We start from the raw sequence: 48,584 nt of genomic DNA, 5'->3' as shown, positions 1-48,584 counted from the left end.
GTATGAAGTGGTGATCACGGCTGGGACAAAAACCGGACACTGGGCAGTGACCACGACCGTTGACGGCAAGAAGAATCCGCAACCGTTAGAGCTGGAGTTTGATGTAAACAAAGCACCGAGCGTTAAGATCGATCATCTGGAAGGGGAATTAACCATCGGGAAAACCCTGACAGCCAGCTATAAGTTCAGTAGTAATGACAGCAATGCCAACGATCGTTCGTTCTATGTCTGGGGTGAAAAAGGAACAACAGCTGATCGAGTGATGAAACTGGCAGAAGCGGCTGGTGTGAAAGAGCCAATAGAGCTGGAACAGAAAAACGGAGAAGGCCGAGTTATTGATGGAAAACCGATAACTTACATCATTCAAGAGAGTGACAAAAAGAAAAAACTGGAAGTATCGATATTGGCAGCCAATGATGCCAACCTGCGAGCAAAAGGTCCGGAAACCATGGTGGTAGACGACCAGAAAAACGCCAATACAATTACCGGCGGCAATGGCAAAGGTGGTGTAGCCGACCCGAATGCTTTACCTGAAGTTGATGAACTGGATCTGACAGGTAAACTCGAATTGTCCTCAACTCTGACTGTTAGCTATAAATTTATGCCAAATGGCGGGGATGCAAGGGATAAATCACGTTTTGCCTGGAAAATACAAAGCAAGGAAGGGGATGCAATGAACTGGCAAGACGTAGATCAACCAGCGCAGGGCAATAATAAAGGTCAGGCTAAGCTCATACTGGAAAAAGAGTTGGCATCGGAGATCCCAGGTAATGTGATTGTCATGTCCATTCTACCGGCTAACTCCATTGGAAAACAGAATCTGGACGGTATTAAGAAGGTAACCACAGTACCGGGTTCACCTGGAAACAATACAACCGGTGGCAACAATGGTGCTATCGTCGATCCTGATGCGAAATCGATTGTTAAGAATTTGGAGCTTCATGGGAAATTGCAAACTGGCGAGAAAATAAGGGGTAAATATCATTTTGATGCTAATAAGGGTGATCCCGTCGATCATTCGGTATACACATGGTATCGAGTAAAGTCTAAACCAAATGAGGGGCCGGATAAGGATAAGATTCCTAGCGTACCTGATGAAAATGCTAAGAAGGAGGTGATCCATCAAGACAAAGTCCCTAATAATGGTGTGGTGCCGGAATATACACTCGAGAAGAGTGAATTTCTGCATTTTATCCAACTCGAAGTACAAGGAATGTTTAAAGGACAGCCTGTTGAGGCTCCTTTAGTCGTAACGTCGAATCTAGTGGGTGAAGACAAGAATGGTAACAAAAACCTTGCGGGAGGTGGGAGTGGGTCGGGTCGGGTAATCGATCCAACTATAGGGCCAGATATCACTAAACTGACGTTAGTAACAGAAAATGGTACTGATGGTAAGACATATCTGGCGGCAACCTATCATTTTGAGCATAACCATGGAGAGACAAGCGATGTTTCTCATTACAAATGGGGAGAATATGCTCCGGGTGAAGAGTTCACAACAAGGACGGAGGTAGCTCGTGACGGTACACCCGTAACCCCGGGCCAGGATATTAGCGTTCAGCCTCATAAGGTTCCTCGATATCACAAACCATTAGAAGATCTTTATGGCAGAGTCATTGCATTAAGTGTATTGGCAAAAAGTGCTACTAAGACTGGTTATATTCGAGACGAAGATACCAAAAAGTCAAACACAGTTGTTGATGCTAACACAGATGGCACGATAAAAGGTAAAGCGGATGATATTGACGTAAAAATGAATAAAACGGAGGCCAAAGCCAGAGTTAATCTGCTTAACAAGGATCAACCACTTAGTGATGACGAATCTGCTAGGCTAACCATCAAAACCACAAAGGGTGGAACCAAGATTGGAGGTGTGCCGGTAACCATTGACATGACTTTCGAAGTTCGTACTCCTGACAATCTGAAGCGCTCCGATTTTCCTGCTGATGAGAAACCAAAGCTAACGGCAAAACTGGAGGTAGAGGATAAAAAAGGTGTTTTATATGACGACGTTAAGACACAGGATAGAAAAGTAACTTATACAGGTCATACGGATGAAAATGGTGATTTGATTATCAAGGTGACAGATCCTGACGGAAAAGGAGTGAGAACCATTATAAATGTTTCTACGGAAGGAGCCTCTAAAAAGGAAGTTGATGTTAAGTTTACGGTAATTACCAGTCCGAATGTGAAGAATGCTACTTATTACGGTCATATGGAGGATATAGTCACAACCAAAGATGGATTGGTTTTCCACCGACCTACAATACAAGCTGAGGTAGGAGGATATACAAACGCATTGAAGCCTATAGTTAATGGAGAAATATGGACATATATTCGAAAAGAACAAATAATAACTTATTGTAGCGATTCGAAACGTAAAACTCCAAATTCCTCTGAATACAGAAATCTTATTTTAGAATTAAATCAAAAGTTTAATTTGAATAAAGATGCAATAGAAAAAAGATATGGGTGGCCTACAAAGTGGCCTTATTTTGCATCTGATAAGTCATCTGCAAATGGTGATCATAGAATCGTAGATTTTTCTACCGGAGATATAGATCCGGTTATTGCTGGAAAGAGTGTAAGCCAGAGTATAGCTTGTCGTAACCCTTAATTATTCATATATTAACTAAAACTGCCCCTTTGTTGCCACCGTTACAACAAGGGGCAGTTTTTTATCTCAGTTAAAGTAGTTATTACGAACCCGCCCCCCTGGCTCACCAACCTTCCAATAACCAAATAAGAGACAAAAATACCAATCAGCCATTACGGCATATCCAGTGTCAGAGGAATTCCCACGATTGGATTAAATAATCGCCATGCGCCTGAAATACAGAAGGTAAGCACTGCTTTAATACCAACCAAGGATAAGAAATCGCAGGTATTAAATAAATCAGTCTAACCAAGTTGGCCTGACCAAAATAAGGCATTATGCTTAAAATATGTACATTAGGAGGTGATGCTATGGAAAAAGTTAACATCTACGATGTGAAAACTAATCTGTCCAAAATTGTTCAAGAAGTTGCGTGCACTGGGGAGCCTGTAATCATTGCTAAGAATGGACATGCTTTGGTTAAAGCCATTGCATACAGAGAAGAGAAATCTAAGAGTAAACTGGGTTTTCTCAAAGGCAAAGGTCATATTCCCGCAGATTTTGATGATATAGACAACACTGAACTTGTGGATATGTTCGAAGGGAAATACTCATAATGGAATTTCTGTTAGATACCAATATCTTGCTATTTATGGCATATGAACCAGAAAAACTGAAAACGGATATTGTTGCCTTCTTGAAGATACCGATAAAACGCTTTGTTTCAGTTCGGCTTCTATATGGGAGATTGTCATTAAAAGTAATCTGAACAAACCCAATTTTCTATAGATCCTAAAGAGTTCAGAGATGGGCTGTTTGAAACAGGCTTGATTGAAATCCCCATTAAAAGCGAACATACACTTGTTATATGCGATTTGCCCGAAAAAATGCATAAAGATCCATTTGATCGGCTAATTGTTGCTCAAGCGAAACATAATAATATCCCTCTCATTACGAGTGATATTAAGTTAATAGATTATGTCAGTGATTACATTGCTGTGATCTCTAACAGATAGTTAAGAGGTGGGGTATTTATTGTAGTGCGCGTAAAATCGTAAACAAGGTCTTCAAAACCAAACTGCCCCTAAAGTTATTTCCATCAATAACAAGGGGCAGTTTTTTATCTCAGCTAAAGTAGTTATTACGCACTCGAACACCCTGACTCACCAACACCAACATTCCAATAACCAAATAAATAGCAAAAATGCCAATCAGCCATTGCGGCATATCCAGTGTCAGAAACTCCCACTGTTTAATCGAGCAATCGCCATACGCCTGAAATACGGAAGGTACCCATTCATGTAGCGGCAGCCAAGACGGGAAGTTGACAAAGAAATCGCAGGTATTAAACGGAGAAGGGTATAACTGCATCATGGTGTGATCCCATGCAAGCCTCAATCCTTGCCATGCGCTGTAAATCCACAACAATATAGCCAGCCAGCGCAATGGGGTTTTGGGGGCAATTGCACCCAATAATGCCGCGCCTAAAATACCAAACAGAGCGACACGTTCATAGATGCACATAACACAGGGTTGCAATTGCATTTTGTGTTGAAAATAAAGGGCGGTTGCTTCCAAAATAAGTGCCGTCAGCGCCATTAATAACCATGCGCCTCGCCCTTGGGAACTCTTTTTCAGATACTGAAACATTTTCTGTTTTCCATCTCTTAAGATAAATAATTGGCTTATTGTGCCGTTTCATCAGCCATAAAAAAATATAATTAAGGTAAACTGCGCTATTTTTTCAGAAAGTTGAGTAATAAAAAGCCGGATAATGTGAGTTTATTCATTATCCGGCTGGGTACAATGTTAAATATTATTGATATACCCGTTGTCTTTCAAGTTGCTGCTTTGTTGGCCGCGCCGCAACTCGAAATCCATAGGGTATAGTTACAACGGAGTAATCAAGCCAAGTTTAACCAGATATTCCGTGGCAGGTACCAGCCAGAACTCAACACACAGCAGCCCCACCAACGTCATGACAATGGTATAAGGCAATGCCATGATGACCATGCGGCCATAAGAGAGTCGAATTAGCGGAGACAGGGCTGAGGTCAGCAAGAACAGAAATGCAGCCTGCCCGTTTGGTGTCGCCACGGAAGGCAAGTTAGTGCCCGTGTTGATGGCAACCGCCAAATACTCATATTGCTGTTGTGAAATCAGGCCATTTTTCAGGGCAAACAGCGCTTCATTAATGTAAACCGTACCCACAAAGACGTTATCCGAAACCGCAGAGAGCAATCCGTTGAATAGATAGAACAGGGAAAGCTGCGAAGCCGGTGACGATTGCAAGACAAATTGAATAAATGGCGTAAACAGTTGCTGATCAACAATCACGGCAACCACAGAGAAAAAAACGGTCAACAGGGCCGTAAATGGCAGGGCTTCTTCAAACGCTTTGCCCAGTGAATGTTCTTCAGTGATGCCACAAAATGCTGTTGCCATAATAATCACTGACAGACCAATTAAACCCACCTCAGCCAAATGAAAGGCCAGAGCCACAATCAACCAAATACCGATCAATGCCTGCACAACAAGCTGGGCTTTTTCTTGGCGGGTACGCTTTTCATTCGCTTTTTGCGCGTAATCCTGCAAAACAGAACGAACACGTTCTGGCAATTCAGCACCATAGCCAAACACTTTAAAGTGTTCTACCAATAAACAAACCAGCAAGCCACAAACAAAGACAGGAATGGTCACGGGTGACATACGAACAAAGAAAGAGACAAAATCCCACCCGACGTGTTTGGCGATAATCAGGTTTTGTGGTTCCCCCACCATCGTCATGACGCCACCCAGCGCAGTACCGATACCAGCGTGCATCATCAGGCTGCGAAGGAATGAGCGGAACTGTTCCAGCGTTTGTTTTTTATCTTCGCTATCAATGAATTTATCGTCACCCATTTCAAAATCGCGATTTTGGGAAAGAAATTGATGGTAGATAGCATAAAACCCGACAGAAACACTAATGACGACCGCAATAACGGTCAGGGCATCAAGGAAAGCGGATAAGAAAGCACTCGCCAGGCAAAATGCTAAGGCCAGCATCTTTTTTGAACGAATATTTAGCAGTAACTTTGTGAAGACAAACAGCAATAGCTGTTTCATGAAGTAAATGCCTGCCACCATAAAAATCAGCAATAAAATCACTTCCAGATTATTGCTGATTTCATGGCTTATCTGTTTTGGCGAGGTCATCCCGATGATAACGGCCTCAATCGCCAGCAATCCACCGGGTTGTAAGGGATAACATTTCAATGCCATTGCTAAAGTGAAAATAAACTCTACAACGAGCATCCAGCCAGCAACAAAAGGGCTGACAAAAAAATAAACCAGTGGGTTGATGATAAGAAAAACAATGATAGCTAACTTGTACCAATCCGGCGAATTACCGAGAAAGTTTTTCACCACTGCGCGTCGGATACTGATTTCCATTATTGTTAACATTCCTCTTTATAGATGTGGGAACAAACCTAAACAGCCAAATTCAAATGGCAAAATCTATATACACAATGAATTTCAAGTTGCGCCGCGGCGGCAAGGGATAACATCCCCGGGAGCATAGCGAACTATGTGACCGTGACCGGGATGACCGAGCGCAGCCAACAAAGAGGCAGCTTGAAAGACGAAATGTATACAACTCAATCTACATAACCAAACCTATATCATTAAACCGAGATGACCCCATAGTACGCCCAACACGATAGCAATTTAAGACTGTCATCACATAACTAATCCATTAGTAATTGCATTTTTTATGAGCTCTTTCACTTTTTCGCTGTTTATTGCCCCGCCAGCGGTGCAGGTAACTATGTCGAACAGCGACATTCTGGTATGATCAGCCGCTATTATTAGCCAAGAAAACTGCTTTGGAATAATTAAAATTATGGTAATTAAGGCTCAAAGCCCTGCGAGTTTTGCGGAAGAGTATATCATTGAAAGTATTTGGAATAATCGCTTCCCGCCCGGCAGTATATTGCCAGCGGAACGTGAGTTATCTGAATTGATTGGTGTGACCCGTACGACTTTGCGCGAAGTGTTACAACGTCTTGCCCGTGATGGATGGTTAACTATTCAGCATGGAAAGCCGACAAAGGTCAATAATTTTTGGGAAACTTCCGGCCTCAATATATTGGAAACGTTGGCTCGTCTTGATCATGAAAGCGTTCCGCAGTTAATTGACAATTTATTGGCTGTGCGAACCAATATCGCGGCTATTTTTATTCGTACTGCTTTCAGAAACAACCCTGAAAAATCGTTGGAAGTGCTGGCGGAAAAAGAACAAGCCGAAGATACCGCTGAATCCTTCAGCTCGTTGGATTATGATATTTTCCGCGGGCTGGCTTTTGCATCAGGAAATCCAATTTATGGTTTGATCATTAATGGATTGAAAGGGTTATATACCCGTGTTGGCCGTTACTATTTTTCCAACCCAGAAGCCCGTAAATTAGCACTGAATTTCTATCAGCAATTAGGTTCGCTGTGCAAGGAAAAATCCTATGATGCAATCATGGATTGCGTGCGTAAATATGGTAAAGAAAGTGGAATTATCTGGCACAGCATGCAAGGTATGATGATTAATGAATTAACCGATTCTCGTTCCTTTTGATGACAGAATTTAGTCTTCCGCTTTATTGATGGTGTTTATTTTCCCCAGATTTTCTGGGGATTCTTCATATTAGGAGGAAAGACATCATATTGAAGTATTCATTGTTGTATAAATTACGGAATTTCTGCTGGGGATAAATAGGTTGTTGGCCTCTCTATCAGGGAAATCCGGGAAAATCTGGAGCTTCCAATTGCCGGATACATTCCTTCAAGGACTTTGTCTGCCATTTGACTGATTGTGTCTTCATAAGGTTTTAGGCAACAGCGGTACAAATATCCTCCACAATTGGGATCAAATATAAAAATCTGGCTACTACTCCATACAATAACACCGCCATGATTGGGGGGATATAATGGGTTTTTATAAAAATGGCCTAGCTTATCAACATTATTTTTTGTGGGCGAATATACCAGACCCAAAATGCCATATCCATTGGCATCGCTTTGATTGACCATGCTGTATGATTGTGTTGAAAGATAAGTTGACCTATTATTTTTTTGTACTTTAGCGACGACTGAAATAAGTTTTTCTTTGGTTTCACTATCAGCGCTATTAAATTTATCCAAATACTCTTTAGACTTATAAAATGAGGTGTCTGGCGATAATTGTTTGCTATTTTGTATATTAACCAAATATGATAGAAGAACATAGCTAATGCCGAAACACCAACCTTTATTGTCGTCAGGAACATAATCGCTTTGTTTAAATTTAAATAAATCATGAAACATAGTGCTCACCTTATTTCATCAAATCGTCTTTGCTGCATTGAAAAGTAATATCCCTTCAACTATAACTATATCATTTTTAAATGATTAAATAAGGGATTTCTAAATTCCATTAAGTCTTTGTTGAGGATCTGGAAAAACTGCATGGGCATCAGGGGCGTTTTTTCGAGTTCACTTAATAATGCCATTTTTCCTAATAGCGCCATTTTGCCTAATCACACACTGTCGTAAGATCTGCGTTGGGCTGAAACAGAAAGAGAACGTGCTTCTGCTATTTTGTGACAGGAAGGAACTGAATATGCTTCGTTATGGCTAGAATATTCAGTATGAGGGCTGACTCAATCTGCGGCGCATGTATTGGGTCAGTTTACCGATGTGTGGTTTCCCATGCTTATTAGGAAAAGGGTAAGTTTCTTATGAATGGGATTTTACGATCGAAAGGGATAAAGTTGTGTGAATGATGTTGTTGGTCGCGGTGTAACAAACACATATAGTGTTTAGGAGACATTAGAACATAGAAAGCGCAGTTTGCAGTTTAGGTGAGCTTACCAATTTACATTAGATCAAGTCGCGACTAGTACCACTAAATATGGGAATTATTTATTTATGATGAAAGATTTAATATTAGGTAAATTTAGTTTAGCCAAAACATTTTGGGTATTTGGATTCTTGGGGAGTGTTGTTTTAAGTTTGTTCGGTATTGTCGCAGCTAAATCAAATTTCTATTTTTTTTGTGTCGTTTTACTGCTTAGGTTTTTATTGTCTTTAATGGTTCTATCCGGAATAACTTTTACCTTACGGAATAAAATAACATTTTTTGGCATTGTCGCATGGGGCATATTTTTAATTATAACGTTAGTTTTAATGGTATTTAACATTCAATTTGTGATTCTTTTAATTAAGCTATTTAACTTAAATATTTAGCCAACTTCTATGTGCCAGAAAATAAATGAGAGGCTTAAGCCTCTCATTTACTAAGGATAGTTATTCTTGGAGTTCATCAGAAAAATCAAATTGGAACTCACCTTCTGCGAGGGATATTCGCAGTTGATGATATTGTTCATCATGTGCACTGGCGGAAAGTAATCGCTGACTGATCTGTGGCAGCAGGGTATTCGTCAGGATCGCATCAACCATGCGCCCGCCTGATTCGATTTCAGTACATCTGTCGACGATATGCTCCACCATTTCGTCATCAAATGTTGCGGTAATGCCATGATTCTCCAATAGGCGTTTTTGAATTCTGCTCAATTGCAGATGCACAATTTGGGTCATCACTTCGTTACTTAATGGGTAGTAAGGGATGATCAGTAAACGCCCCAGTAACGCGGCGGGGAATACCTGCAACAAGGGCTTGCGCAATGCCGCACTGAGTTTGTCCGGTTCCGGGACAGTCTCTTGTTGAGTACAAAGGGAAGTGACCAGATCAGAGCCGACATTGGATGTCAGGATGATAATAGTATTGCGGAAGTCGATATGGCGGCCTTCGCCATCTTCCATCCAGCCTTTGTCAAAAACTTGGAAAAAAATTTCATGGACATCAGGATGGGCTTTTTCAATTTCGTCCAATAACACGACGCTGTAAGGCCTGCGCCGGACTGCTTCAGTCAATACGCCGCCCTCACCGTAGCCGACATAACCCGGTGGTGCACCTTTCAGGGTTGATACGGTATGGGCTTCCTGAAATTCACTCATGTTGATGGTGATCAGGTTTTGCTCTCCGCCATACAAGGTTTCTGCGAGAGCAAGAGCCGTTTCGGTTTTACCCACACCAGATGGGCCGCACAGCATAAAAACACCGACAGGTTTATTCGGATCATCCAATTTGGCACGTGAAGTGCGAACCCGTTTTGAAATTAACTCCAACCCGTGATATTGACCAATGACACGTTGACTGAGAGTATCAGCCAGTTGCAATACAGCGTCAATTTCGTCTTTTACCATGCGGTTAAGCGGAATACCCGTCCAGTCTGAAACCACCGAAGAAACAACATTACTGTCTACGGCAGCAAAAATAAGTGGCTCTTCTCCCTGTAGCTCTTTCAGTTGCTGTTGTAATTCTGTCAGTTCAGTGTGCTGGGTTTCAGCATCCTCAGATTGCCCTTCATGCAGTTGTGCCCGCAGGGAAATAATTTGATCTATCAGAGAAAGCTCACTTTCCCAGCGTTCCTGCAATTGGGCCTTTTGTTCTTCCAGAGCTGATAATTCGTCCAAAATGGCTTCTGAGCGTTGTTTATCGTCAATGCCGACTTTGGATTCCCGTTCAACAATTTCCAGTTCGATGTTCAAAGCATCTATCTGATGGCGGCAATTTTCCAATTGCGGAGGTTCCGCGTGTTGGCTGACAGCCACTCTGGCACAGGCTGTATCCAACAACGCGATGGCTTTATCCGGCAACTGGCGGGCAGGAATATAGCGGTGTGAAAGGCGGACAGCCGCGTCAACGGCTTCATCCAGCAAGAGGACATGATGATGTTTTTCCAGTGCAGTGACCAGACTGCGCAGCATCAATAATGCCTTGGCCTCATCGGGTTCATGTACCTGAACAACTTGAAAACGGCGGGTCAGGGCGGGATCTTTTTCGATATATTTTTTGTATTCTGACCATGTTGTTGCGCCCAGTGTCCGCAATTGTCCCCGGGCCAAGGCAGGTTTCAGCAAGTTGGCCGCATCGCCGGTTCCCTGTTGTCCACCCGCGCCGATTAAGGTGTGGATCTCATCAATAAACAAGATGATTGGAATCGGGCTGGATTGCACTTCATCAATGACTTTGCGCAATCGGGATTCAAATTCACCTTTAACGCCGGCCCCTGCCTGTAACATGCCTATATCCAATAACCAAAGCTGGACATTGCGCAAAGGCGGAGGAACTTCACCTGAGGCAATCCGCAATGCAAATCCTTCAATAACTGCGGTTTTACCCACGCCCGCCTCGCCCGTGAGCAAGGGGTTGTTTTGGCGCCGTCGCATGAGAATGTCGATAATTTGGCGAATTTCCTCATCACGCCCTGTTACCGGATCAATTTCGCCATTGCGTGCACGGGCGGTCAGCTCTTGCCCGTATTGTTGCAAAGCCGATTGTTGCGAGGATGCAGATGATGAGGTGGTTCCTTGAGCGGCTTCTGACGACAGTGTGTCTTCCTGAGTTTCTTCACTATTGCCGCAAATCTCATTGATAAGGTTGAGAAGGGTATCTGCATTAATGCGATCAAATTGGGGAGAAATGGCTTTCAGCGCGTTGCGTAAGTTAAAGGTTTTTAACATGCCGATGAGTAAATGTGCACTGCGGATCTTATTGACACCAAACTTTAATGAGCCATATATCCAGGCACGCTCTACCGCATTGTCAATGTGTTCTGACAGATCAGAAATGGCACTTGCGCCACGGGGCAATCGATCCAGCGCGGTGACAATATCTTGCGTCAGCTTGTCTTCTTCCAGAGCAAAATAACGAATAATTTGTTGCAGGTCACTGTTTTGATGCTGCATCAATTGATGCAACCAGTGAACTAACTCAACATAGGGGTTTCCGCGCAGTTTACAAAAGGTTGTGGCACTTTCCAGCGCAGAGAACAGGGTACGGTTGAGTTTACCAAAGAGTACAGAACGATTGATTTCTGACATAAAAGTATCACCCGCAATGTTATTGTGAAAAATAATGACAATATGATTAATAGTTACGTGCTCAAAAACGAAATGCTAAATAATGGAATGCAGGGGGTAGAGATTATTACTAGAAATTATGTTGGTGGGCAGGCGGATATTCAGATGCATCCGGGCATTTATGAATACTGACATTTATAGCGATACAGTACTTTTTATCGGCATAAAGCAATTTATTTATAGGTATACAGCAAATCACCACGATGGGTTGGCCGTTCAATTTTACCCAACCAGCTGTCCAGACCCAATTTCATTGGTTTTGACAAATGGATGCCTTTTATATCGGATTGATGGAGGATTAACCGAATATCCCATGCATATTCGATGCCCAAATATTGATGAACCCAATCGCATAATTGTTGTGATTTAGGCTTGCCCGGCAAAAACAGAGCATATTCGTCCAGCTTTAGCGGGCCTAATTCAATGCGAAATTTATGCTGAACATCATAGAGTGCAATACCCAAAAAAGCAGATTGGCCTAAACGGGGCATATTTCGACCCGCTTTTAATCGAGCTTGATCGTGTACTTCTATTTTCAGCCATTGGGGAATATTTTGTATTATTTTTATCGGAATATTGAAGTAACTAAACAGTATTTTTTCCATTCCTTCCGCGTTGTGCTTTTGGCGGGATAAATGGCCGGATAGAAAATAACGGGCATGGTCATTAATGGTATCCGGTTTTTTTTGTGCCGGTAACCCCATGCCTACTAAACAGGCAAGATAATGGCAAAATCGTTGATTATCCGGCCGGTCAAGTGAAACGGTTGGCTGGCTATTTGCCCAAGCCCGATAGAACAATAGCGTCAGTCGATGGTGAAATAAATTGAGAAAGGCGTTTAGTGTCGGGTCTTGATAATTATATTGCCGGGAATAGGCATATTCAGTGATATGCAATGGCATAGGGCCATTGGGGCCGAGCAAGCCAAAACTGTAAATCAGCATATCATATGATTTCGATTCCCCTCGTCGATTGACTTTAGACAGGGTAGAAGGCGCGAAAATCAGGGAGGATTCTTGGCCTAGCCGCAAAATATCGTAGCGCGGCAAAGGGGCCGAACCGAGCATGTAATACTGCCCGGACTGGGCGTCTATGCGGCGCAAGGTTTGGAATAAATCAAACTTCCACGGTGCTTGCGTGAGTTGTAGCCAAAAATCGTCAGGTAACCGACTGACATGATGAATGGAAACAGTTTTTGCTTTTTTCGTTTTCATATGTTTCATCTGTCTTTTTTATATTAACGTCTTGTTGCCCATGCGGGCAGGCCAAAATCCGATATCACCACGTTGCTGGCTGTATAGCGTCATTTCAGTGAAGGAATTCATGGTAACCAGATGGGAAAATAGCTTTTCCAGTACACTCCCCAACAACCAAGGGCTGGTTCCTGCGAATTCTTGTTCATTCACTTCCAGCCGGATACTGACCCCACGGGCAAAAGCAATCGGGCCAGGTTCGGGAACCCGTCGATAAACCGTGTTTAATGAACAATGGCGTATGCCATTAATTTGGCGGACGGTGGCCGGATCGGCGAGGTTTGCATAAAGACTCAATAATTGCCGCAATGCCTGAGAGCCTTGCTCATCAACTTTATCCATAAAGTTTAAATAATTAAGCTGGAGTTGGCTTATCAATCGCCAGGATGAGGAGCCTTGGGCTAAGGCGGGGCGCGGGATAGTCGGTCTTTTGAGAAAGATAATTCGGTTAATGGGAATGGAATCCAGCATAGTGAAATTGTCGAGATCTTGCTGGCGCAGGATGGTCGATAAATCACGGTTGGTACACATAACATCGGCCGTCAGAAACTTAAGTTGATTGGGCCACGGGGAGTGGTGTTCATCAACAATAGAAACAAAAGTTTCTGTACCAATATAACTGGAACGCGTTCCGTATTGGCGCGCATGCTCAGACAAAATCCGGGGATTACGGCGTAAGGAAAAGTAAGCACCGTAATTTTCTTTATCGTTGCTGAATGTTGACCAAAAAGGCTTGAAAACTTGTATATCTTTGCGCTTGACGTCAGCACCGTGTAAACGCTGCACTGAAAAAATTTCGTAGTCCAACGGGCGGGTGTTATCGACAACTAAATGGAATTCATTCGTGTTTTCTTTCACCATGACACGTTCAGTGACTTTGGGAAATAAATTAATGACGGGAGTACAGTTTAAAGTTAAATAAGATGCATCTACCAAATTTTCCAAGTCTGCATCGATCTTATCCAGCAGTAGAATCAATTCAAATTCATTCTTTTCGTTTGTCTGCTCCAAGAAAGATCCCATTCCTTTGATGCTGAAGAACTGGAAACGCGCCGGAAAAGCAAAATATTCCTGAAGCTGTCGGTATCCACTGAAATTGCGTGGGTCGTTGGGAAATAACGACTGATCATCATCAAATCCTTCATGATGAGGAAAAATGTCGGGTAGAACCTGATATTGGGGATCATCACCAAGAGTCTGGCATACCATGCCAACAGTATGTTCCATAATCAACTCCAGCAATTGCTGGGATTGTATATCTGGCCCTGAAAGAAAAAATATCAGCTTGTTGAGATCTAATTCATTGAGGAAGAATTTTTCTTTACAACTTAACTGAATACGAAGTGCACTTATAGCGCCATGTTGGTGAAGATCGAGTGCCACCAATGGCAAGTTGGCCGGGATCTTGCCGAGTTCAATATGTTGCAGGTGCAGGGGCTGTAAAGTGACGTCCTGTGTGGTGGCATAGTTGAACGTAATACCTTCTTTCTTTAATGTCTGGCAGTGCATGAGTGTTCCGCGGGGCACCAAAAATCCGTGGCTGATATCCCCTTTGCTGGTATCAGGCTGGAGTTCTACGACCGCCATTGAAGGAGTCGGGGAAAGATAATTGGGGTAGAGCATTTCCAGCAAATGCTCGGAAAAATGTGGAAATTCGGCATCCATCTTCAATTGAATGCGGGATGTCAGAAAAGCGAATCCTTCCATCAGGCGCTCAACATAAGGATCTGCGACATCGATACCGTGCATTCCCAGTCGATTGGCAACTTTAGGGTAACGTTCTGCAAATTCTTTACCCAATTCACGTAAGTACACTAATTCTCGGTTGTAATATTCAAGCAGTTTACTGTCCATGGCCGCTCCTCTATCTCTGTTTACCTTGACCTTAGCCGACTTCTCTGATGGTGAAATAACCATTTTCTAAATCGACATCACTGTAAAACTGGAATTCAAGGGGCCATGGAACGCACCATAAAAATCCTTTTATCTCTATCGGCAGTGTGTTGTATAAAACCAATGTGCTGGCATCAGAAATGCGATTGATTTCAAGTCCATCTGGAATAATGCGTGGTTCAAATGTGCGGATTGTGGTGAGGATATTATGTTGGATATCTTCCCATTCGACTTCAGAAATAGATTTACCGGCCAGAGGCGTCAGGCCAAAATTATAAACGGAATGGCGGATTTCTGGATAGCGGGAAAGGTCTTGTTCTGATTCACTGTTGATACTATTGAGCAGCCACTGTAAATCTCTCATGACGCTTTGTCGCAAGGCACTGTGCGACAATAGATAGTTATTCATAGCCTCTTTTTTCTTATGGGGCTCGTCATCTGTGAGCTTATCCAGCAAGGAAGGCTGCATTCTATCTTTGGCAGTAATGCGGGCAGTGTTGCTTCGGCTACGATAACCGCCATGGAGCAAAGTGATATTGTCGTTCATGGGTTACCTATTTGTTGTTGTGAAAATGGGAAGAGTGTTGGAAGAAATGCGGCTAATAAATGTTATTTTTCAGCTTTGTTTTTCGAATCTTTATGTTGGGTGTGTTTATATCTTTCAACCTCGGTTTCATAAGCTCGCAGGAAGTTTTCACCAAACAGGGCAGAGTCTTGTTCAGATTGATTGATGGCTGTTTGATAATGTTTAATGAAGTAATCCCACATTAAGGCCTTATGGGTTGATGAGAGTGCTAAGCGAGGCAAACGACCTTCATCTTTTGCTTGTTGTTCAAGCAGGGAGGGATTGAACAAATGCAATTTATCTTCCTCTACGGCTTGCACCCCGGCAATGATGCCCGCTTGATGGGCCTGTAATTCGGTTAAAATATCGTGGGTGGCTTGCTCAAGTGGGATAAAACCTAAGATATGGTTAAATACCAGTGATAAAACGGATTGAGCAGAGGACAACAGCTCAAACGGGTTCTGCACATCCTGAGAGGTTGGGTTCGTGCCTGTGATTAATTTTATTTTGCGCTTAAATAAATTGCGTGATTCATTGAGTGCTATGACCCCTTGAGATAGCTGATGGATTAATGCCCCCAACTGATGCATGATTTGCCTATCGATTGGCAATTTGCTCAAGTTTTGTAGCCCCATTCCTTCAAGTAATGCCGCAATCAAATCTTCTTCAGGCAATTTCTCCTTTGGTTTGGTTTCCGTTATTTTATGATCGTAGTTTTCATGGAAATTTTCATGGAAAGTACGGGAGCCTGCCTCTGTTATTCCTGAGAAGGTGCTTTCCCTTGGTTTTTCCTGTGTAAACAAGGGAGGCAAGGAAGAAGTTTGGCTGGACGCATCTTGAGTAACTGAATGTTTGGGGTCGGATACAGGTTCATCAAAGAGGGAAGTGCTGGTTGTAGGCTCCAAAGTAGATTGAGATTCTGCCGTTGCGGTGTCATCCGGTGAATTCAAGGGGACAGCGTTGTTCAGCACTTCACTCAAGGGATTATCATCATTGGTATTTCGTGCATGCGTATCAGAAAACAGCGCAAGCGGGTCAAGGCTCTTTTTATCGACATCTTGATGATCGAGTGGTTGATTATCAGGCTGAATAAGTGTCGTCGGCGTATGATTACTGAATATACTTTCTTGTTGGAAGGTGGCATCTGAATTGAACATTGCCATCGGGTCCGTTGATCTTGTTTGTAGCGCCTCAAGGTCGGTTATTGATTCAATATGCGCCAGCGGATCACTGGGGTTGCGTTCTTGGCTTTGTTGCTCTTTTATCAACGGGTTATTGTTGTTCAATTCCTGAATTGTTTTATGTGGGATAATCAGGGCCGGTGCAGTGTTAGCAATCGCGGTTTTCTCAGGAATACTTTGTCCGGGGACAGTTTGTTCATTAATGGAATGATCAGCAATAGATTGATCAGAAGTACTCTGGTTAGTCAATGTATTGGCAGTTGTGAACATATGTTCGAGATTTTCCCAGACTCCGTTGGGAATTTCCGCTTCACTGTGATTTTCGGGTGCATGATTTCCTGACGCCTGTGAATTTTTGGCTATGTCAGTCACTTGAATCTGGTAATTACCAATCTTAAGAGTATCACCACCACGAATTTCAACCTGCCTTTCAGGCCTCAGTGGTATCATATTCAGCAAAATTTCAGAGGAAGAGCCGCGGTTGACAATCCAACACTCTCCATCTGCTGAAATAGATACAATGGCCTGCAGCCGGGCAATAGATAACTCCTCATCGGGCAGAACCCAGTTATTATCTTTACTGCGACCAATAGTGCCGCCGGGCGGGGTAAAATCGTAACTCAGTTGTGCGGGTTGATCGGTACCTGAGTTCTTAACAATGGTGAATCGCATAATCATGGATACCTATTGTCTGTTAATAGAAATGTTTGTTGATAAAAATGTGGTTGGTAAAAACAGAAGTGTTGATAGTAATAATTGAGAAACTAACCCCCATGAACAGGGGGCTAGTTGATGTAGTTTTACAGATATTACTCAAGTTTATTGGCGAAGGTATCCCACTTGTAGTGAACCTCAGCACCTGCAGCACCTTTACTATCTTGAGGAAAGTAGCTTTCTTTGAATATTTGGAATGCAATAACAATTTGAGAATGGAAGAAGCCGTCACCATAGACAACTCTGGAGTCTGCGATCAGCGAGTTTGTCAGCTCTAATTGGTACCAAGCCCCTTGTTCCCCGCCCTGACGACGTACATTCAGTTTGGTGTCCTGAATGTGCGTTCCTTTTACAAGATATTGGCGCAGGCTGACAGCGGCTTTGTCAAAATAGACGTCGACAACCAGATCACTGACGCCAACAATACCCGCTCCCAATCCGCCGGTTTGAGTGCCACGATTAACGCTAGTCGACAGATTAAGTGAGAATGATCTGACGGCGGTCCAACCTTTATGTTTTTCATCTCCAGCTTCGCCTGTGATATTTGAAAATTGGATAAATGAATCAGTACCTGTAGACATAGTTTTTCACCTTAATAGAGTTGAATTAATTAAGTTAAATTAATTAAATTAAATAAAGATATGTTGATATTGCTTGTAGAGATAAGGGTAGAGATAAGCGTGTCCAGCTAAAATTATTGGTGGGGCATTTATTAGAATATTGACTGACAAAAAGTTTTTTAAGCGCTTTTCAGTGACGGTAATTTTGAAACCAAGCGCAGGGAAACGGTCAAACCTTCCAGTTGATAATGCGGGCGCAGGAAGAACTTCGCATGGTAGTATCCGGGGTTACCTTCGATCTCTTCAACCTTAACTTCCGCGGCTGCCAGCGGTTTTCTCGCTTTGGTTCCTTGTGATGAGTTTACCGGATCGCCATCAACATAATTGACGATCCATTTGTTGAGCCAGCGCTCCATATCTTCACGCTCCTGAAAAGACCCGATTTTGTCGCGCACGATACATTTCAGGTAATGGGCGAAACGACAGCAGGCGAATAGATAAGGCAGGCGGGCAGCCAGGTTCGCATTGGCAGTCGCATCAGGATCGAAGTATTCAGCAGGCTTTTGCAACGACTGGGCGCCGATGAAAGCCGCCATATCACTGTTTTTGCGGTGCAATAATGGAATAAAGCCATTTTTTGCCAGCTCAGCCTCACGGCGGTCGCTGATGGCAATTTCAGTTGGGCACTTCATATCCACGCCGCCATCATCGGTGGGGAAAGTGTAGGTAGGCAGGTTTTCCACAATCCCACCGGATTCTACGCCACGGATGGAGGTCGTCCAGCCATACATTTTAAATGAACGGTTAATATTGACGGCCATCGCATAAGCAGAATTCGACCACGTGTAGTTATCGTGGTTCGGGCCGTCGGTATCTTCCTCAAAATTGAAGCTGTCTACGGGATTGGTCAGGGCACCGTAAGGTAGACGGGAAAGGAAACGCGGGAGGGTTAACCCAATATAACGCGAATCTTCGGATTCCCGTAAACTGCGCCAAGATGCATATTCCGTATTTTGGAAGATTTTTGTCAGGTCGCGTGGGTTGGCCAATTCCTGCCAGGATTCCATTTGCATCACACTGGGAGCTGCACCTGCAATAAAGGGGCAGTGTGCCGCCGCGCTGATTTGTGCCATTTCGCGCAAAAGTTCAACATCGGGGGCGGTATGATCGAAATGGTAATCACCCACCAGGCAGCCGAAAGGTTCACCACCAAATTGACCATATTCGGCTTCGTAGATTTTTTTGAATATTGGGCTTTGATCCCAGCTGATCCCCTTGAAACGTTTTAGGGTGCTGCCCAATTCCTTTTTGGACAGGCTCATGACCCGGATTTTCAACATTTCATCGGTTTCAGTATTGTTGACCAGATGATGCAATCCCCGCCATGCGCCTTCCAGCGTTTGAAACTCTTTATGGTGCAGGATGTGATTCATCTGTTGGGATATCTTGGCATCAATTTCCGAAATGAGTGACTGGATGGTTCGATAGGTATCTCCAGAAACGGTGATGGTATTTTCCAATGCCTGTTGCGCCAGCGTTTTTACTGCGGACTCAACGGCATTACGGGTTTGGTCACTTTGCGGACGGAATTCCTTGTTCAGCAGAGTGCTGAGCTCATCAGGGGTATACTCTTTAGATACCTGTTCTTGTTGAGGCAAAGTATCTTGTTCAGTTGTACTCATGAATTATTCCTTATCGTTTGTGCTGTCGTCTGAAGTTTCATTTTCTTCTGAAGCACTGTTTTCAGGATTAGGGGCTTCCGCCAAGGATTGCAAGAGGGCCGGGTTTTGCAATATTTCGGAAATCAGTTGCTCTGCTCCGCTTTTGCCGTCCATATAAGACAGCAGGTTTGCCAACTGGACGCGTGCTTCCAGTAACTTGGCCAGGGGCTCTACATTTTTGGCTATGGCATCGGGTTGAAAATCCTCCATCGTTTTGAACGTTAAATCGACGTTCAGCTTTCCTTCCCCTGTTAATGTGTTATCAACCTGAAAGGCAGCACGGGGGCTGATTGAACTCATGCGTTCATCAAAGTTATCAACGTCAATTTCCATAAATTTGCGATCACTGACATCGGGCAAGGCCTCTACAGGTTTCCCAGCCAAATCAGCGACAACACCCATGACGAAGGGCAATTGAACCGTTTTTTCTGAACCGTAAAGTTCAACATCGTATTCAATCTGTACGCGTGGAGCGCGGTTTCGGGCTATAAACTTCTGTCCGCTGGATTTCATGACAAGTTCTCCGTTATTGGCTATACCCGATTTTTAAGTCACAAAACTTAAAATCCAATTGGGTATATGTAGGTAAGTTAATACTGCTTTTAACTCTCAAGTTATATGTCCCACTACCTTTCGCATCAGGGTTTTATTGCATGCCCATCATGTGAAAGGTATTGAGAATGGTGCCGTTGGATAAATGCAATGTGCGGGGATAACAGTTTCAATTTAAACAATAAATAACTAATCCATATCTGTATCGGAATGGTCTGAGTGACCAAAAATGACTTCCAGTTGATCCAGCCCACTGGGGGCAAGATCATGAATGATGTCCATGAAATCACTGTGAATCAGCCTCTGAATACGCTGAATCATCATTGGTGCGGGGTGGCTTGGCTCATTTTGGAGAAAATAATTTTTAACCTTTTCCAATAACATATGAGCTTCATCGCGGTTGCTGATTTCAAGGGCTTTCCACAGGGACAGTGGTATACCGCCTGACATTATTGAAGAGGCGGCTTGTTCCAAATCTGTGCCGGGTTGCATGAGCGATTGGAGTTCCGCCATGCCCAATTCGTCAGTATTGTCTGCAATATCGACTTCCTCAGGTGGCAAACAGTATTCAATGATGGTCTCCAACTGTTTCAGGAATTGTGGCAGTACGGGCATATGGCCGGCAGATAAATTATCGCGAATGGTTTCGAGCAGGGCGGTCAGGTGCTCATGGATCGCTTTGATTGCCTGAATTTCAGGGGTGTCGTATTTTTGTTTCAGCTCTTCGACCAGCCTGCTGCGCCCGCCAGAATAATTGCTGACTTCCGTCACTGTGCCACTAAGGAGTGAAAAGGCTTCCTGAAATGTCAGTTCGCTCGAAACATCTTTCAGTAAAATAGAGTATTGGGCGGTTATTGTGCTGGGCGAACCATCTTCGATGGCTGCCAGTGCGTTCAGGCGCAGTAAGGGGTCGTATTCACCATCAAATTCCAATTTTGGCCACACATCTACCCAATACATTGCCAGAGTTTGGCGAAGTAGATTCAATCCATCAGCATAACCACATAAACCACGCTGATTCAGCCATGACCGCATTAGGGCGATAATGATACGGAGATCTTTAGTCCGGGTGAGCAGTTTAATGGCTTTTTTCTCAATTTCCCCCCAATTGGGCGGTTCAGACGGGATGATGACATCGCCAAATTGTTGCTCTGGTTTTTCGACTAATAATCGCTCTATCGCCAAGAATTCATCATCGTATTCCAGATCATCTCCACAAGGAGATTCCGGGCTAATCGGGGTAAGTAACTCATCAATATTCATGATATTTTCAGTTCACTTTAAGATGGTTAATTAGGCGGTTTTAAAAGCAGAGTCATTCGGACAAGAGAACATAGGGAGCTGGAACGGGTTGAAAACACTGGTTGGTGTAAATTCCAGCGAAATACGATGACCGCTGATGTTGAATGTTGCCCGTATGGCGGAGTTGTCACCATTGGTTTTACTGTGTTGAATTTGTGTAGCGCGATTCAATAGCCGGTTCAGTGCCCAAAAACCGGATGTGGATAAATTGGCGGTGGTACCATCGCTTAAATTCAGTTGAATGAGAACTTGATTGGTTTTATTCGGGCCGGGCCAGCTAATGAGCTGTGAGACTTGCGGGCCGTGGCTATATTGTAATTTTTGCCCGTCCACATCGAGTGTCATGCTCAATATATTGTTATCCATGCTGACTGAACCTGTCATAACATGGAATGACGGAGTGGGGGCGCCATTGGCAAACAAGGTATTGCGGATAATCTGAGCCTGCTGGAAGGGCTTGAGCAATGTTTCCCCTCCCTGCAGGGGCTTGCCGTCAATTCCCGGCATAAACTGCCATGTTGATTCAGTCATGTCGATTTTTCCCATCAAATTTTTCTGGAAAAAGCTGTCCATTAACCCCGTTGTTGGTGCGAACATCCGGGCCATGTCATCAGGCTTGATATCAAGTTTGGCTCCAGATACCAGCGGATAACGATGGGCAATTGCCTGACGACAAAAAACGCTGACTTCTGCACCGAGATTTTTGGCTACATTCTTCATGTCAGTAAGCTGGGTATCGCTACTGGCTCCGACAGCCAGTGAGGAAATCATGCTCTTGAACGGCACTGGCAGGCGTTCGGACGAGGCTTGCAGTTGGGTAATAGTATTATTTGCTGGAAAAGGCATGTTCATTTTGATGGCACTTTGTACGGCGTTGAGATATTGATACAACTCTTTGATTTGTTTCAATGTGTTATCAAAAGGGATCGCTTTATTTTTTCCGTCCGGGCTTTTCGCCAATGCAGTCAGTTGTGCAAAATGTTCTTCCAGTATTTTTCCTGCGGTATCTTGCTGGTTGTCCGGCAGTATTCGTTTAGAAATGGTTTTTGTGGGAACAAATTGTGAGATTTTACCTGTTTTGCTTTTTACGACGTTATCGAGTTTCTTAGCCGCAGGGGTATTTCTATCCAGCATGGATTTAGTCAATGTCACATTTTTACTGATGTTAATAACAAGACTGCGCAGCGGTGAATCATCGTCAGAAAGCAGGCGAGCCGTACTGATTCTTTGCTCCAGATTATCAACATTTTTCAACTGAATATTAGCCAAAAATTTATCCCAGTAATTGATGTAATCATTGATATAAAGCCGATTAACAAAGGATTTGATTTCATTTGCGGTCAAGATTTTCGCATAGCTGCCAAGTACCCAATTATCCTGTGAATGCCAGGTCGTAAGATAAGTATTAAGATCTTGATTCATTCCTTTTTTATAACCCGTTGGCGTAAACATTCCCGGTACGTCATCGAGGCTTAAAAAAGCCAATTCAGCTTGGGGGCCGGCCAGTGTAACCAGATTCACCGAGGGTAAATTCGGGTCATTCAGCAATTTGTTTTTCAGGTAGTTATAGGCGCGTTGGGCTGGTGGTATTTGACTGATGGCTATCTGTTTTTTTTTAATAAGTTTGTCGTCACGAAGAAAGGGTGAACTGACAACTTGGTTATCCAGTAATCGGCTCAGGTGCTGATTCATTTGTTGCAATTGTGCTTGTGTTGTATCTACATCCAGATCTGCATCCTGCTGATTCGTCAGATATTGCATGACCCACATGCGCAGGAATTTTCCATCATAATGTTTAGGTTGATATAACATCTGATAGGCTTTCAGCGTATTGTAGGTGTTCTCTATATCTCCACCGTTCTCAGTGTTCATTTGATTCGTAATTAACTTTGCTATTTTTGGCAGCAGCAAATTTTTTAGTGCTTTGGAATATAAGGTGTGGCTTGCATTACTGATTTCTACTCCTGTGTATAACCCCATGCGGTAGGACAGTGGAGGATCATTTAAAGAAAAGTCCGTGCTTTTATCTAATTTGGCCAGTGTATTTAAAATCGGAAGCAGGGCATAAATATTGTCATCATTTCCTTTTAATTCATTTCCCTGACGAACAACAGTCGGGATCTTGTGTTGTATTTCTGCCAAGTAATCGAGATTATTGTTATAACTGATCAAAAATAGCTGGCTTATAAAGGCGGCGATTGCAAACAGGATAATGTATCCCAATAAATCCAACAGGCGCTTGCGATATACCCACCAACGGTTGTAACCGGCTATTCCTGCTTCCTGAAAAATATTCTCCAGCACATTTTTCAGGAAATAAGATTGACCGGCTGGAGGAGGAGGGATAATGCCTTTTTCATCTCCCCATGACATGGCATTACTGTCATTATCTACCGGCAGTTGGAATTTTTGGTTCAAATCTGCCATGACATTGTCGACCGCAATCCCTTCTTGGATTCCACTGGTAAAATACAATCCCCGTGGATAGCAAGGTATTTCAAATCCTGATTTGGCAAAGACAATTTCAAGATATTGCGCAAGGTGCGGGCGCAAAGATGCAATTTCTTGTGGGAAAAGATAGCTTTCTGCACATTGCCGCGAATTGCGCCCATTCAAGAGAATATAGGGTAATTCAGCTTCCAGTCTCAATTGCAATTCATTGTATTTTTTCTCAAAGATTTCATGCAAATTGCAGTTGGTTTTATTTCCCCAAGGGAAATTAAAACCCCAAATTTGTTCGCGTGATGCTTTGTCAAAATGGGTGAAATAAGCCGTAAATCCTTTCAGTAAATCTGTTTTTGTTATGAAAATATAAATAGGCAGTTGTATTTTAAATTGCTCATGTAATTCAGATAAGCGTTTGCTCAATATATAAGCCTTTTTATCCCGGACATTACTTGATGGCTCCAGTAAGTCCTCAACACTGATAGTGATGATAATTCCATTGATGGGTTGGCGGGCACGGTACTTTTTCAATAATCGGATGAGTTTTTTCCATTCACTGGCATCCTGATTAGGCGAACTATCCTGTGTGGTGTAGCGACCGGCGGTATCAAGCAGAACCGCTTTATTGGTAAACCACCAGTTAAAATCATCCGTAGCCTGTTTGCTGTACTTATTGTACAGCGCGGATTTACCAAGATAGTCTGTCAATGAAAAGTGTAAGCCTGAATTTGCCAGCGCGGTTGTTTTACCCGAGTTTTTTTCGCCAATAACCAGATACCAAGGTATTTGATATATATATTGGCGTTTGAAAACGTTTATCCAATGTGGCTTGTTTTTATTGTACAAACCAGAAAAGTACGCTTTTTTCAATAATTTTATCGCATTGACAAAACGTTCCGCTAATGTGAAGACCGGCTCATCTTGTTTTATTTCTTCTTTTTTATCCTGATTAATAGTGAGTTGTTTCTCTACTTTTTTATTGAACCATAACCGATAAAGACGGGGAACCAATTTGATTATTAGCCACAGCAGGCTAATACAAGCAATAACAATGACTCGTGTTGAATCTGATTTAAGCGGAACTCTATTGTCGATGGAAATAAGAGGGCCCAGAAACCAGACAATAGAAGAGATAGCCGTTATATTGAGGAAGCTCCACATCAATCTGCTGGTGATGATAGCAAGGAGGGCATTCAGCATGTATTCGTTTCCTTACATCGTTTGATTTACAGGAGAAGTGAATAATGTAATTTCGACTCGTCTGTTTTTGGCTCGGTTACTGGGAGTATCATTGGGAACTATAGGGTTTTCGGCTCCTTTTCCTTGTGCATGGACTCTTTCTGGTTGATTCAGATAACGTTGAAGCTCTTTTTGCACAGATCTGGCTCTGGCCAGTGATAAGGCCTTGTTGGATGAATACCGAAAGTTGTTGCGGTGAACCGGTATGTTATCGGTGTACCCGACAACTAAAATTTTACCTTGAATATTATTCATTGCTTCAGCTATCTGCCTGATGATCATTAAATATTGGTTTTTGATTTGGGTAGAGCTACTGCTGAATAAGCCGTCGCCCTTCAATGTCACTATGCTTCTGTCTGGTAAATCGGTTACATCCAAGAAACCGTCATCTATCTCTTCCTTCAATATAGTTTTCAGCTTTAGTGGCGTTGACTTAGACATGGGGCGAAATGCCTGATTGTTTTCTTCTATGTTGGGGAGATTGATCTGATAGATTTTATCCATAACAGGGTTGAGTATTTTACTCAGCTGCCAGTTCAAACCGATATACAAAAGACACAGCAAAAAACCTAAGATTGCTGCAATGACCCAAAGAGGTAAGGAAAATTGCCAGGACTTGTTCGGTACAGTGGCAGTGTGTACCTTGGGGGATAACACCGTTGAGTAATTGCCCCGGATAGAACGTATCAATTGAAACAGGCGTTGCTTTACCGTTTCTAATTGAGTGCGACCGTTATCAATGACTCGATAGCGTCCTTCGAAACCCAGTTGCAGGCAAAAGTTAATCAGTTCCAGCAGAAAGAGATGCTCTTTGGGATTTTGTGATAGCTTAGCCAGTAGCTGAAAGAATTTTTCTCCCCCCCATGTTTCATTATGGAAAGTGACCAATAATCCATTGCCAGACCAAACACTGCGCAGTCCCCATGGTGTCAGTGCCGCCGCTTCGTCCAATGCGGTACACAGACAATAGCGGGCGCCAATGATCATTTCATAAGGCAACTTGGCTTGTTGGCAGATGACTTCAAAATTCCGGATTTCGTTGATTAATTGCTGCCTTAAATGGGCCGGGTCGGGATGCACAACAGAATGCCGGATCTGGGGAATGCTATTTAGCAATGGATTTGCGGCAGAAACCAAGGGATTGCGGTTGGCATCGTCAACCTGTATTTTTTGTTCGGTCTTTAATTTTTCCTGCATCATAGGCTTCGCTTACCTTGATTTTTCCTGATTGCGGACAGCCCAGAACTCTATGCTCAGGCCTGGGAATTCACCTGCCAGATGTAACGCAAAGCCTCCGGATTTCTCCATTTGTTTCCACAGTTCGCCCTCTTTTTCCAATTCAAAATAGACATAACCAGAATGCCAGGGAATTTGTCTGGGAACTGACGGCATTGCCCGCAGCGGAATACCGGGTAATTGCAATTGCACTAATTCACGTATGCGGTCAACGGGCGATATTTTCATTTGAGCGGGGAAGCTGCCCATCAATACGTCGTTGGCGATGTCAGCGTGAACAGCCAGAATGAAGCTGAAGGTGTGGATCATGTTGGCATCAGGCAATGTCGCGACATTCAAGCCATGAGAATATTCCGTCAATGGCAGTTGGATAGCCTGTTCTTCCAGAATGATTGACAACCCTTGACGCAACTGGAACATGAGCTGATTAAAGCATTGCATCAGGTTGTCATGATCGTAAATAGGCAAATTATCTTCAGGAACCCGATTTTGGGAAAATGTCGCCAGTTCGGTGGCAAATTGCAGCCAATCGCTGAATAAGCGCTCAGGATGCAGCAAGGATAAATTCTGGGCATGGCTTACCTGACCGCTATAACGGTTTAGCAGTGACAACAGGAGGAAATCCATGATTTCAGAGTCGTTGCGGCTTCCCAGCTGCAATAAACGTTGGCTGATTTGCTGGCGACGCTGCTCCAGCAAGCCTTGTATATCATTGATAAAACCGACAACTTGTGGGCTGGCACGGCAATTGAGCAGGGGGGGAATAAACAGCGGTTCGATATGAAGTTTCTTGTCACTTGTTTTGTTAACAACGTGCAGGATGCTGAGCGCTGTCCATTCTGGTGTTAAATCGGATTTCAGCATCAGGCGCAAACGCATTTTACCAAATTGTATGGCTGCATTGCCGACTGACATGGCATTGAAATCATTCACTTCAACTTCGAAGCTGACATAACGCGCCAACGAATCATTTCTTTCACTGAAAATGACATCTTCTTTTCCCTGCCGGAATGTCGGCAGAGCGAGTACTACATCAACATTTGTCTGATTTTCATTGAGCTGCAAAGGCGATGGGGCATTGGCAGCATCAAAACTAAACGGAGTCCCGTCTGGAAAAATTCCGCTGGCTGAGGAAAGTTTTACTTTACTTTGGTTAAGTGATTTTTGATCTATTTCAAGGGTCAAAAATCCCCAATAGTAAGAAATTTGTGCCTGGCCCCAATCGCGGATATAGGCTTCCAGATAGCTTTCAGACTGCTGGAAATGATGGGGACGCAAAAACATACCTTCTGTCCAGATAACTTTTTCTGATTTATTCATTGTTCTCTTCAGTCTCGGCTGTACAACTCAAGTTACATTTTTGAATGGAACTTAAGCCGTTGTGGGTGACTTTAACGCATACATTTAATTCGTCAGGAGAAGAACGCCAGAACTCATAAAAAGAGGGCTTTTCAGGAGGTAAGGGAACGGGAAAGGCAATGCGCCATTTTTTACCGCTCAATTGGCTATATTCGGCAATAACTCCTATGTAGTTGGCTTCTGACTGATTTTTTTCTATTACACAATAGGTCGACCGAGAAGGCCGGAGAAAAAACTGGTTTTCATTGACCAATTTGTCGCCTAAAGCAGCCTTATCCTTTCTTTGTAAAGAAAAGAACTCAGCAGACATAAATTCCTCACGTGATTTCAACAAAAGAACATGCATTTTCAATGGGGCGAAATTATTCATGTCTGAAGTCGTGTCGAAGATGATTTTATAAGGTGGCAACTTAGGTTGTGACGATGAAGATGAACAACCCGTGATGATGGTCAGAGATATTATTATCAGAGAAATAACTACCAGAGACATGGCTGGGGTTAGCCTCTTGCTCGACCATGTGATCGTTTTTAACCTGTTTGTTGTAATGTTATTTCTCCGGAGAAAATGAAATGTCATCATGCCCGCCAGATTAGTTAAGGTCTGACTTATTGTTTATGTAACAAATGGTTTATGTAGAAGGCTTTCTATGTAGCAAAGATGGCAAAGCGAGTGCGGCAAAATTGTTATCTGTCAGATATCCAATATCAGGAGGCTTGGATCATGACTTTGGTTTGACTGGGTGCAATGCGTGAACCCGGCACGTTAGTTGAATTTTGCATGGTTGGGCTCGACAGGCGCGTAACGGGGGAGCCTTTGACTAAAACGGTATTTGCCCCCGCGGTATGGCGCGATGGCCCCATTACTGTGCCGGAAGCCACGCCAAAATTAACGCCTGCATTATCTCCCATTGTTAAGGTAATGTTGGTGGTTATATTATGTACCGGACAACCCGCAAACAGGATATTTGATGCTCCGGGAGCTCCCATTGGGCCTTCTGCTGTATTGGGATAAGTCATGGGTACTGGTGAGAGCCCGGAGGGGGTCAGGCAAACATCGGGAGTTGCAAAATCTTTTCCACCACCTTGCGTATTGGCATACATGATTTTCTCCTTAGCCGATATGAATCTGTTCAGCGTCTATTTTGGTCATGGCTTTTGCAGTCACAATAGTTTGTTGGGCATGCAATCGGGCATAGTTTTCTGCTTGCATATCCAGTTGGCCTGCATGCACCTTTTCTGTTTGTGTTGTATGGCGAAATAACCGGTTACTCAGTTGGGTTACGGTTTGCCAGAGGGATTCAAATTGATTGCCAACCAGACGTGCAACAGATACCCAGGCAGACAGAGATTCTCCGCTGTATTGCATTTCATTGATATGGCAGTTGCCGTTGTCTGCCGTAATATTCAGCCCGTTGCTGTTCATGCTCAGATTTCCGGGGGATGTAATGGTTAAATCGCCGGGAACGCTGATTTCGGCCACACCTTGTTGGGTGGTTCGCTCTAATATGGCTAAAATCCAAAGATTGCCTTCAATTTTTGTAATCAGCACAGTATCTCCCATCTCTGGCGTCAAGAGGCAGCTTGCGGCCCGGCGACAATGCCAGCCACGATTGTTTTTGCTCTTCGCCATGAAACTGCCATCCGGATGAGTGCTGATGATTTGTCCGGTCATCTGCTGTAACGGTTCGGTAGTCAGGGAGGTTGTAAAGGGATATTGAGAAAGCGCAAAAGAAGGTTTCGTCATTTTGATTCTCCCGAGTAAATCTTATTATGTTGCATGCTCCACTCTTCAGCCGCGAATAATTCAGGATCATTTTCCAGAATGCCTTCTCGGTCAGTGAACAGGGTGCCAACTTGTTGAGCCCGATGAAACTGTGTTCTCATGAAACGGGCTGCCCGGAAATCACAATTGTTGAGATTTGCATAAGAAAAGTCTGTATAAGGCATATCACAGCCCGTGAATTGCGCGTTCTCGGCACTGACGTTATGCATTATTGCCATTGGCAGTTTGCTGTAACGAAAATCAGCGGCTCCAAGGCATGCGTCAATAAAAATCGCCTGTTCAAATATGCTGTTTTTACAACAAGCCCGGGTTAAATCAGCGTCGGTAAATAACGCTTGGGTGGCATTGACATTTGATAATATGGCGTCTTGCAAAACCGCGCCCTTGAAATTGCAATTCGTCAACATTGCGTGACTGAAATTGACTTTATCAAGTTTACTGCCCGTAAATTGGCACATTTTAAATTGCTGTTTGTTGTAATCCTGACCGCGCAAATCGCACTCAAAAAAAACTGTTTTATTGAATTCACTGGTATAAAAACTGGTTTTGCGCAGGTCTTGGCGAAAAAAAGTCACCAGAGAGAAATAACTGTTATTCATTGTCATCTGATCCAAGCCTGAATCAGAAAATAAAACTCGGTCAAGTTGGCTGTGGTTGAAAACAGCATATTGCAGCGGGCAGGACACATACTGAGTATTATTTTGTTTGGTCTCGGTAAATTGTGTTTTTTTTAAAACGGATTGATTAAAGACGCTGTCTGCCAATGTACTTTCATTGAAAGTCGAACGGATTAAGTTACATTTTTCAAAAATATTTTGTTCAAATGTGGCGGAATGGAAAATGCCTTCTTCTATTTGGCACTCGGTAAAAACGGACTCTTTAAATTGAGCATAAGAAAAATCAGTACCCGAAAAATCGACATCTCTAAAAACCCCTCCAGATAGGTCACATCCGGTTAGTGATAGATTCTGCAAATTCATTTTTTCAATAATCTCACCTTGTTTGATTTTATCCACTAACTCATCTGCTGTGAGTGAACTCATATCACTTCCTTATCTCGTTTTGGTAAGGTTTTGGTTCGATTGACGTAAGCTTGGGTAATTAAAGTTGTTTTATCGATAGCGGATTGAGCCAGATCGGTTCGAAATAAATTGGTTTCACATAAATCAGTGCCGATGAAGTTGCATTTTTGCATAATGGCTCCCATCAAATTGGCATTACTGAGCAAGGCGTTACGGAAATCAGCCCTGATAAACATGCTCTTTGGTGCATTCAGATAGCGCATATCGGCTGATTGGCAGTCAGCCTCACTGAGATCGCTGTTGTTCAACGTGGCGGCATAGAATTTAGCCTTAACCAGCGGCATTTGGCGCAAATTGCATTCCGTCAAGGTAGCATGGCTGAAATCCGCCTGATTAAGTTCACTGTTCATGGCGAATGCACAGGTCAATAGCTTGGTTGAATGAAACCGGCTGCCGTTTACCTGTGTTTCTACCCAAGAGCAGCTTTCCAACTCTGCATTATCAAAAACCGCTTGTTTCAGTTTGCATTTGATGAATGAGACTTTATTTAAATTCGCATAGTGAAATTTGAGCGCAGGGAGTTCAAGTTCCATAAAGTTGGAATCTTTCCATTGGGAATGGGCGAAATCGCACTGCGTAATAAAAATTTTTTGCAGGAGCAGGCCTGAGAAAATGGCGTGCTCAAAGCGGCAATGAGCCAATCGCGTTTCTTGTAGTTGGGTTTGCTCGAAACTTGCGGCAGAGAAATCGCTCTGCTCACATTTAGCCAGTGTCAGACTGGCGTTATCCAATTTGGCGCCACGTAATGATGAGTGACAGATTTCTGTTCTGGCTAGCATGGCTTCGGTGAAGTTGGCACCATCCAATTGACAGTTATTCAAACAGGCACTTTCCAGCAGGGTTCGGGTGAAATTGGCTCCCCGCAGATCCATGCCAGACAAATCAACACCGGTAAAATCCATTTCGCTGAAATCTCCTCCTTGCAGCATGATTGCTTCGGCCCGTTTCCGAATGATCTGTGATACATTGCTGGCCAGACGCGGGGCAGGAGGTTGTGACTGCACTGAAGAGAGGTACATTGAATGTATTGATTGTTCAGTTTGAGCAAGCGTTTTATCGTCTATCTCTTCTTTCTGGCGTTGCTGGTGCAATATATCCCGCATTTTTTGCAGGCTTTCCGGCCCCCGGGTTTGAGGCTTGGCAGCTGATTTTTCAACATTAATGCCTTGTCCTTTGGCTTTGGCAATTATCTCTGCCCGTTTCAACTCAGCTTCTGCCCGCTTTTGGTTGAGATCTTGTTCTACTTTTGCCACAAATTCCGGCAATTCATCCAATTTGGGTGGTTTGGAATTGGTAATTTGTTCATTCTCAGGTTGGATAAATGCATTGTCATCCTGCCCATATTCTGCCAACCGTTCTTTCTGCTGTTCACGCATGCGTTTTTCACGAACCTGCAAGTTTTTTTGCAATGGTGAATCATCCTCTGTGAGTTCCGTATCCAGCCATGCGCCAATAATTTCTTCGGGGATAAGGTCTTTTTCCCGAAAAGTGTATAAAGCACCTGTCTCTTTATCCATGCGCTGTTTAAGAACCTGTAGATAATGGCTTTGTGGGCGGGGGCTGTCATGCAATTCCAGCGCGGATACCATTTGCAGGACATCCTTGGCGTCATCTTCATTAATTTGTGCGCTGCCTTGCCAAATCAGGATCATTTGTTCTAAATGGGGAAAGAACCATACCGTTGTGTTGCGCATGACGACTTCTTCAAAAATCTCTTCATCAAGACGCAGCCTTTTAATAAAACAACGGGCATTCCATGAGGGCAAAACGCCTTCTTGCATGGGTTTCTCCGGGTGCATATTCCAAATGCGCCATTTGGCTTGTTCTGGCAGGGCGGTGCTTTCTTCCCACCATTGATCTTTGGGAGCCGCATTGAACAAGTGCCAATCGATATCATGGGAAAACCCCGGAAATTCATTTTCCAGCCACTCTTTACTGTATTTTTTTCCGATCAGGCTAAAACGACTCGGCCACGCAATATCCAGAGGGCAAAAGCTCGCCGGTGCGGGGATTTCTTGCGGTGATGCCAATTGACGTTGAGATATTAAGCGATTGTGCAGCATTTCAATATTGGGCAAGCGATGTGCTTTTATCCCTTCCGCCAGCTCTTCTGGACTGAAACCGATACCGTGCGGATTGTTTTCATAGCCTTCACCACCGAATGCCTGACTCCAGTCCAACCGCATTTGTTCAAAAGGCTGGGGTTTAGACGGTTTACCATCTATCCAATAGCGATTGCCGAAAATGGCCAATGATTTATCCAATCGCTCGATCTGAATACGTGCTGTACACGCGCTCTTATTATCTTGATGATGATTGTAAGCGTATCCCGTCGCTAAAAATTCAGCGCAAGGTTTAGGTATGGCTAAATCGATAATGCCGTTACAGGTTTTCAACTCACTTTCTGCCAATTGCCAAAGTTCTGCTTCCGGGCGCAGGCGTGGAGATGACCCCATATCGACCAGTGCCATGGCAGAGATCCCAAGATGATTTTTTTGCAACCAGCGATAAGGCCGGTAAAGTATGCTTAGACGCAGTGGCTTAATGATTTTCATTAGGATCCTGCCAAAGAAGTTGATTAGCTAATGATGTGTAAGCTGCTGTTTGATATGTTGGTTTTCGATTTTCCTATTGCAACATCTGATTCATCCAACGCCATTGTTGCTTTATCGATTTTCGTGCCTACCTGACTCTTCGACAGCCCTGAGTCGCTGATATCAAATGTAGTCGAGGAGATACTTGTTCCCGTCACACTGGTACTCATTGTTGTGGTTGAAGTCGATTTTCCGGTTACGTTGACACTGGATGCGACAAATGAGATAGACATAATTTTGGCTGAAAATATATGTTGCGGGCAATCTATGACAACATTGTTATCGCTATGTATTGTAATGATATTGGGGCTGGTGATGGTTGTTGTTCCTGTAATGGATTGCACCCAGTTCCCGTTGATTGTGGCATTTAAATTGCCTTTGAGGGTGTAAGTGTCTCCACCATCGATAGTCGTCTTTCTTCCGCCTTTGATATCTGTTTTTAATCCATCACTGATGGTTTCTTGTTGACCTTTTTTGACTGTTAATGTGTTCTTGCCATCGATGGTTTTTTCATGGTCGGCTTTGTAGGCAAAGGTGGCTTTGCCTGTTACCGTATCTTTTTGCTCTTTTTTAATCTCTGTGGTGCGGTCACCGTCGATCGTCACTTTTTTATTTTCTTCCACCGAGATGTTCATATCGCGTTCTGCATGCAAATCAAATGATTCTTTATCAGGCTCATCATCTAGAAAGAGATAGTTCGCCTGCTCGTGTTTACCGCCTTTTGTGTTCGACATAATGCCGATACGTGTTTCATGTTTAGGCAGTTCCCACGGTGGCATATTTTCATCGTTGTAAGTGCTGCCGATAACCAAAGGCTTGTCAGGATCACCATTGACGAAACTGACAATGACTTCTTCACCCACACGGGGGATGCATACACTGCCGTAACGCCATCCAGCCCAGCGTGTGGCAACACGTATCCAGCAAGAGCGGGTATCATCCTGTTTGTCGTCTCTGTCCCAACGGAATTTCACCTTTATCCGGCCGTATTTGTCAGTCCATATTTTTTTATCTTTGGGACCGGTCACTATCGCGGTTTCCAGACCCATAACTTTGGGCCAGGGAGTGACTGCCACAGGTTTCCAAGGGGTATTGGCCGGAATGACGTCAAACTGAACGACATTTTTGTTTTGTTTTTCATCCAACACTTCATCAATCAGCTCGCCTATTTCTTCTATCAAGTTAGCCGGGCGAATTGTGTCATAGAAATAATAATGTGCCCCGGTGATTAAATAATCGTTATGCTCATCACCTTTAATGCCGTTGGGTAACACTAGGGTGAAAGTATGCCCCGGTGCCATGCCCAAGACATTGCCTTTTCCATCAATTAATTCACTTTGTGCTTCGGACGCCTGCTGGCGTACTCGAGAATAAAACTGCCCTTGTTCGCTTTTTGTATAGTGTCCGGGCCAAATGAAAATATTTGCATTATCAATGGCGCTGTTGGGTGTTTGGGTTGTTGTAAATAATTTAGCGCGTGGTTTGCGGAAATCGTAATCATCAAGGCTATATTTGTGCGGGATGGTAACGCTGGAAATATTCCAGTTATAAATATATTCCGTCGGCCGTTTTCTCGCTGAGCTATTGGTACTGAAATATTTAATGTTTTCATAGTCGGGCATGGGGCCAAGTGATTGGGGAGAATCAACCAAAATCATGGTATGGCTGCCCATATCGTGCTTGAAGTAATAATAAATGCCTTCATGTTCCATTAAACGATGGATGAAATCGAAGTCAGATTCATTATGTTTAACGCAATATTCCCATGTGCGGTATTTTTCTATCAATTGTTTTTTAAAATCAATACCGGCTTTATTCAATATTTCAGTAATAATATCCGGAGCAGTTTTATCTTGCCAAATGCCATAACCCAAGGTTTGTTTTAATTTCCATAAGTTAGGTCTGACTATAGCGGTATATAAATAAAGCCTGTCATCATATTTATAGAATGGAGAATAGGATATCTTGTCTATATAACCACTTAGAAATCTTGCTGCTTTGGCGCCGTCTCTTATTTCAATGGTAAGTGTCGTTTTATGCAGGGCTATCGGGTCGGACAATCTTTTTTCACTTAATAATTGAACCTCAAATTCGTAGGCTTCTGATAATCTTTCTATCCCATTAAGGGATTTGAAAAATAAAGATTTTCCTGACAGGGAGGTGTGTGCAATAAATCTCTTCTCCATAATATTTCCTTGCTCTTATTTAAAGCTACCGCATACCCCTTGGAAACCAAGGAATATATGGAAACTGGAGTAATGGGAGTAATAAATTTTGTAGTATGAGTTTTAAGCATAAAGTTCATTTTTTGCAATAAATGGATGAGATTTGTTGATGTAAAATATAAGTTAATTTTTATCGCCAGCTTTAACTGCTTATTTAACAATATGTTTGGTTGGTTATTTTATGTGCTGGCATGGTTTGATTTGCTTAATCTCTATTAACGCTTAATTTATTAGTATCATTTTTTCATTAAAGCATGATGTTATATTTATTATTGGGCGTTGCGTCTTTATTGCATGTGTATTGAGTAAATTTATCCATTTTTTATTATCTTTTGATAGATATGCACATTAATCAATTTTGTATAATGCAGCGCTTACAGAGAAAATTCCCGAGCTTTTAAGTGTTACCATTCCGGTAGCCTCTTGAGTCCAGTTTCCAGTCACTTTGGTATCCGAGTTACCCTTCACATTGCAGGTATCCCCACCGTCGATTTCAGTTTTTCTTCCGCCTTTGATATCGGTTTTTAAACCTCCATCGCTGATAGTTTCTTTACGGCCATTCTTGAGCGTTAATGAATCTTCACCTTCAATCTCTGTTTTTCTTCCGCCTTTGATTTTTGTTTCTAACCCTCCATCGCTGATGGTTTCTTTGCGGCCATTCTTGAGCGTTAATGAGTCCTTACCTTTAATCTCCGTTTTTCTTCCGCCCTTAATTTTTGTTTTCAATCCTCCATCAATGGTCTCTTGCCGACTGGATTTAGCGGTGAGTGTGTCTTTACCATTAATGGTGACAGAGTGATCTTTTTGGTAAGTAAATTCAGCGTTACCGCCTACGGTGTTTTTTTGGTTTTCGTTAACTTGAGTGTGGCTTTCCCCATGAATAATGACATCTTTGTTTTTCTCCACCGAGATGCTCATGTCACGCTCTGCATGCATTGTGAATGATTCTTTATCGGGTTTGTCATCCAAAAAGAGATAGCTTGCCTGATCATGCTTACCACCTTCCGTGTTTGACATAATGCCAATACGGGCTTCATATTGGGGCAATTCCCACGGAGGCATATTTTCGTCGTTGTAAGTACTGCCGATAACCAAGGGCTTGTCAGGGTCGCCATTGACGAAACTGATAATGACTTCTTCACCTACGCGGGGAATACATACGCTGCCATAACGCCAGCCTGCCCATTGTGTGGCAACACGTATCCAGCAAGAACGGCTATCGTCTTGTTTGTCATCTCTGTCCCAGCGGAATTTCACCTTTATCCGGCCATATTTGTCAGTCCATATTTTCTTGTCTTTAGGGCCTGCGACCGTTGCCGTTTCAAGGCCCATGACTTTTGGCCACGGGGTTATGGCTGAAGGCTTCCATGGGGTACTGGCCGGAATGGCATCAAATCGAATAATGTTTTTATTCTGATCACTGGCAGATGAGTCATCGGTCAATGTGTCCACGGAGTCAGACGGGTAAATATCGTCGTAGAGGGCATAATGCGTTCCTATGACTAGATAATTGCTATGCTCATCGCCTTTAATGTCATGGGGTAATTCCAGGGTGAAAATATGTCCCGGTGCCATGCCCAAAACATTTCCTTTTCCATCAACTAATTCGCTTTTCGCTTCGGATGCTTGCTGGCGTACACGAGAATAAAATTGCCCTTGTTCGCTTTTTGTATAGTGCCCGGGCCAAATGAAAACATTTGAGTCGTCAATGGAGCTATTTTGGGTTTGGGTCGCGGTATATAATTTAGCGCGCGGCTTGCGGAAATCGTAATCATCAAGGCTGTAGGTGTGTGGTATGGTGATGCTGGAAACATTCCAATCATAAATATATTCTGTCGGACGTTTTTTTACTGTATCCATTGTGTTGATGTATTTTATCTTGTCATAACTAGGTACAGACTCATGTGATTGGGGGGCATCCACCAAAATCATGGTATGGCTGCCCATATCATGTTTGAAATAATAATAAATGCCTTCATGCTCCATTAAACGATGGATGAAATCAAAATCAGTTTCATTATGCTTAACGCAATATTCCCATGTGCGATATTTTTCTATTAATTGATTTTTAAAGGAAATGCCCGCGTTATTCAATATTTCAGTAATAATATCCGGAACAGTTTTATCCTGCCAAATGCCATAGCCCAATAATTTTTTTAAATTCCATAAGTTAGGCCTGACTATGGCGGTATATAAATAGAGCCTGTCATCATATTTATGAAATGGTGAGTAGGATATTTCCTCTATATAACCACTTAAATATCTCGGGGATGTCGATTCGTTCTTTATTTCAATGGTGAGATTGGTGTTATGCAGAGAGATTGGGTTTGACAGCCTTTTTTCACTTAATAACTGTATTTCAAATTTATAAGGGGAAAATAATTTTTCTGTTCCTGTCAGCGATTTGAAATATAAGGTTTTTTCAGATGACGAGGAATGCACAATATATTTTTTATCCATGATGTTACCTTGCTCTCGTTCAAAGCTACCGCATACCCCTTGCAGCTCAAGGAATACATATAAATTAGAGTAATGCATGATGATGGATTTTCTAGTGATCAGTTAAGCATAATGTTTACTATTTGCAATCTGCTGATGGTTTCCGTTTATTAAATATATAAGTTTATTTTTATTTTTTCTTGGGTTTTATTTATATCTATATATTAAATAAGGTGTTTTTATAATCGTTATTTTTGCGTAAAAAATAACGTTCGAGGGAGGTTTTTTTTGAGGTTAGATTTGGGCATTTTAAGTATATAAGGTATTAATTATAGATTGTTTTTAAGAGAGTGCAAAATTTGTGCGAAATTGAAGATAATGCCTTGATGTTTCTCTGGCAATATTATCAGGCGGGTCGGTTTTAATTTTTTCCGAAGGTATTTTAACCTTAACTTATTAAATAAAAGCTAATATTTATGTTATTAAGGCATTGGCAGGTGTTTTTAACAAAGCATAAGGTTATTTTACAGTTTTACTAAGTTATTATCACTAATTGTTTTTAAATTGGCGACCTTTTATTAATTGATTTTTTCTTTACTGTTTTGTATGGCCTCAACGACCGTTCAACATTCATCCATTTTTTACCTTTCATGTCGTTAGTGATTTTTCATATGGCAGAAGATATCTGCTTCCTTATGTTCTGAACGCCAAGAGCTGCATTTACGTCACTGTATTTCTGCGTGTTAGTTGTTTGACGTTAAAAATGGACACAGACTGTAAAATTCAATTTTTTAAATTTAAATGCTATTTAACTCCTGTTTGATTGGAATTTAATTCTTTTTATTTTTGTTTAGGAGGATTAAATGAAAATTTCTCAATGTGAATTAAATGTTGTTTTATTGCCGTCAAAATCTCTTTTGTTTATACAAAATAAAGGGGTTTTTTAGAATTTTATTCTTTTTTATATCTTTGATTTTATGGTTTTTATGTGTAAAAAATCCTATTTTTAAAATAAGTCGAAAAATTGCAATTTGTAATGAAATTGTGAGCCAAATCCTAAAAATTGACTAATTATGTTACAGTCTATTATTCTGGATTGGATTTTTATATTCAGCATATTATGCTTGCGAATATTACTCATTAGCAGGGGGCAGGATGAAGGTCCTTATTTTAGGTAGTGGCGTTATTGGTGTAACCAGTGCTTGGTATCTTGCACAAGAAGGGCATGAAGTTACCGTTATCGATCGCCAGAATAGTGCAGCTGAAGAAACCAGTGCCAGTAATGCAGGCCAAATATCACCAGGGTATGCCACTCCTTGGGGAGCTCCGGGGATCCCGCTGAAAGCAATTAAGTGGATGTTCCAACGTCATGCTCCTTTGGCTATTCGCCCTGATGGTTCGCTGTTTCAATTACGTTGGATGTGGCAAATGTTGCTCAACTGTGATGCAAGCCACTACGCAATGAATAAAAGCAGAATGGTGCGTTTGGCTGAATATAGCCGGGATTGCATCAAGCAATTGAGGCTAGATACCGGCATCCAATATGAAGGGCGTCAGGGAGGAACCCTGCAACTGTTCAGAACTGCCAAGCAATTTGATAATGCGGCTAATGACATTAAAGTATTGGAACAAGAAGGTGTTCCTTATCAATTACTGACGGCCGATCAACTGGCAACTGTGGAACCTGCACTTGCCCATAGCTCCCATAAATTGACGGGTGGGTTGCAGCTCCCGAATGATGAAACCGGGGATTGCCAGATTTTTACCAAGGCATTGGCAAAAATGGCAGAAGAGATCGGTGTGAAGTTTATTTATAACAAACAGGTTAAACAGATTCTGGTTGATGGGGATAAAATCACAGGTATCCAATGTGATGATGGCATCATGACTGCGGATAATTATGTGGTGGCAATGGGAGCTTATTCTACCGGCATTTTGAAAGACCTCGTTAAGATCCCGGTTTATCCAATGAAAGGTTACTCATTGACCATGCCAGTCATCGATGAAGCCAAAGCGCCAGTTTCGACGGTTTTGGATGAAACTTATAAAATCGCCATTACTCGTTTTGATAATCGCATTCGTGTCGGTGGCATGGCCGAAGTTGTGGGCTTTAATCTGGATATTCCCCAGAATCGCTGTGAAACATTGACAATGGTGGTGGAAGATCTTTACCGCAATGGCGGCAATGTAGCGGAAGCTGAGTTCTGGACGGGGCTGCGTCCTATGACTCCGGATGGCACACCGATTGTCGGCCCGACAAAATATTCGAATCTTTATCTGAATACCGGGCATGGCACGCTGGGTTGGACAATGGCTTGTGGTTCAGGAAAGTTATTGGCTGATTTAATTTCCGGCAAAAAACCAGATATTGCCGCGGATGATCTCTCTGTATTCAGATACATCAACGGATTCAATATAAAAGTGCTTCCGATGAAGCCACATTTTCATACGGCATAAATTAATAAGAAGGGGTCGTTATGCCACGTCCTATCTTGGCGACAATCAGCCTTGATGCATTTCGCCATAATTTGGCTGTTATTCGTCAAAAAGCTTGTGGCAGTAAAATCTGGTCAGTAGTGAAAGCAAATGCGTATGGGCATGGGTTGGACAGAATATGGCAATCACTCACACAGACGGATGGTTTTGCACTGCTTGACTTGGATGAAGCTATTTATCTGCGGGAAAACGGCTGGCAAGGGCCAATCCTGCTTCTGGAAGGTTTTTTCAAGCTGTCGGATTTGCAGATTATCAATGAGTATTCCCTGACAACCGCAGTACACAGCCTTTGGCAGCTTGAAGCGATAGAAAAATCCCGTTTGGATAAGCCCATCGATATTTATCTGAAACTCAATAGTGGAATGAATCGATTGGGCTTTGAGCCAGAAGAGTATCCAATGCTCGTATCAAGGGCAAACGGGATTAAAAATATCAATTCAGTGACGCTGATGAGCCATTTCGCCAATTCGGATAATGAAGTGGGCATTGATGAGCAGATGGCGATTATCGAGCATCTGAAAATGGAATCACTTCCTCATTGTCTGGCGAATTCGGGGGCTGTTTTGTGGCATCCGAGAACGCACAGGGATTGGGTTAGGCCGGGGATTGTTCTTTATGGGGCATCCCCCAGCGGAAAATGGCGGGATATTGCGGATGTTGGGCTGAAAGCAGCAATGACGCTACAGAGTGAAATCATTGCAGTTCACGAACTTCCGGCAGGGAGGAAGATTGGTTATGGCAGCCGTTATACAACTAAACGAGCTATGCGTGTCGGTACAGTAGCCTGTGGTTATGCGGATGGATATCCACGACACGCACCAACCGGGACTCCTGTCATGGTTAATGGGGTTCGTACCCAATTATTGGGTGCGATCTCTATGGATATGTTAACCGTTGATTTAACACCATGCCCGCAAGCAGATATCGGCAGTGTTGTTGAGTTATGGGGGGAAAATTTACCTGTTGACGAAGTTGCTGAATCAGCAGGAACTATTGGTTATGAGCTATTGTGCGCTCTGGCAAAACGAGTGCCTGTAACGGTGATTTAACCGCCGCAGTTATTCTCTCAATTACCATTTTCCAATAAAACGAAAAGCTGAGCGGGCAAAATTATCATGGCAGAGTTCAGCTTTTCGTTATTTTAGTTCTCATCAATCCGTATTCAACGAAGCGCTATCCAACGAAGAGTTATCAGATATTTTGCGGCATCGGATAATAACAGAAAGCCTGTCAGGGTTATTATTCTTAGGCTGCATTGGGTTATTAATACGTGCGGTTTCGATACACGCCATATTTTTATATCCGGCTTTCCCCATGTCTTCCATGCTGCTGGAAAGGGTTGCGCCTGGGTTCCAGCACACGACATCGCTATGATGATAGTGGTGCATTTCAATGGTACGTTTCCACAGAGGATCTCTGAGCAGACTAAAATCGTCCGGTTGGGTATAGATGCGATCGGTACGTTCTTTAAAAACTAAGTCTTCATGGAGGCACTGTTCTTTGCCTGAAACAGTATCAAGGAAATGGTCACCCAGCCCACTGACCCGAATTTGATCGATATCGCTGACATTCAGGTAAGAGTGAAGGGCAGCGGTAGCCTCATATTCCCCATGAGATTCCAATTCAATTTCGCAGGTTTCCCCTAATTTAAAACGCGCAATCAGCGTAAATTCATGCGGCCATAATTTATGGGTATAGGCATTATCCTGTAGGGTGAATGTCAAAATAACACCATTTTGGTTTTCATGATGTGCTTTGAATTCCCACGGTATTATTCGTGCAAATCCGTGGCTGGGGGAAGCAGATGAACCAAACCAGGGCCAACAAATGGGAATGCCGCCACGAATGGGCGTACCCGAATGGAATGCTGTGTTATCGCTTAGCCACAAGACGGGTTTTTCACCGCTGGGCTGCCACGCAATGAGGTGCGCCCCCTGAATGCTGATTGCACCACGAGCCTTGGGATGTGAAACCACAATCAATGGGAAATCACCGATATTCCGTTGACTGATGTAAGGGGATATCTGTTCTGTAACCGGTAATGAGAAAATTTTATCAAGCATCTGTCATAACCTTATGTATGCTCTTCGTCTTTTAAATTGCAGCTCTGTTGGCTGCGTTCTCTGAATTGACAGTTAAAGCAAGGTTCAAGAATAGCTTAATCTTTTGAAAAGATACATTTGAGAAATATATACCCAATGGATTTCAAGTTGCATCGCGGCGGCAAGAGAGTGAATCCCTGGGAGCATAGATAACTATGTGAAAAAGCCATCTTATGCAGATGGCTTTTGAATGTCGATCATAACCCCTATTTGGGGGATTAAACTCAATTATTTAGAGATATGAGCAATCAGATCCAGAACTTTGTTGGAGTAACCAGTTTCGTTGTCATACCAAGAAACCAATTTAACAAAGTTGTCGTTCAGCGCGATACCTGCTTTAGCATCGAATACAGAAGTCAGTTTTTCACCGTTGAAATCGGTAGAAACAACGTCATCTTCAGTGTAGCCCAGAATGCCTTTCAGTTCGCCTTCAGCTGCTTCTTTGATTGCGTTGCAGATTTCTGCGTAAGTTGCTGGTTTTTCCAGACGTGCAGTCAGGTCAACAACAGAAACGTTAGGAGTAGGAACACGGAAAGACATACCAGTCAGTTTGCCGTTCAGTTCAGGAATAACTTTACCTACTGCTTTTGCTGCGCCGGTAGAAGATGGGATGATGTTCTGTGCTGCACCGCGGCCGCCGCGCCAGTCTTTTGCTGAAGGGCCATCAACAGTTTTCTGGGTAGCAGTTGTTGCGTGAACAGTTGTCATCAGACCTTCAACGATGCCGAATTTGTCATTGATAACTTTAGCCAGTGGAGCCAGGCAGTTAGTTGTGCAAGATGCGTTGGAAACGATTTCCTGACCTGCATAGGCCTTGTGGTTAACACCCATAACGAACATTGGAGTGTCGTCTTTGGATGGGCCAGTCAGAACAACTTTTTTCGCGCCAGCGGCGATATGCTTACGTGCAGTTTCGTCAGTCAGGAAGATACCTGTTGCTTCTGCAACAACATCAACACCAACTTCGTTCCATTTCAGGTTAGCTGGATCTCTTTCAGATGTAACGCGGATGGTTTTGCCGTTAACAATCAACTGACCGTCTTTTGCTTCAACAGTGCCATTGAAGCGGCCGTGGGTTGAATCGTATTTCAGCATGTAAGCCATGTACTCTGCATCCAACAGATCATTGATAGCAACGATTTCAATGTCTGAACGTTCTTGGGCAGCACGGAAAACAATACGGCCGATACGACCAAAACCGTTAATACCTACTTTGATAGTCATAGTATTCCACCAGCTATTTTTTAGTGAATTAAAAGTTGTGTCTAAAGTTACCAAAATCTTGCCAGCCGTCAAGCGGAATCGTGTCAACAATTGAAAAAGATCAATTTAATAATCACCATATGAACGCTTGTTGTACAGCTGGTACAAGCTCTACGCACATCATTATCGGGGTATCAGGAGATATTTAAAGTTACCATCGATTAGATATGTGAGACTTATCACAATTAGTAAGGTAAATTGCTGTGTTGAATGAGTTAGAATGGATTTCATTGTTTAGATGTTAATTTTTTGTTGTTTTCGGTGATTTTTTATTGAAAATACCGGCCTTAAAAGGTGGTTATTATGAGTAAGAGTCAAAATATTTCCCTTTCTATAGAAAAACTTAATTCAACGCAGCGCTATGTTACGCAAGAAGCGGGCACTGAACCTCCATTTTCAGGGAAATTATTGCACAACAAAAAAAGTGGCATTTACCATTGCCTGTGTTGCCATCAGCCGTTATTCGTTTCTGAAACCAAGTTTGATTCTGGGTGTGGATGGCCGAGTTTTTATCAGCCTGTGAGTAATGAATCCATTACTTATCTTGATGATTACAGCCATAATATGCACCGTATAGAAGTGCGTTGCAGCCATTGTCAGGCTCATTTAGGCCATGTTTTTCCCGATGGCCCGAAACCGACAGGGGAGCGTTTTTGCATTAATTCAGCTTCGCTGAGTTTTGTTGATGACGAAACGGGTGAAAAAACAGAAGGCTAATTTTAGATTGATGCGTGTTGAATTTCTCTGAATCAGTGAATTTACCCATGAAATGGAAATATTTTAAGAAAAATATATAAAATAGAAACGATTCAGCTAACTGTAATTCGCCAATATGCCTATTTGTGGCAATGCCGGGCACACGAATGTAATGCAGTATCAACGCGCAAATTTATCAGGTAAATTTGTAACGCACGAAACGCAGAAAATAGCATATAGCCGCTAAGGAACTATCTATGAAGTTGGATGATTTACTCTCCGCGATGACGCCAGAAATTTATCAACGCTTGGCTCAGGCCGTTGAATTGGGGAAATGGCAAGATGGTGTACCGCTTACACCAGAACAGAAAGAATACAGTTTACAGGCAGTGATGCTTTGGCAGGCCAAGCATAATCAAGATCCTGAACATATGACGATTGGTATGGATGGCCAAATTAAGGTAAAAAGTAAACAAGAGCTGAAAGCTACATTCCAATCCGAAATAGTTGTCATTAATCATCTCTAGATGCTAATGGCCAGATGCAGGCATGTCTTTATTGGTAATATATTGATTTTTAAATTTATTTTATTTTTTGTCTAGATGGTCAGTGATAGTCACAAATATGCACCTTGTATCACGATAAATATGTACATATCTGTGTACATAAACTGCATTAAAAGCTGTATTGTTTTTTAAGGAAAGCGATATGGCTATTACTGATTCATGGCTTCGTATCACCAATGGCAAACCTCAAGAAAAAAATGGTTACCAAATCGGGCAGTGATGGGTTGTCTGTTCGTGTGACTCCTAAAGGAAAAATCATATTTCAACTTAGATATCGTTGGAATGGGAAAGGAGATCGAATTGACATCGGAAGCTACTCATCAACCAGCTTAAAAGATGCGCGGGACGCTGTAACTTTTTACCAGTGGAGAACTGGAACAACATCGTAACCCAAAAATGGTCAAGCGTGTTCGTAAGGAATCTGAGAATTTTTTATTTTCATCAGTAGCAAACTTCAAATTTACACCTCATTGAATTGCGCGCGCGATTAACAATCATATTTTATAGTGCGTCGCCATATATTAAGGCGTATTAATATCTACAGCACGTTCTGTATTAAAATAATAATCTGACTTAAGCAATATTAACTAGCTAATTAGCAATAGGATGAAATGACCTTTAACGAATAATAAAACGAGGTGTTTATGTCTGAAGTTAATAAGCTTGATCAAAATTGTTCACTTACTACACCCGACCAATACCATGTTAAGGTGACGATTGCAAATGATACAGTTGCACCAGTTGGCTCATTTCCTTGGGCGATGATTCAGGTGTATTTGAGGAAGAATATACGACGTAATATTTGGGATGCTGGTACCTACATTTACGGTAATAATATTGGAATGGATAACCAGTCTGTTAATCAAGTTAATAAAGAGGGAGTTTTCGCTTGGAATCCCCAACAACCAGACATGCTAGCTTGTGATTGGGAACTAAATTGCATGCTGTCTTTCGATCTTGAGATAGGGACTAGCCAATATAATAATGGTGGATCTCAAGATTGGGGATATTTGACCAAAGAGGGGAATATAAGCTCAGGTGAATCTACTTTTGGCACCCTGTCTAATCTTCAAAGCACACTGGGTATTGGAAACATCTTAACGTTCATTTTAATTGAAAGTCCCATCGGTACCTCTGGAACAATACAATTGCAAGTTGACACCCAAAACCAACCAGACTTATCGAGTAAGAACCTTGAGGTAACAGTTGATGGTTCAACTTTTAAGCTTGGCTCTAGCTCAAATGCTACAACTGATTTCACTTTTAACTCTAACGGTGCAAAAAAACTAGGTGAACTACTGAAACAAAACGTAGGTAACACACTGCATTTCTGCTTCAACTGGAAATAACCAAACCTACACCTTGAATTCAAGGCCTCGCACTCTGATCTGACCCCATAAAGTTGGACGATTAATTAAGCGGCGGTTTCTAAAAACTGACTCCTGTATTGAACAGGAGTCAGACCATGTAGCTATAGCTACAGCCACGAGTTAGGTAAAACTGAACAACTTCAAACTTAAATTCTTGAGTATATTTTGCCATAAAAAAAGCACCTCGGCAGTTAGAGCTAAAAAGTCTAACTTTTGGGGATGCAGTTCATCGGGGGGCGGGGCTTTTTGCTTTCTGAGACCCTCGAATCAGAGGGAATAACATTATTTTTTCTTTTCGTCTTTGCTTAACTTTGCGCCAAAAGCGATTAAGCCAACGGCCAGCAAGGTTTCGACCATGTTATAGATGACTGCATGAGGTTGATCAATCCATCGCATGCCCGCGATAACCAGTAATATTCCTCCGGTAAAGATAAATCTAAACGATTTTTTCTTAAATGGGTTTTGAGCGTCCTGAGACATAAATATCCTTATTCAACAAATGTGGTATTTGGCTTAAGTGTCACACATTTGGTTATTGTGAACAACTGAATCCTGTAGCTATAAGAGTTTCGGTAGCGCGAAACAGTCCGGCTGAACTAAATCAGCCAACTATTACAAAGGCCGCCATGTGCGGCCTTTTCTGTATTTGCCACCGCAATCACTCTCATTACATCCGTATACATGCATTGCGGCTGGCAACCTATTAACTCACGTGAGGTGAATGATGGAAAAGCGTATTGAAGAACTGGAAAGAAAAGTCGTTGAGTTGGAAAAACAGCTCACAGAAAAAAGTGAATCTGTGAACTGTATAATTGAAAATAACGAGATTACTTTGCGTAAGTGCGATGGAAAAATTATTCTCCGCTTAGGGAGTATTTAGTTATCTGTCCAACGGCGGCGATTGCATTTCGACTTTTGCCATCCCCGTTGTTCTCTAAAATTTTATCAAACAGTTTGTAGAGTTGATCCAATTTTTCAGAATCGTTATTTGTAACCATTTTGGCAAGGATCGTAAATAATGCCAGAACCGCGTAAGACATATCTTCTTTATTAAGTTCATTAATTTTGATTTTTTCAAATTCGTGGCTCATTTCTTATCCTTTTCAGAGGTAATCAGCCATCCTTCATTGGTTGGTTAATATTTGATCGATCTAACAACATACCTTAAGTATCAACTCATTACTTTTAACCTACTCACAGGGGCGACTCTCTCACCCCACGGACGCCCATTGTTCTGATGGGGTGGAATATGCGCATGATTGAAAAAGACACGGAATTCTGGTCTCACGTCTGGGACTGGTTAATCATCAATGCCCCTCTCATTGCAGGCATGTTGCTAGCTACATCAATAGCTCTTGCCCGTGAGAAAAGGGATGGTTCAAGCTGGAAGGCCTCACTGGTTGAAGCCTTTATTTTTGCGGCAATCAGTGTCGGGATTATTAACGCGCTGGAATATGCACAACTGCCGTTGAGCCTTGCTCAGTTCTTCGGGGTACTCATTGGCTTTTTGGGCACCAAGAAGATTGGGTCAATTGTTGATGCTGTCTTTACGTTCTTCAGAAACAAGTTTGGGGTGAACAGATGATGAAAATCAGCCATAAAGGTCTTGAGTGCATCAAGCAATACGAAGGACTAAAATTAAAAACCTACCCAGACCCAGCAACGGGCGGTCTTCCATGGACAATTGGTTACGGTCACACTCGAAACGTAAAGCCGGGACAGGTCATTACAGAGCAGCAAGCCGAAGCATTCCTGCATGATGACCTTGAGCCTATTTACATCACGATTGAATCAGCCGTTAAGGTGTCACTGACTCAAGGCCAATTTGATGCATTGTGCTCATTCACTTTCAATTGTGGCGTTGGAAATCTTGTTCGCTCTACGTTACTTAAGAAACTCAATGCCGGTGACTATAAAGGCGCAGCAGATGAATTTCTGAGATGGAACAAAGCCGCCGGCAAGGTTATGCATGGATTAGATAGACGTCGGGCACCTGAACGCCAGATGTTTTTATCATGAAATTCAATCTCACCTATGGCCTTGTTATTGCCTTGATTGCTGCGTCAGCTACAGCTTTCTTATATCGCTCAGGATACAAGGTGCAGCTTGGTATTAATAGCGACCAGAAAACCGAAATCCAGCAACTGACCGACACTATCAATTACCAGAACACGCACATTGAAATGCTGCACGAACTGGACATCAAGCACATACAGGAACTCACGAATGCCAAATCTAAAATCACTCAGCTTAGCGATGATTTGCGCACTCACGTTAAGCGCGTGTATGTCAGGGCCGAGTGCCCAGTGTCTGAAACCGCTTCCCCCTCCGGCTTGGATGGTTCAAGACCCGCCC

40 protein-coding genes and 1 pseudogene are annotated in these 48,584 nt (G+C 42.7%); 15 read left to right on the top strand and 26 right to left on the bottom strand.

The window, feature by feature from the left end:
• Positions 1–46 precede the first annotated feature (46 nt).
• From FE392_RS14475 to FE392_RS21330, 3 genes are all read left to right on the top strand, one after another.
• A complete protein-coding gene (locus FE392_RS14475) occupies positions 47–2,617 on the top strand; it encodes an adhesion domain-containing protein (protein WP_319930928.1) in 2,571 nt (856 codons plus the stop codon).
• 350 nt (positions 2,618–2,967) lie between these two features.
• Entirely contained in the window at positions 2,968–3,213 is a 246-nt protein-coding gene (locus FE392_RS14470) for a type II toxin-antitoxin system Phd/YefM family antitoxin (protein WP_319930927.1), read from the top strand.
• A gap of 210 nt (positions 3,214–3,423) precedes the next feature.
• Positions 3,424–3,612 carry a PIN domain-containing protein gene (locus tag FE392_RS21330; protein ID WP_369292873.1) on the top strand — a complete coding sequence of 63 codons (189 nt, stop codon included), beginning with the start codon at positions 3,424–3,426 and terminating at the stop codon, positions 3,610–3,612.
• 109 nt (positions 3,613–3,721) lie between these two features.
• On the opposite strand, the gene dsbB is transcribed toward FE392_RS21330, so the two are convergent.
• On the bottom strand, positions 3,722–4,246 hold the full coding sequence (gene dsbB, locus FE392_RS14465) for a disulfide bond formation protein DsbB (RefSeq protein WP_319930926.1): 525 nt from the start codon (positions 4,244–4,246) through the stop codon (positions 3,722–3,724).
• Between the two features lie 240 nt (positions 4,247–4,486).
• Positions 4,487–6,031, bottom strand: coding sequence for a sodium/proton antiporter NhaB (nhaB, locus tag FE392_RS14460; RefSeq protein ID WP_319930925.1), 1,545 nt, complete (start codon positions 6,029–6,031; stop codon positions 4,487–4,489).
• Between the two features lie 451 nt (positions 6,032–6,482).
• Between nhaB and fadR the strand changes: the two genes are divergently transcribed.
• Positions 6,483–7,205, top strand: coding sequence for a fatty acid metabolism transcriptional regulator FadR (fadR, locus tag FE392_RS14455; RefSeq protein WP_319930924.1), 723 nt, complete (start codon positions 6,483–6,485; stop codon positions 7,203–7,205).
• Positions 7,206–7,318: 113 nt separating this feature from the next.
• On the opposite strand, the gene FE392_RS14450 is transcribed toward fadR, so the two are convergent.
• Positions 7,319–7,933 (bottom strand): hypothetical protein, encoded by a 615-nt coding sequence (locus tag FE392_RS14450; protein ID WP_319930923.1) that lies wholly within the window; start codon positions 7,931–7,933, stop codon positions 7,319–7,321.
• Between the two features lie 603 nt (positions 7,934–8,536).
• Here FE392_RS14450 and FE392_RS14445 point away from each other — a divergent pair.
• Entirely contained in the window at positions 8,537–8,854 is a 318-nt protein-coding gene (locus FE392_RS14445; RefSeq protein ID WP_319930922.1) for a hypothetical protein, read from the top strand.
• A 60-nt stretch (positions 8,855–8,914) separates the two neighbouring features.
• Here FE392_RS14445 and tssH read toward each other — a convergent pair whose 3' ends face one another.
• The 19 genes from tssH to FE392_RS14350 form a co-directional block, all read right to left on the bottom strand.
• Entirely contained in the window at positions 8,915–11,554 is a 2,640-nt protein-coding gene (tssH, locus tag FE392_RS14440; RefSeq protein WP_319930921.1) for a type VI secretion system ATPase TssH, read from the bottom strand.
• A gap of 212 nt (positions 11,555–11,766) precedes the next feature.
• Positions 11,767–12,807 (bottom strand): type VI secretion system baseplate subunit TssG, encoded by a 1,041-nt coding sequence (tssG, locus tag FE392_RS14435; protein WP_319930920.1) that lies wholly within the window; start codon positions 12,805–12,807, stop codon positions 11,767–11,769.
• 18 nt (positions 12,808–12,825) lie between these two features.
• Positions 12,826–14,700, bottom strand: a complete 1,875-nt coding sequence (gene tssF, locus FE392_RS14430) for a type VI secretion system baseplate subunit TssF (RefSeq protein ID WP_319930919.1) — start codon at positions 14,698–14,700, stop codon at positions 12,826–12,828.
• A 31-nt stretch (positions 14,701–14,731) separates the two neighbouring features.
• The gene (gene tssE, locus FE392_RS14425) at positions 14,732–15,286 is read right to left on the bottom strand and encodes a type VI secretion system baseplate subunit TssE (protein WP_319930918.1); all 555 of its coding nucleotides are present in this window, start codon (positions 15,284–15,286) and stop codon (positions 14,732–14,734) included.
• Positions 15,287–15,348: 62 nt separating this feature from the next.
• Positions 15,349–17,157 (bottom strand): type VI secretion system-associated FHA domain protein, encoded by a 1,809-nt coding sequence (locus FE392_RS14420; protein ID WP_319930917.1) that lies wholly within the window; start codon positions 17,155–17,157, stop codon positions 15,349–15,351.
• 137 nt (positions 17,158–17,294) lie between these two features.
• On the bottom strand, positions 17,295–17,780 hold the full coding sequence (locus FE392_RS14415) for an Hcp family type VI secretion system effector (RefSeq protein WP_319930916.1): 486 nt from the start codon (positions 17,778–17,780) through the stop codon (positions 17,295–17,297).
• Between the two features lie 158 nt (positions 17,781–17,938).
• A complete protein-coding gene (gene tssC, locus FE392_RS14410; protein ID WP_319930915.1) occupies positions 17,939–19,441 on the bottom strand; it encodes a type VI secretion system contractile sheath large subunit in 1,503 nt (500 codons plus the stop codon).
• A gap of 3 nt (positions 19,442–19,444) precedes the next feature.
• Positions 19,445–19,993, bottom strand: coding sequence for a type VI secretion system contractile sheath small subunit (gene tssB, locus FE392_RS14405; RefSeq protein ID WP_319930914.1), 549 nt, complete (start codon positions 19,991–19,993; stop codon positions 19,445–19,447).
• A 228-nt stretch (positions 19,994–20,221) separates the two neighbouring features.
• Positions 20,222–21,295 carry a type VI secretion system protein TssA gene (gene tssA, locus FE392_RS14400; RefSeq protein ID WP_319930913.1) on the bottom strand — a complete coding sequence of 358 codons (1,074 nt, stop codon included), beginning with the start codon at positions 21,293–21,295 and terminating at the stop codon, positions 20,222–20,224.
• 30 nt (positions 21,296–21,325) lie between these two features.
• Positions 21,326–24,979: a type VI secretion system membrane subunit TssM gene (tssM, locus tag FE392_RS14395; RefSeq protein ID WP_319930912.1), complete on the bottom strand. Its 3,654-nt coding sequence runs from the start codon at positions 24,977–24,979 to the stop codon at positions 21,326–21,328.
• A 12-nt stretch (positions 24,980–24,991) separates the two neighbouring features.
• Positions 24,992–26,218: a DotU family type VI secretion system protein gene (locus tag FE392_RS14390; RefSeq protein ID WP_319930911.1), complete on the bottom strand. Its 1,227-nt coding sequence runs from the start codon at positions 26,216–26,218 to the stop codon at positions 24,992–24,994.
• A gap of 9 nt (positions 26,219–26,227) precedes the next feature.
• Entirely contained in the window at positions 26,228–27,574 is a 1,347-nt protein-coding gene (tssK, locus tag FE392_RS14385; protein ID WP_319930910.1) for a type VI secretion system baseplate subunit TssK, read from the bottom strand.
• Positions 27,567–28,103: a type VI secretion system lipoprotein TssJ gene (gene tssJ, locus FE392_RS14380; RefSeq protein WP_319930909.1), complete on the bottom strand. Its 537-nt coding sequence runs from the start codon at positions 28,101–28,103 to the stop codon at positions 27,567–27,569. The genes tssK and tssJ overlap by 8 nt, the downstream gene beginning before the upstream one ends.
• Before the next feature lie 215 nt (positions 28,104–28,318).
• Positions 28,319–28,714, bottom strand: a complete 396-nt coding sequence (locus FE392_RS14375; protein ID WP_319930908.1) for a DUF4150 domain-containing protein — start codon at positions 28,712–28,714, stop codon at positions 28,319–28,321.
• Between the two features lie 10 nt (positions 28,715–28,724).
• Positions 28,725–29,357, bottom strand: coding sequence for a DUF3540 domain-containing protein (locus tag FE392_RS14370; protein ID WP_319930907.1), 633 nt, complete (start codon positions 29,355–29,357; stop codon positions 28,725–28,727).
• Entirely contained in the window at positions 29,354–30,439 is a 1,086-nt protein-coding gene (locus FE392_RS14365) for a pentapeptide repeat-containing protein (RefSeq protein ID WP_319930906.1), read from the bottom strand. Before FE392_RS14365 ends, FE392_RS14370 begins: the two co-directional genes overlap by 4 nt.
• Entirely contained in the window at positions 30,436–33,033 is a 2,598-nt protein-coding gene (locus FE392_RS14360; protein WP_319930905.1) for a DUF2169 domain-containing protein, read from the bottom strand. The genes FE392_RS14365 and FE392_RS14360 overlap by 4 nt, the downstream gene beginning before the upstream one ends.
• 23 nt (positions 33,034–33,056) lie before the next feature.
• Positions 33,057–35,258, bottom strand: a complete 2,202-nt coding sequence (locus FE392_RS14355; protein ID WP_319930904.1) for a type VI secretion system Vgr family protein — start codon at positions 35,256–35,258, stop codon at positions 33,057–33,059.
• Positions 35,259–35,645: 387 nt separating this feature from the next.
• A complete protein-coding gene (locus FE392_RS14350; protein ID WP_319930903.1) occupies positions 35,646–37,757 on the bottom strand; it encodes a type VI secretion system Vgr family protein in 2,112 nt (703 codons plus the stop codon).
• Between the two features lie 1,134 nt (positions 37,758–38,891).
• Here FE392_RS14350 and FE392_RS14345 point away from each other — a divergent pair.
• Both FE392_RS14345 and dadX read left to right on the top strand, forming a co-directional pair.
• Complete coding sequence (locus FE392_RS14345) at positions 38,892–40,193, top strand: D-amino acid dehydrogenase (protein WP_319930902.1); 1,302 nt, start codon at positions 38,892–38,894, stop codon at positions 40,191–40,193.
• Positions 40,194–40,213: 20 nt separating this feature from the next.
• A complete protein-coding gene (dadX, locus tag FE392_RS14340) occupies positions 40,214–41,281 on the top strand; it encodes a catabolic alanine racemase DadX (protein ID WP_319930901.1) in 1,068 nt (355 codons plus the stop codon).
• A 102-nt stretch (positions 41,282–41,383) separates the two neighbouring features.
• Here dadX and FE392_RS14335 read toward each other — a convergent pair whose 3' ends face one another.
• Both FE392_RS14335 and gapA read right to left on the bottom strand, forming a co-directional pair.
• Positions 41,384–42,295 carry a D-hexose-6-phosphate mutarotase gene (locus FE392_RS14335; protein WP_319930900.1) on the bottom strand — a complete coding sequence of 304 codons (912 nt, stop codon included), beginning with the start codon at positions 42,293–42,295 and terminating at the stop codon, positions 41,384–41,386.
• A 267-nt stretch (positions 42,296–42,562) separates the two neighbouring features.
• The gene (gene gapA, locus FE392_RS14330; RefSeq protein WP_092508984.1) at positions 42,563–43,558 is read right to left on the bottom strand and encodes a glyceraldehyde-3-phosphate dehydrogenase; all 996 of its coding nucleotides are present in this window, start codon (positions 43,556–43,558) and stop codon (positions 42,563–42,565) included.
• 342 nt (positions 43,559–43,900) lie between these two features.
• On the opposite strand from gapA, the gene msrB reads away from it, so the two are divergent.
• The 4 genes from msrB to FE392_RS14310 all read left to right on the top strand — a co-directional run bounded on the left by msrB (position 43,901) and on the right by FE392_RS14310 (position 46,208).
• On the top strand, positions 43,901–44,314 hold the full coding sequence (msrB, locus tag FE392_RS14325) for a peptide-methionine (R)-S-oxide reductase MsrB (RefSeq protein ID WP_319930899.1): 414 nt from the start codon (positions 43,901–43,903) through the stop codon (positions 44,312–44,314).
• A 236-nt stretch (positions 44,315–44,550) separates the two neighbouring features.
• Complete coding sequence (locus FE392_RS14320) at positions 44,551–44,820, top strand: YeaC family protein (protein ID WP_319930898.1); 270 nt, start codon at positions 44,551–44,553, stop codon at positions 44,818–44,820.
• 215 nt (positions 44,821–45,035) lie between these two features.
• Positions 45,036–45,248, top strand: coding sequence for an Arm DNA-binding domain-containing protein (locus tag FE392_RS14315; RefSeq protein WP_319930897.1), 213 nt, complete (start codon positions 45,036–45,038; stop codon positions 45,246–45,248).
• Positions 45,249–45,503: 255 nt separating this feature from the next.
• The gene (locus FE392_RS14310; RefSeq protein WP_319930896.1) at positions 45,504–46,208 is read left to right on the top strand and encodes a Thoeris anti-defense Tad2 family protein; all 705 of its coding nucleotides are present in this window, start codon (positions 45,504–45,506) and stop codon (positions 46,206–46,208) included.
• 303 nt (positions 46,209–46,511) lie between these two features.
• On the opposite strand, the gene FE392_RS14305 is transcribed toward FE392_RS14310, so the two are convergent.
• Together FE392_RS14305 and FE392_RS14300 are read right to left on the bottom strand one after the other, a co-directional pair.
• Entirely contained in the window at positions 46,512–46,709 is a 198-nt protein-coding gene (locus tag FE392_RS14305) for a hypothetical protein (RefSeq protein ID WP_319930895.1), read from the bottom strand.
• A 374-nt stretch (positions 46,710–47,083) separates the two neighbouring features.
• Positions 47,084–47,320, bottom strand: a complete 237-nt coding sequence (locus FE392_RS14300; protein ID WP_319930894.1) for a hypothetical protein — start codon at positions 47,318–47,320, stop codon at positions 47,084–47,086.
• Between the two features lie 158 nt (positions 47,321–47,478).
• Between FE392_RS14300 and FE392_RS14295 the strand changes: the two genes are divergently transcribed.
• The 4 genes and pseudogenes from FE392_RS14295 to rz1 form a co-directional block, all read left to right on the top strand.
• Entirely contained in the window at positions 47,479–47,814 is a 336-nt protein-coding gene (locus FE392_RS14295; RefSeq protein WP_319930893.1) for a phage holin, lambda family, read from the top strand.
• Complete coding sequence (locus tag FE392_RS14290) at positions 47,814–48,248, top strand: lysozyme (protein WP_319930929.1); 435 nt, start codon at positions 47,814–47,816, stop codon at positions 48,246–48,248. Before FE392_RS14295 ends, FE392_RS14290 begins: the two co-directional genes overlap by 1 nt.
• Positions 48,245–48,508: pseudogene (locus tag FE392_RS14285) on the top strand (lysis system i-spanin subunit Rz); the annotation flags it as partial. The gene FE392_RS14290 and the pseudogene FE392_RS14285, both read left to right, overlap by 4 nt.
• A partial coding sequence (gene rz1, locus FE392_RS21315; RefSeq protein ID WP_369292874.1) for a lysis system o-spanin lipoprotein Rz1 occupies positions 48,456–48,584 on the top strand: 129 nt, incomplete at its 3' end. The pseudogene FE392_RS14285 and the gene rz1, both read left to right, overlap by 53 nt.

This window comes from Xenorhabdus santafensis (assembly GCF_033949405.1).
Classification (GTDB): Bacteria; Pseudomonadota; Gammaproteobacteria; order Enterobacterales; family Enterobacteriaceae; genus Xenorhabdus; species Xenorhabdus santafensis.
The sequence above is the reverse complement of the archived record's forward strand: the minus strand, read 5'-3'. Positions and strand labels throughout refer to the sequence as shown.

Bases quoted from the DNA above. Each gene is read 5' to 3' on its own strand.
- FE392_RS14470 (WP_319930927.1), top strand. From the start codon at position 2,968: ATGGAAAAAGTTAACATCTACGATGTGAAAACTAATCTGTCCAAAATT.
- dsbB (WP_319930926.1), bottom strand. From the start codon at position 4,246: ATGTTTCAGTATCTGAAAAAGAGTTCCCAAGGGCGAGGCGCATGGTTA.
- nhaB (WP_319930925.1), bottom strand. From the start codon at position 6,031: ATGGAAATCAGTATCCGACGCGCAGTGGTGAAAAACTTTCTCGGTAAT.
- fadR (WP_319930924.1), top strand. From the start codon at position 6,483: ATGGTAATTAAGGCTCAAAGCCCTGCGAGTTTTGCGGAAGAGTATATC.
- FE392_RS14450 (WP_319930923.1), bottom strand. From the start codon at position 7,933: ATGTTTCATGATTTATTTAAATTTAAACAAAGCGATTATGTTCCTGAC.
- FE392_RS14445 (WP_319930922.1), top strand. From the start codon at position 8,537: ATGATGAAAGATTTAATATTAGGTAAATTTAGTTTAGCCAAAACATTT.
- tssH (WP_319930921.1), bottom strand. From the start codon at position 11,554: ATGTCAGAAATCAATCGTTCTGTACTCTTTGGTAAACTCAACCGTACC.
- tssG (WP_319930920.1), bottom strand. From the start codon at position 12,807: ATGAAAACGAAAAAAGCAAAAACTGTTTCCATTCATCATGTCAGTCGG.
- tssF (WP_319930919.1), bottom strand. From the start codon at position 14,700: ATGGACAGTAAACTGCTTGAATATTACAACCGAGAATTAGTGTACTTA.
- tssE (WP_319930918.1), bottom strand. From the start codon at position 15,286: ATGAACGACAATATCACTTTGCTCCATGGCGGTTATCGTAGCCGAAGC.
- FE392_RS14420 (WP_319930917.1), bottom strand. From the start codon at position 17,157: ATGCGATTCACCATTGTTAAGAACTCAGGTACCGATCAACCCGCACAA.
- FE392_RS14415 (WP_319930916.1), bottom strand. From the start codon at position 17,780: ATGTCTACAGGTACTGATTCATTTATCCAATTTTCAAATATCACAGGC.
- tssC (WP_319930915.1), bottom strand. From the start codon at position 19,441: ATGAGTACAACTGAACAAGATACTTTGCCTCAACAAGAACAGGTATCT.
- tssB (WP_319930914.1), bottom strand. From the start codon at position 19,993: ATGAAATCCAGCGGACAGAAGTTTATAGCCCGAAACCGCGCTCCACGC.
- tssA (WP_319930913.1), bottom strand. From the start codon at position 21,295: ATGAATATTGATGAGTTACTTACCCCGATTAGCCCGGAATCTCCTTGT.
- tssM (WP_319930912.1), bottom strand. From the start codon at position 24,979: ATGCTGAATGCCCTCCTTGCTATCATCACCAGCAGATTGATGTGGAGC.
- FE392_RS14390 (WP_319930911.1), bottom strand. From the start codon at position 26,218: ATGATGCAGGAAAAATTAAAGACCGAACAAAAAATACAGGTTGACGAT.
- tssK (WP_319930910.1), bottom strand. From the start codon at position 27,574: ATGAATAAATCAGAAAAAGTTATCTGGACAGAAGGTATGTTTTTGCGT.
- tssJ (WP_319930909.1), bottom strand. From the start codon at position 28,103: ATGTCTCTGGTAGTTATTTCTCTGATAATAATATCTCTGACCATCATC.
- FE392_RS14375 (WP_319930908.1), bottom strand. From the start codon at position 28,714: ATGTATGCCAATACGCAAGGTGGTGGAAAAGATTTTGCAACTCCCGAT.
- FE392_RS14370 (WP_319930907.1), bottom strand. From the start codon at position 29,357: ATGACGAAACCTTCTTTTGCGCTTTCTCAATATCCCTTTACAACCTCC.
- FE392_RS14365 (WP_319930906.1), bottom strand. From the start codon at position 30,439: ATGAGTTCACTCACAGCAGATGAGTTAGTGGATAAAATCAAACAAGGT.
- FE392_RS14360 (WP_319930905.1), bottom strand. From the start codon at position 33,033: ATGAAAATCATTAAGCCACTGCGTCTAAGCATACTTTACCGGCCTTAT.
- FE392_RS14355 (WP_319930904.1), bottom strand. From the start codon at position 35,258: ATGGAGAAGAGATTTATTGCACACACCTCCCTGTCAGGAAAATCTTTA.
- FE392_RS14350 (WP_319930903.1), bottom strand. From the start codon at position 37,757: ATGGATAAAAAATATATTGTGCATTCCTCGTCATCTGAAAAAACCTTA.
- FE392_RS14345 (WP_319930902.1), top strand. From the start codon at position 38,892: ATGAAGGTCCTTATTTTAGGTAGTGGCGTTATTGGTGTAACCAGTGCT.
- dadX (WP_319930901.1), top strand. From the start codon at position 40,214: ATGCCACGTCCTATCTTGGCGACAATCAGCCTTGATGCATTTCGCCAT.
- FE392_RS14335 (WP_319930900.1), bottom strand. From the start codon at position 42,295: ATGCTTGATAAAATTTTCTCATTACCGGTTACAGAACAGATATCCCCT.
- gapA (WP_092508984.1), bottom strand. From the start codon at position 43,558: ATGACTATCAAAGTAGGTATTAACGGTTTTGGTCGTATCGGCCGTATT.
- msrB (WP_319930899.1), top strand. From the start codon at position 43,901: ATGAGTAAGAGTCAAAATATTTCCCTTTCTATAGAAAAACTTAATTCA.
- FE392_RS14320 (WP_319930898.1), top strand. From the start codon at position 44,551: ATGAAGTTGGATGATTTACTCTCCGCGATGACGCCAGAAATTTATCAA.
- FE392_RS14315 (WP_319930897.1), top strand. From the start codon at position 45,036: ATGGCAAACCTCAAGAAAAAAATGGTTACCAAATCGGGCAGTGATGGG.
- FE392_RS14310 (WP_319930896.1), top strand. From the start codon at position 45,504: ATGTCTGAAGTTAATAAGCTTGATCAAAATTGTTCACTTACTACACCC.
- FE392_RS14305 (WP_319930895.1), bottom strand. From the start codon at position 46,709: ATGTCTCAGGACGCTCAAAACCCATTTAAGAAAAAATCGTTTAGATTT.
- FE392_RS14300 (WP_319930894.1), bottom strand. From the start codon at position 47,320: ATGAGCCACGAATTTGAAAAAATCAAAATTAATGAACTTAATAAAGAA.
- FE392_RS14295 (WP_319930893.1), top strand. From the start codon at position 47,479: ATGCGCATGATTGAAAAAGACACGGAATTCTGGTCTCACGTCTGGGAC.
- FE392_RS14290 (WP_319930929.1), top strand. From the start codon at position 47,814: ATGAAAATCAGCCATAAAGGTCTTGAGTGCATCAAGCAATACGAAGGA.